The 42258-nt window shown below is 42.0% G+C and carries 49 protein-coding genes and 4 pseudogenes; 31 read left to right on the top strand and 22 right to left on the bottom strand.

The features are described from left to right. Window positions 1-20: 20 nt before the first annotated feature. Window positions 21-804: pseudogene (locus tag C5471_RS16855) on the bottom strand (IS982 family transposase). A 333-nt stretch (window positions 805-1137) separates the two neighbouring features. On the opposite strand from C5471_RS16855, the gene spfP reads away from it, so the two are divergent. Beyond that, entirely contained in the window at window positions 1138-1194 is a 57-nt protein-coding gene (gene spfP / locus C5471_RS25510) for a small protein SpfP (protein WP_445375908.1), read from the top strand. 70 nt (window positions 1195-1264) lie between these two features. Here spfP and yihA read toward each other — a convergent pair whose 3' ends face one another. Further along, the gene (gene yihA, locus C5471_RS16850; protein ID WP_133814296.1) at window positions 1265-1897 is read right to left on the bottom strand and encodes a ribosome biogenesis GTP-binding protein YihA/YsxC; all 633 of its coding nucleotides are present in this window, start codon (window positions 1895-1897) and stop codon (window positions 1265-1267) included. Between the two features lie 306 nt (window positions 1898-2203). Between yihA and ppiA the strand changes: the two genes are divergently transcribed. Further along, entirely contained in the window at window positions 2204-2773 is a 570-nt protein-coding gene (gene ppiA, locus C5471_RS16845) for a peptidylprolyl isomerase A (RefSeq protein ID WP_133814297.1), read from the top strand. A 111-nt stretch (window positions 2774-2884) separates the two neighbouring features. On the opposite strand, the gene C5471_RS16840 is transcribed toward ppiA, so the two are convergent. Next, entirely contained in the window at window positions 2885-3235 is a 351-nt protein-coding gene (locus tag C5471_RS16840; protein WP_133814298.1) for a YcgJ family protein, read from the bottom strand. 243 nt (window positions 3236-3478) lie between these two features. Here C5471_RS16840 and C5471_RS16835 point away from each other — a divergent pair, with 243 nt between their 5' ends. Together C5471_RS16835 and argD are read left to right on the top strand one after the other, a co-directional pair. Continuing rightward, window positions 3479-4054 (top strand): aminodeoxychorismate synthase component II, encoded by a 576-nt coding sequence (locus C5471_RS16835; RefSeq protein WP_133814299.1) that lies wholly within the window; start codon window positions 3479-3481, stop codon window positions 4052-4054. 123 nt (window positions 4055-4177) lie between these two features. After that, on the top strand, window positions 4178-5389 hold the full coding sequence (gene argD / locus C5471_RS16830; protein WP_133814300.1) for a bifunctional acetylornithine/succinyldiaminopimelate transaminase: 1212 nt from the start codon (window positions 4178-4180) through the stop codon (window positions 5387-5389). 49 nt (window positions 5390-5438) lie between these two features. Here the strand turns inward: argD and crp are convergent, their stop codons facing one another. Continuing rightward, window positions 5439-6071, bottom strand: coding sequence for a cAMP-activated global transcriptional regulator CRP (gene crp, locus C5471_RS16825; protein ID WP_004240730.1), 633 nt, complete (start codon window positions 6069-6071; stop codon window positions 5439-5441). Between the two features lie 320 nt (window positions 6072-6391). On the opposite strand from crp, the gene C5471_RS16820 reads away from it, so the two are divergent. Then, on the top strand, window positions 6392-6799 hold the full coding sequence (locus C5471_RS16820; protein ID WP_133814301.1) for an OsmC family protein: 408 nt from the start codon (window positions 6392-6394) through the stop codon (window positions 6797-6799). Between the two features lie 122 nt (window positions 6800-6921). Here C5471_RS16820 and C5471_RS16815 read toward each other — a convergent pair whose 3' ends face one another. From C5471_RS16815 to C5471_RS16805, 3 genes are read right to left on the bottom strand one after another with little or no spacing between them, the layout of a single operon-like run. Then, the gene (locus C5471_RS16815) at window positions 6922-7791 is read right to left on the bottom strand and encodes a phosphoribulokinase (RefSeq protein WP_133814302.1); all 870 of its coding nucleotides are present in this window, start codon (window positions 7789-7791) and stop codon (window positions 6922-6924) included. Window positions 7792-7811: 20 nt separating this feature from the next. Further along, window positions 7812-8030, bottom strand: a complete 219-nt coding sequence (locus tag C5471_RS16810; protein WP_133814303.1) for a YheU family protein — start codon at window positions 8028-8030, stop codon at window positions 7812-7814. Then, a complete protein-coding gene (locus tag C5471_RS16805) occupies window positions 8027-9007 on the bottom strand; it encodes a hydrolase (protein WP_133814304.1) in 981 nt (326 codons plus the stop codon). The genes C5471_RS16810 and C5471_RS16805 overlap by 4 nt, the downstream gene beginning before the upstream one ends. Before the next feature lie 102 nt (window positions 9008-9109). On the opposite strand from C5471_RS16805, the gene C5471_RS16800 reads away from it, so the two are divergent. Both C5471_RS16800 and tauA read left to right on the top strand, forming a co-directional pair. Beyond that, the gene (locus C5471_RS16800) at window positions 9110-9718 is read left to right on the top strand and encodes a LysE family translocator (RefSeq protein WP_133814305.1); all 609 of its coding nucleotides are present in this window, start codon (window positions 9110-9112) and stop codon (window positions 9716-9718) included. Between the two features lie 52 nt (window positions 9719-9770). Then, a pseudogene (gene tauA, locus C5471_RS24470) lies at window positions 9771-9942 on the top strand (taurine ABC transporter substrate-binding protein); the annotation flags it as partial. On the opposite strand, the gene murP reads toward tauA, so the two are convergent. The 3 genes from murP to C5471_RS16785 form a co-directional block, all read right to left on the bottom strand. Then, window positions 9932-11383: a PTS N-acetylmuramic acid transporter subunit IIBC gene (gene murP / locus C5471_RS16795; RefSeq protein WP_133814306.1), complete on the bottom strand. Its 1452-nt coding sequence runs from the start codon at window positions 11381-11383 to the stop codon at window positions 9932-9934. The pseudogene tauA and the gene murP overlap by 11 nt on opposite strands. 30 nt (window positions 11384-11413) lie before the next feature. After that, entirely contained in the window at window positions 11414-12319 is a 906-nt protein-coding gene (gene murQ, locus C5471_RS16790; RefSeq protein ID WP_133814307.1) for an N-acetylmuramic acid 6-phosphate etherase, read from the bottom strand. A gap of 231 nt (window positions 12320-12550) precedes the next feature. Further along, entirely contained in the window at window positions 12551-13030 is a 480-nt protein-coding gene (locus C5471_RS16785; protein WP_133814308.1) for an Hcp family type VI secretion system effector, read from the bottom strand. 452 nt (window positions 13031-13482) lie between these two features. On the opposite strand from C5471_RS16785, the gene C5471_RS16780 reads away from it, so the two are divergent. From C5471_RS16780 to C5471_RS16755, 6 genes are all read left to right on the top strand, one after another. Beyond that, window positions 13483-13689 (top strand): hypothetical protein, encoded by a 207-nt coding sequence (locus C5471_RS16780; protein WP_133814309.1) that lies wholly within the window; start codon window positions 13483-13485, stop codon window positions 13687-13689. A 43-nt stretch (window positions 13690-13732) separates the two neighbouring features. Further along, window positions 13733-14602 carry a hypothetical protein gene (locus C5471_RS16775; protein ID WP_166296176.1) on the top strand — a complete coding sequence of 290 codons (870 nt, stop codon included), beginning with the start codon at window positions 13733-13735 and terminating at the stop codon, window positions 14600-14602. Then, window positions 14574-14993 (top strand): DUF1240 domain-containing protein, encoded by a 420-nt coding sequence (locus tag C5471_RS16770; protein WP_133814310.1) that lies wholly within the window; start codon window positions 14574-14576, stop codon window positions 14991-14993. The genes C5471_RS16775 and C5471_RS16770 overlap by 29 nt, the downstream gene beginning before the upstream one ends. 16 nt (window positions 14994-15009) lie before the next feature. Next, entirely contained in the window at window positions 15010-15411 is a 402-nt protein-coding gene (locus C5471_RS16765) for a DUF1240 domain-containing protein (protein WP_133814311.1), read from the top strand. A 47-nt stretch (window positions 15412-15458) separates the two neighbouring features. Further along, a complete protein-coding gene (locus tag C5471_RS16760; RefSeq protein ID WP_133814312.1) occupies window positions 15459-15860 on the top strand; it encodes a DUF1240 domain-containing protein in 402 nt (133 codons plus the stop codon). Window positions 15861-15995: 135 nt separating this feature from the next. Continuing rightward, window positions 15996-16205 carry a hypothetical protein gene (locus tag C5471_RS16755; protein WP_133814313.1) on the top strand — a complete coding sequence of 70 codons (210 nt, stop codon included), beginning with the start codon at window positions 15996-15998 and terminating at the stop codon, window positions 16203-16205. Between the two features lie 36 nt (window positions 16206-16241). Here the strand turns inward: C5471_RS16755 and C5471_RS16750 are convergent. Further along, window positions 16242-16734 (bottom strand): annotated as a pseudogene (locus C5471_RS16750) (Hcp family type VI secretion system effector). Between the two features lie 473 nt (window positions 16735-17207). Here C5471_RS16750 and C5471_RS16745 point away from each other — a divergent pair. From C5471_RS16745 to C5471_RS16730, 4 genes are all read left to right on the top strand, one after another. Then, window positions 17208-17408, top strand: coding sequence for a hypothetical protein (locus tag C5471_RS16745; protein ID WP_133814314.1), 201 nt, complete (start codon window positions 17208-17210; stop codon window positions 17406-17408). Between the two features lie 151 nt (window positions 17409-17559). Further along, complete coding sequence (locus C5471_RS16740; protein ID WP_133814315.1) at window positions 17560-17805, top strand: hypothetical protein; 246 nt, start codon at window positions 17560-17562, stop codon at window positions 17803-17805. A gap of 269 nt (window positions 17806-18074) precedes the next feature. Further along, a complete protein-coding gene (locus C5471_RS16735; protein ID WP_133814316.1) occupies window positions 18075-18281 on the top strand; it encodes a hypothetical protein in 207 nt (68 codons plus the stop codon). A 528-nt stretch (window positions 18282-18809) separates the two neighbouring features. Continuing rightward, the gene (locus C5471_RS16730) at window positions 18810-19730 is read left to right on the top strand and encodes a LysR family transcriptional regulator (protein WP_242688750.1); all 921 of its coding nucleotides are present in this window, start codon (window positions 18810-18812) and stop codon (window positions 19728-19730) included. Window positions 19731-19807: 77 nt separating this feature from the next. On the opposite strand, the pseudogene C5471_RS16725 reads toward C5471_RS16730, so the two are convergent. The 9 genes and pseudogenes from C5471_RS16725 to C5471_RS16685 all read right to left on the bottom strand — a co-directional run. Further along, window positions 19808-20032 (bottom strand): annotated as a pseudogene (locus C5471_RS16725) (transposase); the annotation flags it as partial. A gap of 27 nt (window positions 20033-20059) precedes the next feature. Continuing rightward, window positions 20060-21322, bottom strand: coding sequence for an FKBP-type peptidyl-prolyl cis-trans isomerase N-terminal domain-containing protein (locus C5471_RS16720; RefSeq protein WP_133814317.1), 1263 nt, complete (start codon window positions 21320-21322; stop codon window positions 20060-20062). Further along, complete coding sequence (locus C5471_RS16715; RefSeq protein WP_166296173.1) at window positions 21319-21825, bottom strand: hypothetical protein; 507 nt, start codon at window positions 21823-21825, stop codon at window positions 21319-21321. Before C5471_RS16715 ends, C5471_RS16720 begins: the two co-directional genes overlap by 4 nt. A 65-nt stretch (window positions 21826-21890) precedes the next feature. Further along, entirely contained in the window at window positions 21891-22730 is an 840-nt protein-coding gene (locus tag C5471_RS16710; RefSeq protein ID WP_133814319.1) for an MrpH family fimbial adhesin, read from the bottom strand. A gap of 12 nt (window positions 22731-22742) precedes the next feature. Further along, window positions 22743-23333: a fimbrial protein gene (locus tag C5471_RS16705; RefSeq protein WP_133814320.1), complete on the bottom strand. Its 591-nt coding sequence runs from the start codon at window positions 23331-23333 to the stop codon at window positions 22743-22745. Between the two features lie 42 nt (window positions 23334-23375). Then, on the bottom strand, window positions 23376-24128 hold the full coding sequence (locus C5471_RS16700) for a fimbria/pilus periplasmic chaperone (protein WP_166296179.1): 753 nt from the start codon (window positions 24126-24128) through the stop codon (window positions 23376-23378). A 321-nt stretch (window positions 24129-24449) separates the two neighbouring features. Next, the gene (locus C5471_RS16695) at window positions 24450-27053 is read right to left on the bottom strand and encodes an outer membrane usher protein (RefSeq protein WP_242688749.1); all 2604 of its coding nucleotides are present in this window, start codon (window positions 27051-27053) and stop codon (window positions 24450-24452) included. Next, window positions 27053-27619: a fimbrial protein gene (locus tag C5471_RS16690; protein WP_133814321.1), complete on the bottom strand. Its 567-nt coding sequence runs from the start codon at window positions 27617-27619 to the stop codon at window positions 27053-27055. Before C5471_RS16690 ends, C5471_RS16695 begins: the two co-directional genes overlap by 1 nt. A 161-nt stretch (window positions 27620-27780) precedes the next feature. After that, window positions 27781-28347, bottom strand: a complete 567-nt coding sequence (locus C5471_RS16685; protein ID WP_113026449.1) for a fimbrial protein — start codon at window positions 28345-28347, stop codon at window positions 27781-27783. 693 nt (window positions 28348-29040) lie between these two features. Here C5471_RS16685 and C5471_RS16680 point away from each other — a divergent pair. After that, window positions 29041-29613 carry a tyrosine-type DNA invertase gene (locus C5471_RS16680; RefSeq protein WP_133814322.1) on the top strand — a complete coding sequence of 191 codons (573 nt, stop codon included), beginning with the start codon at window positions 29041-29043 and terminating at the stop codon, window positions 29611-29613. A gap of 426 nt (window positions 29614-30039) precedes the next feature. On the opposite strand, the gene C5471_RS16675 is transcribed toward C5471_RS16680, so the two are convergent. After that, complete coding sequence (locus C5471_RS16675) at window positions 30040-31965, bottom strand: ABC transporter ATP-binding protein (RefSeq protein ID WP_133814323.1); 1926 nt, start codon at window positions 31963-31965, stop codon at window positions 30040-30042. Window positions 31966-32092: 127 nt separating this feature from the next. Here C5471_RS16675 and kefG point away from each other — a divergent pair, with 127 nt between their 5' ends. The 4 genes from kefG to slyD all read left to right on the top strand — a co-directional run bounded on the left by kefG (window position 32093) and on the right by slyD (window position 35345). Continuing rightward, window positions 32093-32644, top strand: coding sequence for a glutathione-regulated potassium-efflux system ancillary protein KefG (gene kefG / locus C5471_RS16670; protein WP_133814324.1), 552 nt, complete (start codon window positions 32093-32095; stop codon window positions 32642-32644). Window positions 32645-32646: 2 nt separating this feature from the next. Beyond that, entirely contained in the window at window positions 32647-34491 is a 1845-nt protein-coding gene (gene kefB, locus C5471_RS16665) for a glutathione-regulated potassium-efflux system protein KefB (protein WP_133814325.1), read from the top strand. Next, complete coding sequence (locus tag C5471_RS16660) at window positions 34475-34678, top strand: YheV family putative zinc ribbon protein (RefSeq protein ID WP_133814326.1); 204 nt, start codon at window positions 34475-34477, stop codon at window positions 34676-34678. The genes kefB and C5471_RS16660 overlap by 17 nt, the downstream gene beginning before the upstream one ends. A gap of 88 nt (window positions 34679-34766) precedes the next feature. Then, window positions 34767-35345, top strand: coding sequence for a peptidylprolyl isomerase (gene slyD, locus C5471_RS16655; RefSeq protein ID WP_133814327.1), 579 nt, complete (start codon window positions 34767-34769; stop codon window positions 35343-35345). A gap of 117 nt (window positions 35346-35462) precedes the next feature. On the opposite strand, the gene C5471_RS16650 is transcribed toward slyD, so the two are convergent. Further along, window positions 35463-35681: a protein SlyX gene (locus tag C5471_RS16650; RefSeq protein WP_133814328.1), complete on the bottom strand. Its 219-nt coding sequence runs from the start codon at window positions 35679-35681 to the stop codon at window positions 35463-35465. Window positions 35682-35930: 249 nt separating this feature from the next. On the opposite strand from C5471_RS16650, the gene fkpA reads away from it, so the two are divergent. The 9 genes from fkpA to C5471_RS16605 form a co-directional block, all read left to right on the top strand. Further along, window positions 35931-36695: an FKBP-type peptidyl-prolyl cis-trans isomerase gene (gene fkpA / locus C5471_RS16645; RefSeq protein WP_133814329.1), complete on the top strand. Its 765-nt coding sequence runs from the start codon at window positions 35931-35933 to the stop codon at window positions 36693-36695. A 285-nt stretch (window positions 36696-36980) separates the two neighbouring features. Continuing rightward, window positions 36981-37706 (top strand): helix-turn-helix transcriptional regulator, encoded by a 726-nt coding sequence (locus C5471_RS16640; RefSeq protein WP_133814330.1) that lies wholly within the window; start codon window positions 36981-36983, stop codon window positions 37704-37706. Beyond that, window positions 37706-38101, top strand: coding sequence for a sulfurtransferase complex subunit TusD (gene tusD / locus C5471_RS16635; protein ID WP_133814331.1), 396 nt, complete (start codon window positions 37706-37708; stop codon window positions 38099-38101). The genes C5471_RS16640 and tusD overlap by 1 nt, the downstream gene beginning before the upstream one ends. A gap of 9 nt (window positions 38102-38110) precedes the next feature. Further along, window positions 38111-38470, top strand: a complete 360-nt coding sequence (tusC, locus tag C5471_RS16630) for a sulfurtransferase complex subunit TusC (RefSeq protein WP_133814332.1) — start codon at window positions 38111-38113, stop codon at window positions 38468-38470. A 20-nt stretch (window positions 38471-38490) separates the two neighbouring features. Further along, window positions 38491-38778, top strand: a complete 288-nt coding sequence (tusB, locus tag C5471_RS16625; protein ID WP_133814333.1) for a sulfurtransferase complex subunit TusB — start codon at window positions 38491-38493, stop codon at window positions 38776-38778. Between the two features lie 134 nt (window positions 38779-38912). Then, entirely contained in the window at window positions 38913-39287 is a 375-nt protein-coding gene (rpsL, locus tag C5471_RS16620; protein WP_021322890.1) for a 30S ribosomal protein S12, read from the top strand. A 96-nt stretch (window positions 39288-39383) separates the two neighbouring features. Further along, window positions 39384-39854: a 30S ribosomal protein S7 gene (gene rpsG, locus C5471_RS16615; RefSeq protein WP_023044363.1), complete on the top strand. Its 471-nt coding sequence runs from the start codon at window positions 39384-39386 to the stop codon at window positions 39852-39854. Between the two features lie 81 nt (window positions 39855-39935). Further along, window positions 39936-42044 carry an elongation factor G gene (gene fusA, locus C5471_RS16610; protein WP_036845880.1) on the top strand — a complete coding sequence of 703 codons (2109 nt, stop codon included), beginning with the start codon at window positions 39936-39938 and terminating at the stop codon, window positions 42042-42044. 72 nt (window positions 42045-42116) lie between these two features. Then, window positions 42117-42258 (top strand): GTP-binding protein (locus tag C5471_RS16605; protein ID WP_242688831.1); only part of this gene is annotated, 142 nt, incomplete at its 3' end.

The raw sequence follows: 42258 nt of genomic DNA, 5'->3' as shown, positions 1-42258 counted from the left end.
CTGAGAGTTTCTAATCAACCTCAGCTTCGTTTAAAAATAGCGATATCATTATCCTGTAAATTCAAGCTCGGTTTTTTAGGTTGGAATGTATAAGCAATAAGGCCTGCGGCAATTTCCAGCAGAAAACCGAGCTGACTACGATGTCTTGAATGCGCTATCTGAGAAATATTTTTGAGCGGGTTAATGACCGTTTCTATCAAAAAGCGCTGTCTTAACATCAACCTATCCCAGAGCGATAATGCTTTAGCTTTCATGTTACCCCGAACATGCGTGATTAACGTAACGCCTTCCGCTTCCAACTCATCGCATAAAGCCTGTGATAAATACCCTTTATCGCCATTGTCAGCACTTTGACAGGGTGACGATCATCCTTGTTTCCTGCGGTTAATTTCACGGCCAACAGTTCACCACAATCATTGATAATCAGATGAAGTTTAAAGCCATAAAACCAGTCTGTACTGGTTTTTCCTCGCTGTGCCACGCCCTCGAAAACCTTATTTCGAGAAATACGCAGATTATGACAAACTACGATTTTGGTGGAAATGTTATCATCCGATGGTAACTAACCAAGCCTGGGAAATCCGCCTTGAGATATTGCTGCACATGCTCAGTATAAAACGCCTTAAAATGACGGTAATGGCTCATGTGAAATAAAATAAGGAGAGTCATCACCTCGCTCAGAGACAAGGAAGTCGCACGATGACGTTTGAGCAAATCATTCTCGATGAGCTGTTGTTCCCAAAGAGGAATAAATTTTTGGCAAAAATCATCGACGCAGCAGAAAAGTTCTTCTAAAGTCACCATAGCCTGAGGCTCTCCACGATTTTGTTTTCTAAGCCAAAACGTTGATCGTGCCTCAGGCACTGAGTTCCCTTCTTTTCTTCTTTTCTTCCTTTCTTAAACGAAGTTCAGGTTAGTTACCATGTGCTCTGGTATTCTCATCTTCCCAAGCTTGTTGCACCGTTCGATGCATATTAGATCTAGATCGCATAAATATGTAATTAAACTACATTTAATGGTGTAAAAACAATCAAAACTCGCTGCTGAATCGAGATAGTCATTGAAAATAAATTACAAAAAGGCTTTTTCTGAGAAATAAAATAGGGTAGAGTGACTGACGTAGGGTACAGAGGTAAGATGTTCTATCTTTCAGACCTTTTACTTCACGTAATCGGATTTATAGCTGAATATTAGCTGCCCCAGTCAGTTTTGACTGGGGCATTTTTTCATTTGAATTTAACGGGTCGGAATAAAAAAGGCGGTATTAGCTATTGTTTTCAATTTGGGCGGTTGGTTGGCTGAACCACATGTCCAGTTTCTGTTGTAGTTTATCGATGCCGATTTTTTTCGGGGCGGAGAAATATTCCACTTGAATATCGCCATTGAGAGCGGCTAATTCTTCACGTACTTTATTCAACTGGCTTTTACGGGCACCAGATGCCAGTTTATCGGCTTTAGTTAGCAACACAATAACCGGTACATGCATTGCTACCGCCCATTGGATCATTTGTTGATCAAGATCTTTCAGTGGATGACGGATATCCATCAGCACTACCAGTCCAATCAGGCATTCACGTTTTTGCAGATATTCACCCAATGCTTTTTGCCATTTACGCTTCATCTCTTCTGGTACTTCGGCATAACCGTAACCGGGTAGGTCAACCAAGTGAATTCCTTCTTCCACTTCGAATAAATTGATGAGTTGTGTTCGGCCAGGTGTTTTGCTGGTACGGGCGAGGCTTTTCTGTTTCGTCAGGGCATTTAGCGCGCTGGATTTACCTGCGTTTGAACGACCAGCGAACGCGACTTCAATGCCCAGATCTTGAGGCAGATGGCGAATATCAGGTGCGCTCGTGATAAAACGGGTCATATGATAGTTGTGGTTTTTGATGGTCAAAATGGTTATCTCCCTGAGAAATGCACTGAATATATGCCAAAAGAGATTATACCGATAGCCACTGTTGGTTGACAGGATTAAAAATAATGACCTATTTCTGATGAGTTAAGCCAAATTTGCTATTTTGCCGTCAATTACTGCCTTATTTGTGAAATAAAATCTGATCTATTGTGAGAGGATAAATTTTTATCCAAAGCACCAACCGATTGATAGCGTAAATGTAAGTAAATATTGAGCACTATGCTGAGGAGATTATTAGAATTGATTTCAGCTTGTGTTGTTGACCTTAATATATAGGAATCCAGAATGTTTAAACGTATTTTAGTAACACTTGTCACTGCATGTTCTCTGAGCGCAATGGCACCTCTGGCTCTGGCTGCGGGTGAAACCCATGTGAAACTGGTGACAACAGAGGGTAATATTGAACTGGAATTAAATAGCCAGAAAGCGCCGATTACAACCAAAAACTTTATTGAATACGTCAATGAGGGCTATTATAACAACACAATTTTTCATCGGGTAATCCCTGGATTTATGGTTCAGGGGGGCGGTTTTACCAAAGATTTACAGCAGAAAGCGACTAAAGAAACCATTAAAAATGAAGCGGATAACGGGCTGCGTAATTTACGCGGAACGATTTCTATGGCGCGTACCGCAGATAAAGACAGTGCTACTAGTCAATTCTTTATCAACGTAGCGGATAATGCTTTCCTTGATCATGGTCAGCGTGACTTTGGCTATGCAGTATTTGGTAAGGTTGTAAAAGGTATGGATGTTGTAGATAAAATGTCTCAAGTAAAAACTGAAAATGTTGGCCCCTATCAGAATGTGCCAGTGAAACCCGTGGTTATCCTATCTGCTAAGATTATTCCTTAACTTTCTTCTGAGACATTAATGATCAACTGCGATTATGGCAGTTTGGTCTCTTGGTGAATTTTCATCTGATTAACAATTCGGGCCTTTATTTAATGCAGGCCCGTTTTACAGTTATTCATACAGCTTCTTGGTAAATTCTGTATTTTCTTCGGTTCGTGGATAATATCTGTTTTTGTAGCACTTCTTCTCTTTACTCTCGCAGTGAACACCATTACTCAAAGTGTAAGATGTAAGATCAATATTTTTCCCGTCACCAATCTCTTCTTTCAGATGTTTCGAGGCTTTTTTTCCTAAATACCTTTCGGTGAGTTTTAGCGATAAACCTTGCTGATCAGCGCAGTATTTTCCTTTTTTATCACAAATAACCCCTTTTTCTGGGAAGAAAATATTTGCAGCTTTAGTTGCAGCCAGCGTGGGGAAGGACAGCAAAAAAAGAGATGCTATAATCAGTTTTGTCTTCATAACAATTACCTTACTTATTGAATATCAAAAAGAGCCTATGTTTTGTAGCGGTATGAGAGTAAGTTGATTGAGGAAAAAGTAGCCATTGATTTTGTTACACTATGCGGCAAGTGCTTATGTGCTATGATAGCCGCCCCGTTGTCGTTAGGCCGTTTTACCTGAAATCATGTTGTTCATGATAAACAAATTGCAGGGTTGGCAGGACAACAAATACAGCGATAAAAATGGGTAGGATAGACTCCTATGTTATTAATAATAGATAACTATGATTCTTTTACGTATAACTTATATCAATATTTTTGTGAATTGGGAACAGATGTTTTAGTCAAGCGCAATGATGAATTACAGCTTGAAGATATTGAGCGATTGGCACCGACTCATCTGGTTATTTCCCCAGGCCCATGTACCCCAAATGAAGCAGGCATTTCTCTGGCTGCGATTTCTCATTTTTCGGATAAATTGCCGATCCTTGGTGTTTGCCTTGGGCATCAGGCAATTGGGCAGGCATTCGGTGCCAGTGTGGTAAAAGCCAGGGAAGTGATGCATGGGAAAACTTCTGCCATTCATCATAATCAGCAAGGTGTGTTCAAAGGGCTTAACCGGCCATTAACGGTTACCCGTTACCATTCATTGGTGATTGCCGCGGAGACTTTACCGGCAGTATTTGAAGTTACTGCATGGAGTCAGCATAACGGCAATGTCGATGAGATCATGGGAATTCGTCATCGTACTCTGCCCTTGGAAGGTGTGCAGTTCCATCCTGAAAGTATTCTCAGCGAGCAAGGGCATCAGCTACTGAGTAACTTCCTTAGATATTAACCAGATACCAATAATTTCTTCAATTATTTATCTTTTTCATTTGCCCATCTTTGATTTTTTATGCATATTAAATGATTATAATTTCACTTTTGAATGGCGTATATATAAAAAACGGGTGGGGAAATGATGGAGCGTGCCGCAGTAAACAGAAATACATACGATCAAGTCATGTTGCCAATTTATTCACCGGCACAGTTTATACCGGTGAAAGGGCAAGGTAGTCGTGTATGGGATCAGCAAGGGAAAGAGTATATTGATTTTGCTGGTGGTATTGCTGTTATGGCTTTGGGACATTGCCATCCTGCGCTAGTGGATGTTCTAAAGCAGCAAGGCGAGAAACTTTGGCATATCAGTAACATTTTCACCAGTGAACCGGCTTTGATACTCGCGCAGAAACTGATTGATGCAACTTTTGCGGAGCGGGTATTTTTTGCCAACTCTGGAGCAGAAGCGAATGAAGCCGCATTTAAGCTGGCGCGTCACTATGCCATTACCCGTTACCATCCCTATAAAACCAAAATTATCGCATTCCATCAGGGGTTTCATGGTCGTACCCTGTTTACGGTCTCTGTGGGTGGTCAACCAAAATACGCTGATGGTTTTGGGCCAAAACCCGCCGATATTATTCATGTGCCTTTTAATGACTTGGATGCAGTCAAGGCAGTCATGGATGACCATACTTGCGCTGTTGTATTAGAACCTGTTCAGGGTGAAGGGGGCGTCACACCGGCGACACCGGCATTTATTCACGGGTTGCGTGAGCTTTGCGATCAGCATCAGGTACTGCTGGTATTTGATGAAGTGCAAAGTGGGATGGGGCGTACCGGCAAGTTATTTTCTTATATGTATTATGATGTTGTGCCGGACATTATCACCACCGCGAAAGCATTGGGAAATGGTTTCCCGGTCAGCGCTATGCTGACTACAGCGAATATTGCTTCGGTGATGGCACCGGGAACGCACGGCACAACTTATGGTGGTAATCCATTGGCTTGTGCGGTGGCAAATGTCGCTTTTGACATTATCAATACGCCAGAGGTCTTGGAGGGTGTTGAAAAACGCCATCATTTGATTGTGAATTTTCTAAACGATATCAATCAGAAATATTCGATATTTGGTGAAATCCGTGGCAAAGGGTTGCTGATTGGTGCGGAACTACAAACGCCGTATCAGGGGAAATCTAAAGAGATCCTGCAACTGGCGGCTGAAAATGGTCTGATGTTGTTGAGTGCCGGGGGGAATGTACTGCGTTTCACGCCTTCGTTGATTATCGGTGAAGAAGAGATAACCCGGGGAATGGAACGGTTGGAGAAGGCAATTAGCCAGTTGGTGTAAATAAGTACAAGAGAAATCAGCGCAGGATAATGCGCTGATTAATTAGGTGTTAACGGGTACCGTAAACAACGATTGTTTTGCCGTGTGCGGAGATCAGGTTTTGGTCTTCCAGCATTTTTAGAATACGGCCAACCGTTTCACGGGAACAGCCAACAATCTGACCAATTTCCTGACGAGTGATTTTGATTTGCATTCCATCCGGGTGGGTCATTGCATCGGGTTGTTTCGCCAGATTCAGTAAAGTCTGAGCAATCCGCCCGGTCACATCCAGGAAAGCCAGGTTACCGACTTTCTCAGAAGTTGTTTGCAAACGGCTTGCCATTTGGGCAGATAAACGCATTAAAATATCCGGGTTTACCTGAATCAGTTGGCGGAATTTTTTATAGGAAATTTCCGCTACTTCACAGGCGCTTTTGGCCCGTACCCAGGCTGTACGCTCTTGTCCTTCTTCAAATAATCCAAGTTCGCCAATGAAATCTCCCTGGTTTAAATAGGAGAGGATCATCTCTTTGCCTTCTTCATCTTTAATCAAAACCGCAACAGAACCTTTTACGATGTAGTAAAGCGTCTCTGCTTTTTCGCCTTGATGAATAAGCGTGCTTTTGGATGGATATTTATGAATATGGCAGTGTGACAAAAACCATTCAAGAGTGGGGTCTGTTTGTGGCTTGCCGAGAACCATTCGCTTCATCCTCTGTTGTTATCGCTGCCTAAATAACACGAGAATCTAAAAGTTTCTCGTCAGGCTGGCTTAAAAGACACTAGCTTAACATATTAGTTTGCTGAAAAACCGACAGGTGAGGGTTTTATATAGGTTATCTGAAATTCGAAACTTGAGTATTGATCTTAACCCACATATACCCAGACCTGCTTCTGTTTTTAACACAGGAAAAGGTTTCTGTCTTGTCTTGTATTGTTTCAGCATAATAAACCGTTCATTAGATTGCCAGTTTAATACTGAAAGAGTAGGCTTTGATGCAAAAAACGACTTAAGAGGTACTTATGCAAGCGCGGGTAAAATGGGTTGAAGGGTTGTCTCTTTTGGGGGAGTCATCTTCGGGTCATCAGATAATGATGGATGGAAATGCTGGCGATAAAGCACCAAGCCCAATGGAAATGGTATTAATGGCAGTGGGGGGTTGCAGTACGATTGATGTTATTTCTGTTTTGCAGAAAGGCAGATATGACATAAAAGATTGTGAAGTGAAATTAACTTCTCGCCGCCGTGAAGAGGTGCCACGCTTGTTTACTCATATTAATCTGCATTTTATTGTTACCGGCAAGGACCTAACGGATAAAGCGGTTGAACGCGCAGTCATGCTTTCCGCAGAGAAATATTGTTCTGTTTCGTTGATGTTGGGGAAATCAGTTGAAATGACCCACAGCTTTGAAATTAGAGATGCAGATTAAAAAATGATTTCCTGACTGGAAAATAACAACAGGTAACCAATATCAGTTACCTGTTCTCTTAACTGAATAATATAAGAAGTGGATTCGAACACTGGGTTCTCTAAATTGACCTCAGATTATGATCAACAAATCTTTTCCCCTTCCAGTAATCGCTGTACCAATGGCGTCATAATTAATTCCATTGCCAGCCCCATTTTCCCACCGGGAACTACGATGGTATTAATACTTGAAACAAATGAACCTTGTAACATTGATAAAAGGTACGGGAAGTCAATTTGAGTAAGATCACGGAAACGGATGACGATAAAACTCTCATCCAGTGATGGAATGGCTTTGGCTGAAAAGGGATTAGATGTATCAACTGTCGGCACGCGTTGGAAGTTGATATGTGTTCGTGAAAATTGGGGAGTAATGTAGTTAATATAATCATCCATAGAACGAACAACGGAATCCATCACGGCTTCCTGTGAATGTCCTCGTTCTCCGGTATCGCGGATAAGTTTCTGAATCCATTCAAGGTTGACGATCGGTACTACCCCCACCAGCAGATCGACATGACTGGCAACATGATGTTGTGGTGTGACTACGCCACCGTGCAGGCCTTCATAAAACAGCACATCGGTCTGCTTTGGTAAGGCTTCCCACGGCGTAAATGTACCGGGAAGCTGATTGTAAGGAACCGCGTCATCATAGGTGTGAAGGTACTTGCGGCAACGGCCTTCACCGGTTTCACCATAGTCAATCATGGTTTTCTCCAGCATACCAAAATCATTAGCTTCTGGGCCAAAATAACTGATATGCCTACCTTGTTCCTTGGCTTTACGGATTGCCGCGTCCATTTCTGGGCGGGTGTAGCGGTGGAAACTGTCCCCCTCTATCTGTGCTGCGCTGATGTTAAGTTGCTGGAAAATCTTACGGAAAGCTAAACTGGTTGTTGTTGTTCCGGCACCGCTGGAGCCGGTAATCGCAATAATCGGATGTTTGGCGGACATAAGCAGTAAACTCCATAATGTTAAGAATGGAACATTTCTTTTGGCATAATATTGATGCTCTCATGCAGTTCGGACCACACCAGCATAACATCCCCCCGTTCCAACTGACGGCGAATATCAGTGACTTTTTGCTCAAGGGATTTTTCATGTTCGCCATAGTCAGTACCTTCCCGCAGGATAAAGCTCTCTATCAAATTTAGCAGAGTTTCTGCTTCCAGTTGTTGCCACGGAATAATCATTGCGGTTGCTCCAGATAAGATGATAGCCAGCCTGGAATGCGTTGTTCCAGCCACATTTGTGGTTTTTTGAGTGAACCACTGACAAAGCCGACATGTCCACCATATTCTGTCAATTGGTATTCAATATTTTTGGGTAACGTGTTGAGGTCAGGGACGACTTCCGACGCCATAAAGGGATCGTCTTTGGCATGAATAATCAACAGTGGCACCGTAATGTCAGGCAGGCGAGGCAGAGCGCTGCACTGACGGTAGTAGTCCGCTGCATCTTTAAAACAGTGGATTTTTGCGGTTACAATTTCATCAAATTCCCGAATATGTTTCAATCCTTTTACTTGGGACAGATTGATAGGCAGCGAACCTGGGTAGCGGAGCAATTTGCGGGTAACATTACGTTTCAGATTATTAAGCAAATAGCGCTCGTAAACCTGAGAAAATCCTTTTTCTATCCGGCTGGAACAGGCTTCTAACATCAGAGGGGCAGAAACAATGACGGCCGCATTGATTTGGGCATCTGTTTTTTCTTCTGCCAAATAGCAGGCCAGCATATTACCGCCGACTGAATAACCCACGGCTGAGGTTGGCACATCACCGTAGGCCTGTTTTAACCAGTTCAGAAAATAACGGGCATCGCCTGTTTCGCCAGAATGATAGAGACGTTTTTGACGGTTCGGTTCACCACTGCATCCACGGAAATGCATGACAACGCCAAGCCAGCCTTTTTTCTGACAGACATGAAGCAAACCGTGGGCATAAGGGCTGTGGAAACTGCCTTCCAGACCATGAAACAGGATCAGCCGTGGCTTATGTGCTGCGGTTGCTGGATCTTCACTCCATGCCAGGTCAACAAAATCGTTATCTGGCAGATTAAGTCGTTGCCAGTAGGGTTGCAGTTCAGGATACCGCCGCACCAGACGCGGGAGTAATGTCTGCAAATGCGGATTACTGGCTCCGGTTAGAGGACGAAAGATATCGGACATAATGGTTTCGAATTAAATGATGAGTTATCTTGTATGGTAAATAACATACTGATATTTTCTGTGAAAGGGAAACCCAATTATTCAGGATGAAAGGAACCATTCATGACAGCAAGCCTGATTTTTTCATTAACAACTTTTTTGTTTATTTCTTCTATTACGCCAGGTCCAAACAATATGTTATTGACTTCATCTGGTGCCAACTTTGGTTTTATCCGCTCTTTGGGGCTGATATTCGGCATTCTTCTGGGAATGCAGACGATTTTATATCTGGCGGCGTTTGGTATCGCGGCATTATTGTTGATCTATCCTACTATTCACACGATATTGAAAATTGCGGGTAGCCTCTATTTGCTGTGGTTGGCGTGGAAAACAGTAACTGCCAGCTACCGGCGTCTGGAGACTAAAAATGGTGCGGTTATCAAGCCGGTGCGGTGGTATCAGGGTTGGTTACTACAGTTCTTGAATCCGAAAGCCTGGCTAATGGGATTGGGATCGGTTGGCAGCTACAGTATTGCCGGTGAACAGTATCTCTATTCCATCGCAATGATTAGTGTTGCAACAATATTGATAAGTTTCTTGAGTAGCATCGTGTGGACTGGTTTTGGCTCATTGATTGGAACGTTGCTCCGTAGTCGCAATGCTTGGTTTATTTTCAATATTATGATGGGAATATTAACGGCAACTTGTGTGCCATTGATCTGGCTTGGGTAATTTAATTCATTAATTTCATTTTGGGTTTAAAGCATATTTATTCATTTCTTAAGTGACGATCGCTTACCCAACTTCGCCAAAAGCCGGCAAAAATCGCCCAATATAACGATGATTTTGCCTGGCAATTTGGTGCTGATGTTCAATGGCGCAAATTTGACAGTGGTTCTGCTGTGCTGCGAGCATTGACTTCCGGTAATGTGCGAATCGGCAATATCAAGTCAAATCAATATTTTTACTGCCGAACAGCAGAGTCAATACAAAACCACTGAGATAAGCAACTACCAGCCCGGCTGCGTACACTGCCATTCCGATAAAAATACCGCTGTTGGAGGTCATCAGTGGCAGTGCGACCAATCCAGATGGGCCGAAAACCGTATTCAGTCCAACGGGCAAACCTGAATAAGCGACCAGACCGATAAAGAAACCCCCGGCGGCCCCGCCCAGACAAGCGGTGATAAAGGGTTTGATTCGCGGCAGTGTTACCCCGTAAATCAACGGCTCTCCAATGCCGAGAAAGCCGGGGATAATGGCACCTTTTATTTGAGTGCGTAGCAGCGAGCCTTGTTTAGCTTTGATATACAGTGCCAGTGCTGCGCCAACCTGTCCGCCTCCTGCCATTGCAAGAATGGGGAACAGCGAGTTAAAGCCTTGTGCATCCATTAACGCAAAATAGACCGGAACAAAGCCTTGATGAACACCGAACATGACGGCGAGTAGAAACAATCCCGCCAGAATTGCAGTACCAAAAGGATTACCATTAAGATGAAGGAACAGCCATGACATACCGCTAAACAGATAACTTCCCAATGGCATGATAATAATAAAAGCGATCGCTCCCATGATCAGCAAAGTCACAGCTGAGGTGAGGATCATATCCAAATTGTCTGGAATGATTTTACGCACCTGCCGCTCTACCCATGCACCCAGAATGGCGGCGATTAGAACGCCGATAATATTGCCGCGTGGATCGATGCTGTAACCAAAGAAAGTGGAAATACCCGCGTAAAAACCGCTGGTGGCATCTGGGTTATAACCGAGCACAAACAGCGAAGCGATAATCGCACCGTTGATGCCCGATCCGCCAAAGGCTTTTTGCGCGTTATAGCCAATCAGAATACTCAGGAAGCTGAACATACCCTTACTGAACACTTTCATATAACCGATAATTTCAATCAACGTGGCGTTAGGCTGTTCAACTCCTTGGACGGCTACCTGTTCAAGTAAGGTGGCAAAGCCTAAAAGCAGACCAACGGCAATAAAGCCGGGGATCAGTGGTGTAAAAATAGTCGCGAATTTTGCCAAAAACTTATGTACGGCACTAACCTGCTTCTCTTTAAGCTGTTTTTTATTGGTAGAAGCAATATCGGTTAAATCGTCGCTGCTCTGTTTTGGTGGTTCTGTATGATCAGAAGATGCCAGTAGTTTATTCATAATCTCTGCCGCAGCTTGGGCTTTTCCCGGTCCAAGTACGATTTGCAGCTGATTATCGCTTTCAATAACACCTAATACGCCAGGGATCTGCTTCAATCCTGTTCTGTCTACTTTGCTATCATTGTGCAGAGTTAATCGCAGGCGAGTCATACAATTGCCACATTGGGCTACATTACCGGCATTGCCGATAGCGTTAAGAATTTGAACAATCATTTCCTGATTAATTTTAGCCATGTTATTGACTCCTTCTCAGAAGGGAAACCGTTACCGGATAGTTGAGATTGCCGAGTGAATAAAACCGTGATTCTTTTCCAGTAACGCCTTTGCCTGTTGAGCATTTATTCCTGCCAGAATCATCACAATGGCGGTTTTACAATGCCCATCACATTCAGCCAGTGCTTGTTCCGCTTGTTCACGGTTGCATTCTGTGGCGGCCATGACGATATTTTTCTGCCTTTCAACCAGCTTGGCATTTGTTGCTTCTACATCCACCATCAGATTGCCATAAACTTTGCCGGTACGGATCATGGCACCGGTGGTCAGCATATTCAGGATCAGTTTTTGTGCCGTACCGGCTTTCATACGTGATGAACCGGTGATGATTTCTGGCCCAACGACAGGTGTCATAGCAATATCGGCTGCTTGTACCATCGGGCTGTCAGGGTTACAGCTGATACAGGCGACGGTGGCACCCACTGATTTCGCGTATTCCATGGCTCCCAATACATAAGGTGTACGACCACTGGCGGCAATACCAACCAATACATCTTTAGAGTTAAAGTTTAGCGCTTGAAGATCATTTTTGCCTAATTGCCGGTTATCTTCTGCATTTTCAACGGCCCTCAAGATGGCTTGATGCCCTCCTGCAATCAACCCAACCACCTGTTCCGGTCTGGTGCCATAGGTTGGTGGACATTCACTTGCGTCCAGAATCCCTAATCGGCCGGATGTACCTGCACCGATATAAATTAAACGGCCTCCTTGACAAAATGCTTCGACAATTTTATCTACTGTTTTAGCAACTTGTGGCAACGTTTGCTCAACAGCCAATGCAACTTTTTTATCTTCGTTATTAATAATGCGTAGCATTTCAAGGGTTGGCAAAGTATCAATACAAGTACTGGCAGGATTACGGCTTTCGGTGACCATATTAATGAGATTGAGTTGCATATTGCTTTCCTGATGGGAATATTTTTAAAATGATAAAGAGTTATTTACTCTTCTTTGTAATAAAGTGCAAATCTGGTCGGTGTTTCGACAGAAGCGATAGCTTTGTAGAGTGAATGTATTTTATCGGTTATAGAACAAAGTGCTGTGAATAGATTTGAGAAAATTTTTATTTTTTATATAAGTGAGAAACGTAAATGCTAAGCATATATATTACATATGCTTAGCTTGTTTTCAATAAATTCTATCATCCCATATACTATAGGCTGATGTGCCTGCTGTTATGTGATTCCAGGTTATGGATCTGTATTTGAGAAGGATTTTCTCATACGGCATCATTTCATTATTATTTATCGAATTCGGGTAGGTGCAAGAAACGTCAACAATACTCGCTTCTGTTAATTTAACCTCATAAAAAAGCTCTAACTGCCCAGCGGTGTTTGTTCTATAAAAGAAGAAAACCGCATTCAGTAATTCGTTTGAAGAGATTGCCATTGCTAATAATGGCGATGATTTATCTATTGGCTTGAGGAATTGTACTGGGTGATGCTCTACATTTTGTTCGCGAGTCATCATATGACTTAAACTCAATACCTGTATTTGATCTTCGTGTCCCTTCTGGTATCGGTTTCCTATAGAGTCTAGTGTTGAACAACCGGCAGAAATTAAACCCTGTTTCTTACCATTTAGCGATAAATAAATGATATGTGACATAAATAATTACCATATGAGTTCTTTGTTTAAATAACCTAAAGCTGTATGCCTTAGGCTGTTGAAGTACAACCTTAGCATTAAAATATAAAAAAATTAATAGCTCAATACCGAATTTATTTCCTGAATGATTTTATTAACACTTTATTTACTTATTGTATGAAGTAACTTTTGTTTTAATCGTCTATCCCTATCATTTTCATTCCAGTTTCGTCAGGTTAAATCGGATCTGGATATCATGGCTTTACACTTTTATGAGATTCTTTAGGAGGTTTGAATGATAGTACCTTCGTCATGATGAAATAGGCACTTTAAAATTTTTTCTCTTAGAAGCTCTACTATTTATATATAGCTTTACTATTACATCGTCGATATGATTATTGAGTGATCAATGTGGCTATTTTTTATATAATGGTGCTATACTCGAATTTTCAATTGTTAATGGGTTTAGCCGTATGGACGATAGAGATAGACAACAGTTATTACAACAGCTCACGGATGTATTAGTGAATAGTCCGTTAATTCCAGAGGAAAAATTGGCAATGATGATGATGCTATGTTTTCGGTTGTTGTCGTCAACTCAAGCCAGTGCGATCGATATGAAGGTTTCAGATGGTAGTATTCTTTCGCTGAAATTGGAAACGCCGCCTGTTAAACATTAATGTGACGACTGTTGATGTTGAGAATATTAGAGGAAATTTCACGATGACATATAAAAAATACAACCCCTCTTGGGAAGGTTATATAGGGGATTTCCTAAGAGGTAATGTTGGGGATAACCAATTAAAACCCCAGCATGAGTTCTTTGATGCTATTGGTCTTGAAGAGCAGTTAAGAGAGAACACAACGTATATTGCACTGCTATCATTAGAAGAAGCGAAAGGTGTTTTAGAGGATATTGATTCTCCAAAACCCAAAAGTCCATTGATGAAGAAAATGTTTTCAGTTGCTGATCCAATATCATCCTATGCAGGTAATATACGTGATGCTTTTGACTTTACAAATGTAGTAAGAGAATTTAAAAGATTAGGAATTAAAGCCACAGAGTATGTTGGCAAGAATGGTGAAAAATATATTAAAATTTCAGGTTATGCCGGGGTTAGAAAGTTTATTACTGCGTCAAGATATGGTGCTTCTAACATGAAGATGATATCCATGGGGATAGGGCAGCAGGGAATAAATAGTGGAATAGTTAAAGGAATGAAATTCTGTATATTATTTTCTGTAGCTTATAGAGCTGTTGAATATATCTTTAAGGACGAATACACGCTGGCTGATTTTTTAGGTAATATTGCTGTAGACTTGGCTAAGACAGCAGTAGCTGCCTTTGCTTCTTGGGCTACGGGTGCTATTATTTCATCCGTTTTTGTGGCCGGTGCCAGTATCATCGCCGTAGCTGGTATAATTATTACGGTTGGTTTAGTTGTTACTGTAGTGTTAAATTATATGGATGATAGGTATGGAATAAGTAAGAAGGTTATTGAGTTAATAAAAGAAGCTTATAATAGAGAAAGAACCCCTGTAGCTGATCTAAATAAATTTCTTTATGACTGGGGAAAATATAGTCGTGAATAATAAAAGGAAACTTCATATTATTCTGGCAGTTTTCATGTTGCTTATAATGTTTTTTTGTATGTTTGTTGTCTGTGAAAGTTTTCTTTCATTGATGACAATAGCTGATAAAATCACATTTTCAGGAAAAATAGTAATTGGGTTTTTTGCCTTCCCATTAGTTTCTTATGCTTTAATTTTTTCTATTTATTTTAATTTAACCGATCGTATTCCAAAGTATCATGACGTCTATATGAAGTATTTTTGTATGATAGCTATTGTTGCAGTTTTTTTGAGTTTTCCTGTCTCTTTCTATGTGGACTATAAACTTAAGAGTGATAGCTATTTGGTATGTGAAAGAATATCTTGGATATCCGATAATATCTATGTAAAAGACATTAAACTATGTAATTAATATGCGAGATAGGGTTGTGGATAATAAAAGAAAAATAATGAATGTTATTGGGGCGATTTTTATATTGTTTTTGATGTCTTTGGGGGTGTTTGTTGTTGTTGATAGTTTTTTTTCATTGATGACAATGGCTGAGATAATATTTTTTTCTAATGGGATGATAATTGCATTTTTTTTCTTCCCATTGGTTTTCTATTTCTTGAGCTTTATTATTTATTTTAATTTGACGGCTCGTATTCCAAAGTATCACGATACTTGTGTTAATTATCTTGGTATGATAGCTATTGTTGCATTTTTCTTAAGTTTCCCTACATCTTTTTATGTGAACTACAAACTGAAAAGTGGAAATTATTTGATATGCCCGAAGATATCATGGTCATCACCGAATAAATATGTAAAAGATATTAAACTCTGTAATTGATGTTATTGTGTTTAATTTCAATTGATTTATTCATAACTGAGGGGATTATGGAAAATAAAAGAAAGATTATTCATATAACAATCGCCGTTAATATTCTTATTTTAGCGTCATTCACTTTCTTTTTGACAGGAGAGAATTTAATTTCTTTAGTTAAAATGAATGATGAAATAACATTTTCAAGTAGTGTTTTTATGATATTTTTTTCCTTTCCTTTTGTTTCATATTATATGTTTTTAGTTGTTTTTGTTAATATAACTGGTCGTTATCCTAAACATCATGATAGCCTTAATAAATATTTTGGTTCGATAGCCATTATTTCATTTTTTTTAAGCTTTCCCACATCTTTATATGTGAGTTATAAATTAAAGAACAATCATTATTTGGTATGTGAAAGAATATCCTGGATGTCGCCTAATACCTATGTAAAAGACATTAAATTATGTAATTAATATGAGTCGTATAGAGAGATTTTGGAACATGGATTTATAGTCATCCTGTTTTTGTGCTTGAATCTATCGGGGTAAAAATAGTGAATATGCGATTGTTCCTACAATTATTAAACTAATTAATATATGAGTGCGGATATGAGTAAGAAACTTTTTAGCAAAGAGTGGTTCAAAGAGCTTTTTTTTATATGGCTTAAAGATCTTTTGTGGGAGGTCATTCCTTTTGGGATTATTGTCATTTGGGCATTTGTAGCTAATATCTTTTTTCCAGACATATGGTTTAGTTTAACCTTGGTTGGTATTCTTGTTGTTTTTATTGCTATGTGGTTTATTAGTAAACGTTGTTAAGCATATATCTTTATATATGCTTAACTTAGTTTGTGATTAATAGATTCTATCATCCCATATACTATAGGCTGATGTGCCTGCTGTTACGTGATTCCAGGTTATGGATCTGTATTTGAGAAGGACTTTCTCATACGGCATCATTTATCGAATGCGGATAGGTGCAAGAAACGTCAACGATACTCGTTTCTGTTAATTTAACCTCATGAAAAAGCTCTAATTGTCCAGCAGGGTTTATTCTATAAAAGAAGAAAACCGCATTCAGTAATTCGTTTGAAGAGATTGCCATTGATAATAATGGAGATGATTTATCTATTGGCTTAATGAACTGCAATGGGTGATGCTCTACATTTCGCACGCGAGTTATCATGTGATTTAAACTCAACACCTATATTTGATCTTCGTACCCCTTTTGATATCGGTTTCCTATAGAGTCCAGAGTTGAACAACCAGCAGAAATTAAACCTTGTTTCTTACCATTTAACGACAAATAAATGATGTTGCACTTATCATGTGAATCCGCCTGTGACATAAACAACTACCATATGAGTTCTTTGCTTAAATTACCTAAGCTGTGTACTTAGGCGGTGGAAGTGTAACCTTAACATTAAAATATAAAAAATTAATAGTTCAATATCGAATTTTTCCCTAAATAATTTATAACAATTTATTTATTTGTTAGAAGGAGTCGTTTTGTTTGTAGAAGATATTTGGGAAAATAGGATTTAAAGTATTTGTATAATTACCATTTTTATACTTACATATTCATTCCCGTCTTTCCAGGTAAAATCAGATTTGGGTGTAGGGGCTTTGCCCTGTTACTTACTCTGGTTTTAAGTATTATAAAAGCCTGCATCTTTAAGGAGCTTGAATTATAGTGCTATCTTGAACATCATTAAAGGAATGTAGCCCTTGTTCAATGTTTTGCTATTGTATAATTGATCTATCTATTTTTTATACATCAGTGTTATACTCGAATTTTCAATCATTAATGGGGTTAGCCGTATGGACGATAGAGCGCAGTTATTACAACAACTCAATGATGCATTAGAGAATAGTCTGTTAGTTTCAGAGGAGAAACTGGCATTGGTGATGATGCTATGTTTTCAGCTGTTGTCGTCAATTGAAGCTAATCTGATTAATATGAGAGTTTCGGATGGTCATATTCTTTCACTTAAACTAGAAACTCCATCCGTTAAACACTAGTGTGGCACTTTTTGACTAATTCATTTTTTAGGGAGATAAAAAATGGCAAAGGTATTTATATTTTAACCTGTATTGTCAAAGGGTGTTAGCCTTATTGGGAAAAAGTGTAGCGAAGATGATATTGTTTCTGAGATTATTGGAATAATTAATCATGAATAAAGTAAAAAAAATTTTTAGCCGAGAGTGGTTTAGGGATCTTTTTTTAATATGGTTTAAGGATCTTTTGTGGTCAACTATACCTGTAATAATTATTTTTGTTTGGTCAATGATGGCTGTAGTCTTTTTTCCAGATATATGGGGATGGTTAGCATTGTTTGGTGTTATTATTGTTTTTATTTGTCTTTTTATTTTTTCATATATAAGTGAGAAACGTATAAATGATAAGCGTAAAAGCTAAGCATGTAAATAACGTTTCATAATTCTGCTACACATGGCCTTCTTCAACCCATTGTTATACATATAATTATGAGTGGTATAAGATGTAGCACCATTTTGGAATCTTATTTATATGCTTAGCTTTGGCTTATTTTTAATAAATTCTATCATCCTATATACTATATGGCTGATGTGCCTGCTGTTATGTGATCCTAGGATATAGATTTGTATTTTTTAAGGACTTTTTCATGCTGTATCATTTTATTATTGTTTATCGAGTGCGATTAGTATATGAGTAAAAAATTTTTTAGTAAGGAATGGTTTAAGGATCTTTTTTTAATATGGTTTAAGGATTTCTTGTGGGAGGTCATTCCTTTTGGGATTATTGTCATTTGGGCATTTGTAGCTAATATCTTTTTTCCAGACATATGGTTTAGTTTAACCTTGGTTGGTATTCTTGTTATTTTTTTTGCTATGTGGTTTATTGGTAAATATTGATAATTATATTTTTTAAATTTCCATTTTATAATGAACATTCTGTTTTAGATTGGCTTGATTGTGTGTTAAATATATATTTTCATTGTTTTTTATATATGAAATTAAATTTTTCCATTTGAATGTTATATTTATCATATTGAAAATTAATGATTTTAATTTATATCTTTTAATTTGGCTAATGCTAATTATTTTACCGAAATAATTGATTTTTTATATTTTAGCAATAACGATTTTTGAAAAAAACCTTTATCTTGTTATAGCTAGAAATACATATTGCATAATTCAGAAAAGTTGATATGGGAATACCCATAAAAATTGGCGTATCTATTATCTTCTAACTGACTTTATTTAGTTTTATTATTTACCTATTCATCTAGAGAACACGAGTAAGTTATTGTTAAAAGTATCGTTATATATATTGCCAATGTTTTTATCATAAATTAATTGATCATTTTATAGTTGTTGTTTACTCTCTATTTAATTAATTAAAGTTATAGAGATTTAGTTTATTACTGAAATAGTAACGCAATGAAAGCACTTAAAATAAACCTGAATGGTGAAAGTATGGATATGCGTAATCTCAAGGCTTTTATCGTCTTAGCTGAAACACTTAATTATCATAAGGCTTCTCAAATACTACATATTTCGCAACCTGCATTGACCAAGAAAATTAATGCACTGGAAGCTTTATTTGGTGCTCTTCTGTTTTCCAGAGGACCACATGGTACAAGGTTGACTGATTTCGGCAAAAAAACACTTGAGAATGCGCAGAAATTACTGGGTCATTTTGAGCAATTTAAGATTCAGGTTCACCATGATTTGCAAGACGACGCCCCACATTATCTTTATGCCAGCTCCTGTTTCCCGATTTATGATTCCAGGAAAATGGAAGAACAGTTTTTCTTAAGTAGACAGGAGAAAGTTACGTTAGTGCTAATTACAGGTTTGCCATTTGAGCAGCAAATGAGTCTGTTAAACTCTGGTTTATTACATATCGCCATTGTTCCTATGCCATTAATTTCATCACTTACGCCGAAAAAGATTTTTACTGAGAAACTTGTTTGTCTTTTTAAAAAAGGCAGTGATTGGGGTCAGAGCTTAACAGAATTAAATGCTAAAATAGCATCATTGCATCAGCTTATTAATGAAAATGATATATCGATTGATTCTACCAATGGTATCAACGCATTTTCTATTTATAATAATAGTATGAATTTAATGTTAAGAACTAATGATATTATGGTCATGATTGAGCTGATCATTAAACGCAATGGTGTTTCTTTAGTGCCGGAAAAAATTATTCATTCAATTCCATCACAATATCTGGATTCATTAGAGATGTTGAAAACCGAGATGGAGATTGATTTTGGTATCTTATGGAGTCCTGTTATCGATTATGAGTTGGTAGGTGAGGCGGAATTATTCTCTTCATTGATTGATAATATGTGAATGGAAAATTATAGTGTAGGGTAGATTCACATAATAAGCTAACCACCATAATTACTATGATACAAGTGCAACCATCGTTAATCTGGAAGTAAACATGTTTGTATTCCCTTAAATAGTTCGTTCGGTGTTTTCCCTCCTCGCATTTTTCTGGGGCAATTATTTAATCGGTTTACCACAAATTTTATTTCCTGATCAGCGACTTCATTAAAATCGGTTCCCTTTGGAAAGTCTTGTCTGATTAACCCATTGATATTCTCATTGATTCCTCTTTTCCAAGGCGAGTAAGGGTGAGGAAAGTGAATTTAATGGTGGGCCATAATGGTTTATTTTCACTGGGGTTTAATCCCCTTTAGGTGATAGACCAAGACAGTAAATGGGGTTACCCCTTTCGGCATCGGTAAGTTGCCATACACGACCTTAGCTAAAGCATAAGCATCAACTTCTGCCTCTTCGCCTAACAATGGAAGCGCCTCACGCACTACGGCTGGTATATCATCGTCAGCGGTAAGTGTCAGTGTCGGAATAGCGCTTAAAGTGGCGCCATCAACAATCTGCTCAGACAAAGCTAGCGAAACCGGTGCATCCTGATCCTTAATAGGGTGACCTTTCTTGACCACAAAGTACACCAAGCCATTGACTTTCTTTGCTGGCTTGCGTCCGGCAGTTTTCTCCGCAATCAGAGCTTCTCCCATCTTAACCTTGGCATTTACCTGTTTTTGTAATTGCTCCGCAAAGGCCAGGTAGTATTTATCCATATCACTGCGTTTAAGCTGCATGCGATTGCGTAATCCATCAGTTAATCCGGCAGTCACTCGAACAGGATCCAGAGATAACCCACTTTCTGCATAACTCGCCAGTGTCTCTTTTAGCCCCGAGGCCATCGCTTGGCCCACGACATAGTCACGCTTACGGTTATTGCTATCGAGCGGTACACTCACGGATTTACTGGCTTTTACCGCTCGATCATTGGCTTGCACTAGTTGATAACGAGTAGAAACCAATGCCGCCTCTAACTGCATTCGGGCAATGTTAGCTTCTCTGAACTGTTTACGTACGGCCTCCAACTGCGTTTGTGCTTCTTTGAACTGATGCTGCGTAGCCGTCAGCAGGGTCTGATGATCACTTAACTGTTTTTGTAACGTATCCTTTTGCTTCTGCACTTCTACCCTGACTGATTGATGGTCAGATAGCTGCTTACGGCTCTTCTCCAGTTCAGTCTGGGAAGACTTCAACTCTGCAATACTATCGGTAAGTTGTCTCTTAAGCTTACGATTCTCTGCACGCAATACTTTACGGGCTGCTGCTTCGCTACCACCGGACGAGGCCCCCATACCAACAAGAATGGATGTTCCAACTGTATGTTTTGATGCACTTCTGTTTGAAGATGACTCACCAGATTTGGACTGTTGCGCCATTAGGGTACTCAGACCATAATCAGAATTACTGGCGCTTTCCATCAAGCTATCCACCGAGGGCGTACCGCCAGGAGGTGTATAGTTTCCACTTTCTGCCGCACTTACAATATCAACCGTTCCCAAAAAACCAATTAATAACCAGGCACAGCGATGAAAATGCATTCGTATACAGCTCATTGTGCATCTACCTGATTAATTAATGCCAATGATAAGTCGTTTTTTATACGATAACACAAACTGGTAAGGGCATATTGATACTTAGGACGTACCAAATCATTGATATCTTCACTGATTCCGTTAGCCACCGCCAAATATTGACTACCAGTACGGGCAATGCGATCAAACTCGGCTTTGTAGCGTGTGTATTTAGCGCCGCTGAACTGCTTCAACGCCTCCAACTCGCGAGTACACTGCGCCAGTTTGCCGGAATTGTTGTCAGCCGAGGGCTGCATAGTGCCGACAAAACGACAATCACCGCCTCCAGATACAGAGGGGAATGAAGAATGAACCAGTGTTTTATATGTTGACGATACTTTTATTTTACTTGATGTCGGAACTCTCTTCGGTGTGAGCTCTTGAGCACACCCTGTTAAAAGAAATGCGGCTGCTAATAGTAGGTGGAAATAACAACCATAAGATACAATACAGTACCCTATCATTTTCCGAACTTGTAACATCACACATATACGTTTAAGAACAAACAAGTTATTCACCTTATTACTCCCCAGTATCATTAGCATCAAAACTAATTAAAAGCCATAATCACAATAACATCTCCCCAATAGGCACCTGCATCAACTTTACCCAATGATTGAAGTTTGGATGAAAAAGAAAATGAATAGGGATTATTTCCACTTACCGTTATTGGAACACCATTCCAAGCATTTGAGCCATTGATATCCACATCGGAGTAAAGCGTTTTTTTAGGATCTAGATAAATAAACTTTTCACCAGTTGAAGATTTCGCATATAAAGTCAGGTCAGCAGATAACGTGCACTGCACATTTCCGGTTATTGTTTTTTTATTCCCATTGAGATTCTTTTGCCCTAAATTGCCATGATCAATTACAGATGGCAAAGAAAGACTGCAAGATTGCTTGACTGATGGCACCTTGCCACAAACACTACCAGGCCACTGCTGTGCATCTGAATCACCTATAGTAGGTTGGTGTCGAATATAAAACAATCCTACACAATCTGCTTCAGAGGATCGCAAAAGGAAATCTGATTGATATGGTAACGGAAATTTTTTTTTGTACTCCTCGGCTACCTTCTTCCTGGTCTCATATTTAGAGATTTCAATACAATGATGCCCCAGCTCACAGCTACCATACATCCCCGGGTTTACAGGGGCACTGCGATATTTCACATCTGGACCAACATAACAAAACATAGACTCGTAACATGGGTTTCGGTCGGTATCATTTTCCTCCCAGTCAACTAGTTGTAGAACTACACGAGTGTCATTAGTGTTTGGATCGCTTTCGTACATATCAATAGGCATAACAAAGGCCCCTGCATTTGCCTCTATAAATGGAACACCTGTCAATGTCATGAAAAAAACAAGATAGAAAAAGCCCCTCATATTTCCTCCATTTCACTCATAGTCCAACATAAACGTCGAAATAGCCGAGAACCTACCAAATACTATTGAGTGATTTTTGATAGCGGAAGGCTCCGCTTGAACATAGGCTTTAAAGTCCAGCGTGGCATTGCCATTATTTAAACTATATTTTTTAACAGTCTTGTTTATCAAAATAGGTTCTCCAGCCAGAGACTCTATTCCAACTGCTGCTCCTGATGTTTGACTTCCCGGCTGAAAAGCCAAAAGTCCAGGAAACTCTTTATCTTCCTTACCTAGAAATTTTATATTCACCTCCCGAGCTCTTGTCACATCACAGTTTATGAGGTGAATTGAAAACGCTTTACTATGACTACGTTCATTTTGATAAAGGTGTTTTCCGAACACTGTATCGAAGTCCACGGTAATTGCATCATCTCCAGGCTGGATATTACAAGCTTCTCTAAGCACATTAACTTTTATACGAACAATGGATTCATATTTATTCGCATTACACACTGAGCTTATCGAAAGCAAGAGTAACAACGCTTTTAGAACATGTAATCGGTTACGCCGACACAAGGACGGTATCAGTCCATCTCGATCTGGCTTTAGGATGGTGTTCATACATGCCTCCTTTACTGAGTTATCCCAATTTCAGCAAATATCTCAATCGGATTTACTGCTTTTCACGGTACAAGTTCTACCACTACAACCAAATACTAATTTTGGCCGACCACCGAAATCATTGATGAAAATCAGTACAGGGCTGTTACCCATTGCTGACGCGCTACCCCCCAACACAGCACTACCTTTTGGTGGGATCATCATCGGATTAAAACCGGATACTGTTGCCCCATTTAGGCTGGACGATGCTGATGCGATGGTCACGTAGTATGGCGTCGGATTGTTCACTACATAGCGATCCCCTTGTCGAGTCATCGTCAACTTCTCCTGATAAGGATTTTCGTAGTCCGTGCGGCCAACAGTAATAGCCTTTGGCCGATAAAACAGTTTGATACGTGTTTGCAGCGCAATCTGCAATGTGTTGGGTTTGTTGGACTTTGGCGGAATTTCCCGGAGGTTGAAATAGAACAGCGTCTCTTTATCCTGAGACAACATGTTGATGCCCTGAGTGACTTGCAACTTCACTTGGCTTTTGGCTCCCGGCTCTACTCTCTGAAGTGGCGGTAGTGCAGTCAGTGGAGTGTTAATCTTGTTGCCATGCTCGTCCTCAATCCAAGCCTGCGCAAGATAGGGCAACTCTTTATTCTGGTTACTGATACTAAGGCTCATTGATCTATCTTCCCCATTAAACACCGCGCGGGTGCGATCGAGGGCAATAGCTGCATTAGCCTGCTGAACAGCCAGAATACCGGCCAACATGACAGCAGAAGCCGCCGCGTTTTTTTTCATTGTCATACTTATGCGGTTGTACTTATCTTTAGGCAACATTTCCATTCATCCACCCCACACTTTTATTAATCTTCTGGAAAGAACCACCACCCTTGGCTGGAATCGAGTGCGAATGCGCAAATATGGTTGATATCACTGCTATACCCGTCATCTTTCAAGTTGCCTCTTTGTTGGCTGCACTCACTAGTTATCTATGCTCCCGGGGATTCGCTCCCTTGCCGTCGCGATGCATCTTGAAATCCATAGGGTATAAATCTAATCTCGCAGCACATACTTACGCGGCTTACGGTTCTCCACACCTGAATTACCCATCCAGTTTGTCTTAACTCACCTTCCATTTTCGCCGCCGATCCTCGCTACGTTACCTGTGTTGGCTGGTGTAACAACTGTCTCTACAGCGTCACTACCATCATTCCCTTTAACACGCCGACAAGGTAACAACAGATTATTCATCAAGTTGGCTAGAAGAGATTTCGGCAATGTGATGAGACACTGTATGCGACCATTCCAATGCACACTCATGTTCTCACCTGGATTAATGCCGGTTAACCACACATTTCCTTCATCGTTCACGATGCCAGTTTGCATTTCACGTTCGTTCATCACGACAGCTCCGAATGGAGGAATCGTACCGTCTGTCAACTTAATAATGGCCATCGCCTTCTCGCCGGCGATCATTCCAAACTTGCGATAACCAATAGCGCCTTCCGTTAGCGTGCCTTGTACCACCGAACGAGTTGCATCCACGTTATCCGCCAGTTGATTCACGTCCACATTAACGCTGCTGCGGTAGTAACTGTTGATATCACTCACCACCGCTTTACCAAAAATGTTGGTATGGATCACACTGCCATAACCGCGTATTGGTACACCACCAATCCCATCAGCGTCGATCATCATGCGTGTTCCCCCTATCATGTTGATACGGTGTAGCGCAGCGCCATCTGCCGTTGCCGTCATTCCCCCCTGAAGTGACAGCCCCATAGCGCTATATTCACTTCCACGGAAATTGGCATTCGCTGTCAACTTAGCTATATCCCCCTCGTGGGTGAAGTAAGCACTGCCAATACTACGCCCGCCCTGACCGTTACCGACATTAATCCGATATGCATTGTTGTCATCGATACGGTCATAGTAGCCCACAGTATTACTACTATTACGGCTAAGCTGACCGTCATAGGTTATTGTGCTATTTTCACCCCACGGTACAGCTATACTCAGATACAAACCGTCATCATTAGTATCGTTGTACTGAGTCCGATATGCCGTTAGGCTCAGGCTAATGTTTTTAAAGCGCCCGATATCGAAATAACGCGATAGTGACAGGTTATAAGTATCGTTGTTCGGACGGTCCCAGTAGGTCTGATGGCCGTAGTTCAGATAAACACTAAGCCCCATTTCCTTAAACTGTTTGTTAAACGTGATGGTATAGAACTCTTTACCTCTTCCATTATTGACACCGTAATAACGCGCTTCCAAATACTGCGACATGCTCATGAAGTTACGTTCTGAGAAACGGTAACCCGCAAATGTTATCTGGCTATCATATTCATCAAAGCGTTTAGAATAGCTAACCCGATACGAGCCTCCGTGTTTGGTATCATCATGCAGAAACTGAGCTCGCGACTGCGTCACGTCAAATGACAACGCACCAAACGCTAGCAAATCACGACCGATACCGATAGCCAGAGCGTTATAGCCCCTGGCCAGCAAAGCTCCTCCGTACAGCGACCAACCGTTGTTCACTCCCCAAGAGAATTCCCCAGTTGCAAAGCCCGGCCCCTTATTGCGATGCTTAAAGTCTGACGGCTTACCGCTGGTAATCTTGTAACGAACCATACCCGGACGTGTCAGATACGGTACATTAGCGGTATTCACTTGGAAGGTCTGTACGCTGCCATCCTGCTCCTGTACTTTCACATCCAGTTTGCCATTCACCGCAGTATTCAGATCCTGAATACTGAAAGGACCTGCTGCCACCTGAGTTTCATAAATCACACGCCCCTGCTGACTGATGGTCACCTTGGCATTGGTCTTCGCCACCCCAGTCACTTCCGGCGCATAACCACGTAAGTTCGGTGGTAGCATGTTGTCGTCTGATATCAGACTGGCTCCGATGTAACGGAAACTGTCAAACATCCCGGAGTTGAGGTAGTCTTCCCCCAACGTTAGCTTGGCACGCAAAGCGGCTATCACGCGGTAGATGTAATAGCGGTTCCACTCCCAATTTTGTTGGGTACTTCCCACCTGTCCCGTAGTATGGCTGTACTGCGTCTGCCAATCGGCCCGCAGACGCCAAGGTCCCAGGTTGGCCCCAATTGTTCCGTTACCACTCAAAGATTGCACTTGGCTGGCTGCACCTGACTGATTCGTCACCTGTGCATTGACGTTGTAGTCAAACAACATACCGGAGATTCCGTTATCCCAACGTGACGGCGGATCCCAGTTTTCCACGGTATATTCTAAGTAAGCCTGCGGCATGCTGATGTATAATGCTCCAGCCCCCAAGTCACCTCGAACTTCCATACCTTTCAGAGAAGTTATTTCTAGGCATTGGCCGTTATGCCACCAAGTAAGCTGATGGATTGCATCCGTTTTAAGCCCCAGTTGATCAACCATCTTCAGCGTCAGGCACGCCTCACTGCCTTTCGGATCATTATCAGGAGCAATAAACTGCACCGTCTGCTCGGGCAATTCGTTTTTATTCAAGCGTAATACCATCTGGTAGCTACCCTGCATAATGTAGCCAGCCTGGGAAAACTGACTTAAGTCAATACGCGCCCGATCTTTGACATCAAGAACATCCGTGTTGAATTCCACCCTGTCAGCCGCCGTTACCATCTGCACACCACAGAGAGCCAACAAGATACACAGTGCCACCGGGCAATCCCTCGCTCCACAAAGTAACGATGGCATGACTAGTCCTTTCATCAGAAATAATCCAGTTTGAAACGTATCATGGTGCGGAAAACTCCGGCGCGTAACACTTGGTGAGCTGCTATCAGACGTAAAGTATAATCCAGCCGCATTGAGCCTATTTGCAGATCCTCTACAGGCATTGGTTTGCCCGGCACGACTACCGCTCCTGTACTGTCTGATATCTGTAATCCCACACCACTCGCCTCACCATTCACGCTAAACAAGTCGTCACGAACAGCCGCACCATCAAAAGTGACTCGAAAGTGTGACCCGCCCAGACGATTCAGTAATACGGGAGTCAACAGACAATTAATCAACTGTATACTTAAAAGCCGTACCGGGCCGTGACCACTGAGGATAATTTGTCCGACCAGAATAGATGACATACCGATGGTCTGATCTTGATTGCCCAAAGCAATTGTACACGGCGTATCAATGATGGAGCCTTGCATGTTGACACGGCCATGCTCTTGGTTGATAGCCGTTGCCATAAATGACAATATCAGACTGGTTAGCACCAACAACGTCAATAGGGAAGGCAACATCTTAAAACAGGTTGGACGGCTAAGAAGAGTCATCTCGCTCTCCAGAATTCGGTTTACCAGCAAATTCATTTCCCTAATCTGTAGGGAACTCCCCTCTTTCCCGCTGTTTCCTCTGTCAGCTTGAAGACTAGGCAGCAGCGGGAAAGAGAAACAGATAGACCTTCCAACGTACAGAAAGTCTTCCTTCAACACCTTTATTGGTAAGCCAGAGTGAAGTTAGCCACAGCGGTGAAATCACCAGGAACGATAGTCGTAGAAGCCCCGTCACCTTGTAAGAAAGCAGCGAAGCGCATGGTAGAGTCGGAACCATCGGTGATGATTGTGGGTGAGCTCTGTTGTCCTAGTTTGATAAGCTTGGCGTTATCGTTGGTGATACCAATAGCTGCACCAGAGGCCGAACCAACAATTGCCAGTAAGTCCTTATTCACAGCAGAGGGTGTCCCAGAGAAAGTCGCTGTTACAATCTTCTTTTCCAAGCCGTTAGCATCACAGTCTAGTAAACGGATATCAAAAGGAACCGGGGTGGACTTACCACCTCCTGCCAGTGCTTTGTTGGAAATCTGCCCCAGCCTCACAGTCTGATCGTCATCACCGGGGTGGATTGAACAAGGCGCATCGATAATAGAACCTTCAAAAGTCACTTTTCCGTGGCCTTGGTTGGTATTTTTAGTCTTGGGGAGAGGCTCGGGGGCCGCATTGACAGAACCTGCTGCTAGGGTTACACCCAATCCGAGAACCATAACCAATTTATTCAATTTCATGTGAGTTAATTCCTTAACTTAAGGATAAGATACCCATAACCATACAAAAGTAGCAGTGTAGGATTTCAACTCCTACACCAGATATCCAATGCAAAAAGGGTCTTAAAATCTCGTATCAACATTTTTTAAAACCAAACAAAATGCACCAAACTGTGTTGTTTAGTTATAAATACTAAAATAGATAATAATTAGGAATTAATATCTAAAAAAACACATTAATTTGGATTTATTATCTTTTTAATTAATTGATATCTGATTATGTTCAAACAAACCAACCGATTTATTACAAAATAATATTGATGAGATATTAAAAATAATAATAAAAAATCAAAAAAACTATGTATTCCAAATAGTTGAATGTTGCCGGTCTGGAGTGATATAAAAGTTGACCTAGGTGATAGTTTTGTGTAAAACTATTAACAGTTTGGTGCATTCTGTTTTGTTTTTTGTTGTAAAATAGTTTCTTAATTTTTAAGAAAAATTCTACATCTTGATTTTTTCTATCAAAAAATCACTGTAAAATGATATATATAATTTTATATTTATATATAAGAAGTGTTTTTTCTTACAAATAAGAAATAAAGAGAATTGAAGGTCAGTAATTCCATAAAAGCTCTATTAATTGATATAGTTCTGTAGATTAATATTCTCTATTGGCAACTATCTGCCCAAAATCTCACAGGAACTATTTTCATGCAGAAGCGTAAGTTTTTAACCAGATATGAAATCGATGCGATTTTAGAAAAAGCACGTCAAGGGCGTCATGCTGAGCGGGATTATTGCATGCTACTCATGTGTTTCATTCATGGGTTTAGAGTCAGTGAGCTATGTAATCTGACACTATCCGATCTTGATCTTAGCTCGGAAATTATTCACGTAAGACGATTAAAAGGGGGATTATCAACAACACATCCGCTGGTCCCTGAAGAACTTAATGCGTTAAATCAATGGATTAATATCCGTAAGAGCTGGAGAGAATCAGATACATCGTGGGTTTTTTTATCACAAAAATCAGGTGCGATTTCACGCTATCAGGTTTATAGTTTGTTAAAACGTTATGGCAGACAAGCATTAGTCGATATTTCACCTCATCCACATATGTTAAGACATGCCTGCGGCTATGCTCTTGCTGATTTGGGAAGAGATACACGCCTTATTCAGGATTATCTCGGTCACCGCAATATATCTCATACTGTTATTTACACAGCAAGCAATGTAAAACGGTTCTCCAAAATATGGGAAATTCCTTCAAAAGGAATCGATTAATACCTCCTTTCTATAAAAGATGTTGTGATATACCCGTTATCTTTCAAGTTGCCTCTTTGTTGGCTGCACTCACTCACCCCGGTCACATAGTTAGCTATGCTCCCGGGGATTCGCTCCCTTGCCGTCGCGATGCATCTTGAAATCCATAGGGTATATCAGAAATTATTTCTCTTACAACAAAAAATATCATCTGATTATAAGAAATCCTCATTTATGTTGAGCTAATGAGGGTTCTTCATTAGTTAATGATAATTATTAATATCATAAGATACTGACATTTGATTTATTATTTGAATGTGCATCAAATAAGGATATTACATCAAAATCATCCTGAATTTTTTACTCCACAATATACTCACTTATCGAAAAATAAAGCGGATTACTTTTTCCGCCTTATTTTTATTAAGTGATAATCTGTGGAATTATTTATCCTTCAAATTCTTGGGTCATTTTTTCAAGTTGTTCTTGAATCTCCATCCATACTAATTCAGTTTCTTCCAGTTTTGATTTGGTCTGAACTTGTTTTTGCAGATATTCAGCCAACTCGGTTTTACGGCTGTTATCGTAGAGAGTACTGTCAGAAAGTTGTTTTTCCAATGTGGTCAGTTCATCACCTAACTTCTCCATCTGTTTTTCCAGATTGGTCAGTTGCTTGCGCAATGGCTGCGTTTGGTTACGGAAGTCAGCTTGACGCCGTTTTTGATCTTTTCTTTCCTGAGCACTTTGGCCGGAAGACTCTTTTTCCTTATCGTTGTTCTCACGTAATTGCTGATTTTGTTGACGCTGCTGATCTGTCAGCCATTGTTGATAATCTTCCAAATCGCCATTGAAAGATTCTACCCGGCCATCGTGAACCAGATACAACTCATCGGTTGTCGAACGTAATAGATGCCTGTCATGGGAAACCACAACTAATGCACCATCAAAATCGATCAGCGCTTCTGTCAGTGCCTGACGCATATCCAGGTCGAGGTGGTTGGTTGGCTCATCAAGCAACAGAAGATTAGGGCGTTGCCAAACCATCAATGCTAAAACCAGACGTGCTTTTTCTCCCCCAGAGAAACGTCCGCTTGGGTCAGTGACTTGATCACCTTTGAAACCAAAACCGCCCAGATAATCCCTGAGTTGCTGCTCTGTTTCCTGTGGCGCAAGACGTGCTATATGCTGTAATGGTGATTCATCAGCACGCAGATATTCCAATTGATGCTGGGCGAAATATCCCAGTTTGATCCCTTTGGCTAATTCGACGTTTCCACTCTGGGATTGCAGTTCTCCGGCCAGTAATTTTATTAACGTGGATTTACCTGCGCCGTTGCGGCCAAGCAAGCCAATGCGCGAGCCAGGCACTAAATTTAGTTTGATGGAACCTAAAACCGTCCGCTCGCCATAGCCTGCGCTGACTTTTTCCATTTTCAGCAGTGGGTTTGGCAGACTCTCCGGTTTGCGGAAACTGAAATGGAACGGGTTATCAACATGGGCAGGCGCTATCAACTCCATCCGCTCTAGCATCTTGATACGGCTCTGAGCTTGTTTGGCTTTACTGGCCTTGGCCCGGAAACGGTCAATATAGCTTTGTAGATGTGCCACTTTCTCTTGCTGACTTTTATAGAGCGCCTGTTGTTGTGCCAGTTTGGTTGCACGCTGACGTTCGAAAGAGGAGTAGTTGCCGCTGTATTCAAACAGGGATTGGTGCTCGATATGAAGGATCTTATCGGCAATCGGGTCCAGAAAATCCCGGTCATGGGAGATGAGGATTAATGTGCCGGGGTAGTTTTTTAGCCATTTTTCCAGCCAGATCACCGCATCCAGATCAAGATGGTTGGTTGGTTCGTCAAGTAACAACAAATCAGAACGGCAGAGCAAGGCTTGCGCCAGATTGAGGCGCATACGCCATCCACCGGAAAACGCACGTACGGGGTGATCCAGTTGATCCTGAGAAAAGCCTAGACCGTGAAGTAAACTTGATGCTCTTGAGCGGATGGTCCAGGCTTGAATCGTGTCCAGTTGGTTGTGTAGATGAGCGATCAAATTACCGTCATCCTTTTCATTGGCTAACTGTAGTTGCCATTCCAGTTGACGGAATTCACGATCACCATCAATGACATATTCCAGAGCCGGTATTTCCAGAGCCGGTGTTTCTTGATTCACCCAAGCCAGCGCCCAGTTAGCGGGAAAAGTGAATGTTCCTGCTTCAGCCTGAAGTTCATTTTTTAATAGTGCAAGTAAGGTAGATTTACCACAGCCATTTTTCCCTACCAGACCCACTTTCTGTCCGGGATTGATAGTGGCGCTGGCATTATCTAGCAAGACACGGATTCCGCGACGAATTTGTAATGAAGAGAAAACAATCATAGGTGTCGTTTGTATAGAGTATGTTAAATTATTAGAAAGTAATGGGGCAATAAGCGCCCTGATTTTGTCACTTTGTATGCATGGTAACGGAAAATACGTGTCCTGACACGTTCTTGAGGAGGGAACGATGTTACAGCCGCCTAAAGTCCTGCTGCTGTATGCCCATCCTGAGCCACAGGATTCAGTAGCAAATCGCGTTTTGTTGCAACCTGTGCTGGATTTAGAGCATGTTACGGTTCACGACTTATATCGAGCTTATCCAGATTTTTTTATTGATGTTCACCATGAGCAACAACTGCTTCGTGAACATCAGGTGATTGTCTTTCAACATCCATTATATACCTACAGTTGTCCAGCTTTGTTAAAGGAGTGGATGGACCGCGTGCTGACACGGGGGTTTGCCAGTGGTGCCACCGGGTTGGCATTACAGGGGAAATATTGGCGTTCAGTGATCACAACCGGAGAGCCAGAAGGTGCTTTCCGGGCTGATGGTTATAACTGCTATCCAATGGAAGAGATTCTTCGCACTTTTGAACTGACAGCATCCATGTGCCGTATGCATTGGTTATCACCGATAATTATTTATTGGGCACGTCGTCAAAAACCTGAACTTCTTGCCATCCATGCTAATGCTTATCGTGAGTGGCTCAAATCGCCATTATCATTAGGAGGGCTATAGCTATGGAGCATTCAGCGCAACTCAGCGCCGGGGTATTATTTTTATTTGCTGCTGTGGTGGCAGTGCCTATCGCACAGAAATTCAGGATTGGGGCAGTATTAGGTTATTTGTTCGCCGGGATTGTCCTTGGCCCGTGGGGGTTAAGCTTTATCAGAGATGTTGATGATATTCTTCATTTCTCTGAGCTGGGGATCGTTTTCCTGATGTTTATCATCGGTCTTGAACTTAACCCTTCTAAACTCTGGCAACTCAGGCGATCGATTTTTGGTGTCGGTGCGGCCCAAGTTATTTTCACCGCAGGTGTGCTGGCTGGGCTGTTATATCTGACAGATTTTTCGTGGCAGGCGGCGGTTATCGGTGGTATCGGGATGGCGATGTCCTCAACAGCAATGGCGCTGCAACTGATGAAAGAGAAGGGCATGAACCGCAATGAAGGCGGGCAGCTTGGTTTCTCTGTTTTGCTGTTTCAGGATATGGCAGTGATCCCGGCTTTGGCGTTGATCCCGCTTCTGGCAGGTGAAACAGCATCCAGTGACTGGTATCGGATAGCGTTAAAAATAGCTGCCTTTGCCGTTATGTTGCTGGGTGGCCGTTATCTGTTACGTCCGTTGTTTCGTTTAGTTGTCAGAGCGGGCGTGCGTGAGGTGTTTACGGCGGCGGCATTATTGGTGGTGCTCAGTTCAGCATTGTTTATGGAAGCGCTGGGTTTTTCTATGGCACTGGGAACCTTTATCGCCGGGGTATTGCTGGCAGATAGTGAATATCGCCATGAACTGGAAATCTCCATAGAACCGTTCAAGGGATTATTGTTAGGACTGTTTTTTATTTCGGTAGGGATGTCCCTGAATCTGGGGGTGCTATTGATACATCTGTCCGATGTATTACTCGGCGTACTGGCTTTAGTCATTGTGAAAGGTGTTGTTCTTTATCTCATCGCATGGACTGCGGGCTTGCGGGGTTCATCCTGCTTGCAATTTTCCGGTGTTCTCAGCCAGGGCGGAGAATTTGCCTTTGTTCTGTTTTCTGCCGCACTGAGCCAGAATGTACTCAATAGCGGACAGATGGCTTTGTTACTGGTTGTGGTGACGATCTCAATGATGACAACACCGCTTGTGATGCAATTGATCGATGCTATTTTGGCGCGCCGTTATAATGCTTCGGATGAGACGGCAGAACAGCCATTTGTAGAAGATAATGATCCGCAGGTGATTTTAGTTGGTTTTGGCCGGTTTGGGCAGGTAATAGGCCGTCTTCTGATGGTGAATAAAATCCACATAACGGTACTGGAGCGTGATGTCAGTGTTGTGAGTACCACGCGGCGTTATGGCTACAAAGTTTATTATGGTGATGCGGTTGAATTGGAATTGCTGCGTGCGGCAGGGGCGGAGAAAGCCAAAGCGATTGTTATTACCTGTAATGAGCCGGAAGATACCATGATGATCGTTCATTTATGTCAAAAACATTTCCCGAATCTGCATATTATGGCGCGGGCCAGAGGACGCCTGGAAGCGCATGAATTGTTACAGAATGGGGTGGAAAATTTTACCCGCGAAACTTTCTCCAGCGCATTGGAATTGGGCCGTAAGACGTTGGTCGGATTAGGAATGCATCCACATAAAGCTTATCGTGCAAAACAACATTTTCAGCGGTTGGATATGCGGATGCTGAGAGAATTGATGCCACAGTTACAGGGTGATGTGGCTCACATATCCCGTATAAAAGAGGCGCGACGGGAACTGGAAGAGTTGTTTGAGCGGGAAATGCTGAATGAGCGTCTCCAACCGGATGGTTGGAATGAACACGAACATATGAATAGTAGCGGAGCAAACAATGACAGTAAGCCGTAAAAGATTTATTGCTGGTGCTGTCTGCCCTGAATGTCATTCTCAGGACACACTGGCAATGTGGCGGGAAGATCAGGTGGATGTGGTGAAATGTGTCCATTGTGGTCATCAACAACGTCAAGCTGATGAAAAAGCCGCCTCTCATGTGAGAAAACAGGAGCAGGTGATTGGTATTTTTACACCACAATAATTGTGTGAATTTTAATGCCGGTGGGTACAGAGGCTTGGAATTCCGCTACAATCGGTAAAAATTTTTAGACCCATGGGTAGGAGATGTCATGAAAGTAGCAAAAGACTTGGTAGTCAGCCTGGCTTATCAAGTAAGAACAGAAGATGGTGTTTTAGTTGATGAGTCACCGGTGAGTGCGCCGTTGGACTATCTGCATGGCCGTGGTTCATTGATTAGCGGTTTGGAAAAAGCGCTGGAAGGCCGTGAGGCTGGTGAGAGTTTTGATGTCAGCGTACAGGCTGATGATGCCTATGGTCAGTATGATGACAATTTGGTTCAGCGTGTGCCAAAAGATGTATTTGTTGGTGTTGATGAACTGGAAGTGGGTATGCGTTTCTTGGCTGACACCGACATGGGGCCGGTACCCGTAGAAATCACTGCGGTTGAAGATGAGCACGTTGTGGTTGATGGTAACCATATGCTGGCTGGTCAGAATTTGAAATTCAATGTTGAAGTTATTGCTATCCGCGAAGCAACCGAAGAAGAGCTGGCTCATGGTCATGTTCACGGCGCGCATGGTCACGAACATGGCGAAGGTGGTTGCTGTGGTGGTCACGGCCATGACGATGGTCATCATCATCACCATAATGAAGGGAATGGGTGCTGCGGTGGCGGTAGCTGCCATTGATAAATTAAAGCGGATTGTCAGGCTTTAATATTTAAAAAAGCGGGGCAAGATTGGGAGAGCCGGTTTCTCTTACTTGCCCTGTGTATAGTGACTGGTTGTTTTTTCACTGAGTAAAAATCAATAATGAGGCGGTGGCGTTTCTTCAGACTGTGAAGCGACCATTGATGGTTGAGTGGCTTTCAATCGTTCTGTCATCAACCGCAAATGCTCTCTTAATTTCGTCATTTCCATTTGCTGTTCAGTCACCACCTGATTCAACTCTTCGATAGTCATTTCCTGAAAAGCAGCTCGGCTTTCCAAGTGTTCAAGCCGCTGTTCAAACTCTGATAGATCCATGATTTTTCCCCCCTTCCAGACTGTGTATTATCTGTATTAGACGTCTCATGTTAATTAGAGTAACCCATTATGCCCAGAATATTCTGTGAAATACGATTATTATGAAACCTCTTTTTATTTGTGTTGTCTCAACAGTTTTGGGGCACTAAAGCAGCAAATATTGTGTTGTGCTCCTGTAGACAGTTATAGTGGCTTGATTGCATAACTTTTGCTGACAGTAAATATCCCCCAAAGCTATTGGAGAAACAGATGAAATCATTGTTTAAAATCACCTTGCTTGCCACAACATTGGCAATGGCTTTCAATGCCTCTCAGGCGCTGGCTGCCAAGGCAGATAATCAAAGCAGTACAGAATTGAACAGCGCATTTAAAACAGAAGATCAGCAAAATGCTTATGCTCTGGGCGCATCTTTAGGGCGTTATATGGAAAACACCCTGAAAGAGCAGAAATCTCTGGGTATCCCATTGGATAAAGATCAATTGTTGGCGGGTGTGCAGGATGCTTTTAATAACAAGAGCAAACTGACTGACAGCGAAATTGAAAATACGCTGCGTGCATTTGAAGGCAAAGTAAAGTCTGCGGCTGAAGCCAAGATGGAAAAAGAAGCCAACGAGAGTGAAGCCAAGGGTGCTAAATATCGCGAAGCGTTTGCCAAGGAAAAAGGCGTCGTTAAGAGCAAAACCGGCCTTTTGTATAAAATAGAAAAGGAAGGCAGTGGTAAAAAGCCTGCGGCGAGTGATACTGTCGTCGTAAACTATAAGGGAGCATTGATTGACGGTAAAGAGTTCGACAGTTCATATAAACGTAATGAACCACTTTCTATTCGTCTGGACGGCGTTATCCCTGGTTGGACAGAAGGTTTGCAAAATGTGAAAAAAGGCGGAAAAATCAAACTGGTTATTCCACCAGAGTTGGCTTATGGTAAGGCTGGTGTTCCAGGCATTCCTGCAAACTCTACATTAGTGTTTGATATTGAGCTGCTGGATGTGAAAGCGGATACCAAAGCTAAGTAATCTATTCACTAAGTATCTTTGATGAATGTGGATAAAACCGTTGGTAGAGATTCTGTCAACGGTTTTTTGTTACTGAAAGCTGTGATAGAGGCCAAATGTCTGAGTCGTTATGGCTTGACGATGATGTCATGTGGTTTTAACGTCAATATTTGATGTGAATGAAAAGATCTTTGACTGAGATCTCTGTTAAGCTGCAATAGTTGAATTTTCACAAGAAATTTTTATACGTTTATCACGTTGTGTTTTTAGCAAGACGTTTTCTGCGTTTGAAGGATGGTGTATTTAATGTCTAACCCGTTATTATCTGGTGATATCAATGATATCGATTTATTGGAAAACCAACCGTTTACTGAAACGGATCGCGAAATTTTAAAATCTTATGAAGCCGCAGTTGATGGCTTGGCTATGCTGATTGGTGGGCATTGCGAGATTGTCCTTCATTCACTGGAAGATCTTAAATGTTCAGCGGTCAGAATAGCTAATGGAGAACATACAGGTCGTAAAATAGGTTCACCTATCACTGATCTTGCGTTGCGTATGTTACATGACATTACAGATGAAGACTGTAGTGTATCCAAAGCCTATTTTACCCGAGCGAAAAGCGGTTCATTGATGAAGTCAGTCACTATTGCGATCCGCAACCGGAATCGCAGAGTGATCGGCCTCTTGTGCATTAATATGAATCTTGATGTCCCTTTCTCCGAAATAATTCAGACATTTATTCCGGAGGAAACCCATGACGTTGCACCAACAAATGTAAACTTTGCATCATCCGTGGATGATTTGGTTGCGCAAACGCTGGAATATACTATTGAGGAAGTTAATGTTGATCGCAATGTATCTAATAATGCGAAGAACAGACAGGTGGTTCTGAATCTCTATGAGAAAGGCATTTTTGATATTAAAGACGCTATTAATCAGGTTGCTGAGCGTTTAAATATTTCTAAACATACTGTTTACCTCTATATTCGCCAGTTTAAAAATGGGGAATGCTTAGGGCCCGAACGGTAATGTCTTCGCTGTCTTATTGTCTGCTGGTAACGGGGCCTGCGTATGGCACCCAGCAAGCCAGCAGCGCTTACCAGTTCGCGCAAACTCTGATTGCGATGGGACATAAACTGAATACCGTATTTTTTTATCGGGAAGGGGTTTATAACGGTAATCAATTGACCACGCCAGCCAGTGATGAGTTTAATTTGGTTAACGCGTGGCAGATGATGGCAACAGAGCATCGGTTTGGCATGCATATTTGTATTGCCGCCGCTCTTCGCCGTGGTGTCCTTGATACGCAGCAGGCGAATGAATTGAATTTATCTGTTGCAAACCTGGCTAAAGGGTTTGAATTAAGTGGGTTGGGAACGTTCGCTGAAGCCATGTTGACTTGTGATCGTGTGGTGCAATTCTGAGAGGCAAAAATGAAAAGAATTGCTTTTGTCTTTACAAAAGCACCTCATGGTGATTCTGGTGGCAGAGAAGGTTTGGATGCATTATTGGCAACCTCGGCATTAACAGAAGAGATTGGTGTATTTTTTATTTCTGATGGTGTGCTGCAACTCCTGCCGGATCAGCAACCTGATAGGATCCTCGCCAGAAACTATATCGCTACGTTTAAGGTCTTGCCTCTGTACGATATTGAAAAATATTATTTGTGCCAGGAAGACCTTATCATGCGTGGGTTAAGCGCAGTCCGCAGTTGTATTCTGGATGCGGAAGTGATATCCGCAAAAGCGATTCGTGAAAAACTGGCTGGCTATGATGTGGTGCTGACATTCTGAGCGATTGGAAGGACGATGATATGCTATATACTGTTGGCCGATCCCCTTATCAATGTGATTTCAAGGTGATATTCAATCTGCTTGCCAGTGGTGATGACATACTGTTTATGCAGGATGGTGTACTGGCAAGCATTGATGGTAATTACTGCCTTCCGGCTTTAATTGATCATGGCGTTACATTGTATGTTCTGAAAGAAGATATTGAGGCGCGGGGATTGGCAGGTCGGATTTCGGACAAAGTGCAAGTTATCGACTATACTGACTTTGTTAACCTGACGGTAAAACACCATCAACAATTCGCCTGGTAGTCAGAGAAAATGTATATTTCTTGACACCCCGGCGAGTCAGCCATAAAATTCCGCGTCCTCGTGTTTTGCCGTCAGGGCAGACAAGAGATTTTATCCGTGTTTACGAAGCAAAAAAACCAGGAGTTTTTTTAATAATGGCAACTATTAACCAGCTGGTGCGCAAACCCCGCAGCATGAAGGTTGCAAAAAGCAACGTTCCTGCTCTGGAAGCTTGCCCACAGAAGCGTGGCGTATGTACTCGCGTATATACCACCACTCCTAAAAAACCAAACTCCGCACTGCGTAAAGTATGTCGTGTGCGTTTGACTAACGGTTACGAAGTTTCTTCCTACATCGGTGGTGAAGGCCACAACTTGCAGGAACACTCCGTAATTCTGATCCGTGGCGGTCGTGTTAAAGACTTGCCAGGTGTGCGTTACCACACTGTGCGCGGTGCACTGGACTGTTCCGGTGTTAAAGACCGTAAACAAGGTCGTTCCAAGTACGGTGCGAAGAAGCCAAAGGCTTAATGGTTCTCCGTTAAGTAAGGCCAAACATTTTCACTTTAATGTCAAAATAAACTCGTAGAGTTTTGGACAACCCTGAATTCGAAACGGAGTATTTCCATGCCACGTCGTCGTGTAATTGGTCAGCGTAAAATTTTACCAGATCCAAAGTTCGGATCTGAATTACTGGCCAAATTTGTCAATATCCTGATGGTAGATGGTAAAAAATCTACTGCGGAAGCAATTGTATATAGTGCGCTTGAGACCCTGGCTCAGCGTTCTGGTAAAGAACATCTGGAAGCGTTTGAACTCGCACTGGATAACGTGCGTCCAACCGTGGAAGTTAAATCCCGCCGTGTTGGTGGTTCTACTTATCAGGTTCCAGTTGAAGTTCGTCCGGTTCGTCGTAATGCTCTGGCAATGCGCTGGATCGTTGAAGCTGCTCGTAAACGCGGTGATAAGTCTATGGCCTTGCGCCTGGCGAACGAACTATCTGACGCAGCCGAGAATAAAGGCTCTGCTGTTAAGAAACGTGAAGACGTTCACCGTATGGCAGAAGCTAACAAGGCGTTCGCACACTACCGTTGGTAATTCCATTGTAGTGATGATGCCCTGGGTGGCAGCTCTTGCCACCCAGATTTAAATTGAACGTCCTAGGAATAGAGGAATCAAATGGCTCGTACAACACCTATTGCACGCTACCGTAACATCGGTATCAGTGCACACATCGACGCCGGTAAAACCACCACTACCGAACGTATTCTGTTCTACACTGGTGTAAACCATAAGATCGGTGAAGTTCATGATGGCGCTGCTACTATGGACTGGATGGAACAGGAGCAGGAGCGTGGTATTACCATCACCTCCGCAGCAACAACTGCTTTCTGGTCAGGTATGGCTAAGCAGTTTGATGCGCACCGTATCAATATCATCGACACCCCAGGCCACGTTGACTTCACTATCGAAGTAGAACGTTCTATGCGTGTCCTTGACGGTGCGGTCATGGTTTACTGTGCGGTTGGTGGTGTTCAGCCACAGTCTGAAACCGTATGGCGTCAGGCGAATAAATATAAAGTTCCACGTATCGCGTTCGTTAACAAAATGGACCGTATGGGAGCGAATTTCTTACGCGTTGTTGAGCAGATCAAAAGCCGTTTGGCTGCAAATCCAGTTCCTCTGCAATTGGCAATTGGTGCAGAAGATGTTTTCACCGGTGTTGTTGACCTGGTGAAAATGAAAGCTATCAACTGGAACGAGGAAGATCAGGGAACGACCTTCACTTATGAAGATATTCCAGCTGATATGCAAGATCTGGCTGAAGAATGGCGTAACAACCTGGTTGAAGCCGCTGCGGAAGCATCAGAAGAGTTGATGGAAAAATACCTCGGCGGTGAAGAGCTGACCGAAGAAGAGATCAAAGCGGGTCTTCGTCATCGTGTTATGACTAACGAAATCATCCTGGTTACCTGTGGTTCTGCATTTAAGAACAAAGGTGTTCAGGCAATGCTGGATGCCGTTATTGAGTACCTGCCGGCACCAACTGACGTTGAATCCATTAAAGGTCTTCTGCCAGATGGTAAAGATACCCCGGCAGAGCGTCATTCTGACGATAACGAACCGTTCTCGGCACTGGCGTTTAAAATCGCTACTGACCCATTCGTTGGTAACTTGACCTTCTTCCGTGTCTACTCTGGCGTGGTTAATTCCGGTGATACCGTTCTTAACCCAGTGAAAGACAAAAAAGAGCGTTTTGGCCGTATCGTTCAGATGCATGCTAACAAGCGTGAAGAAATCAAAGAAGTTCGCGCAGGCGACATCGCAGCTGCGATCGGTCTGAAAGACGTGACTACTGGTGATACTCTGTGTGATATCAGTTCTCCAATCATTCTGGAGCGTATGGAATTCCCAGAGCCGGTAATCTCTGTTGCGATTGAGCCAAAAACTAAAGTCGACCAGGAAAAAATGGGTATCGCTTTAGGTCGTCTGGCTCAGGAAGACCCATCATTCCGCGTGTCTACCGATGAAGAATCCGGCCAGACTATTATCGCGGGCATGGGTGAGCTTCATCTGGACGTTCTGGTTGACCGTATGCGTCGTGAGTTCAAAGTTGAAGCGAACGTCGGTAAACCTCAGGTTGCTTACCGTGAAACCATCCGTACTACTGTTGAACAAGAAGGTAAATTTGTTCGTCAGTCTGGTGGTCGTGGTCAGTTTGGTCACGTATGGCTGCGTATTGAGCCAATGGAAGCAGGTGGCCCAGGCTACCAGTTCGCTAACGAAATCGTTGGTGGTGTTATTCCTAAAGAATATATCCCTGCTGTAGATAAGGGTATTCAGGAACAAATGAAGAATGGTGTTCTGGCCGGTTACCCGATTGTTGACGTTAAAGTAGCAGTGTTCGATGGTTCTTACCACGAAGTTGACTCCTCTGAAATGGCGTTCAAAATCGCAGGTTCTATGGGCTTCAAAGAAGGCTTCATGAAAGCGAAACCAGTTCTGCTGGAACCTATCATGAAAGTTGAAGTTGAAACTCCAGAAGACTACATGGGTGACGTTATCGGTGACCTGAACCGTCGCCGTGGTATGATCGACGGTATGGAAGATCTTGCTACCGGTAAAATCGTACGTGCTCAGGTACCATTATCTGAAATGTTTGGTTATGCTACTGATCTGCGTTCTCAGACCCAAGGTCGTGCTTCTTACTCCATGGAGTTCCTGAAGTACAATGAAGCGCCGAGCAACGTCGCTCAGGCTATTATCGAAGCTCGTAAAGCTAAATAAGCTTTTCGGGTTTAATATCTAGATTTAGCTCCCTCCTCATATAACGAGGGAGCGATATTAAGGAATAGAGTCGTGTCTAAAGAAAAATTTGAACGTAAAAAACCGCACGTTAACGTTGGTACTATCGGCCACGTTGACCATGGTAAAACTACCCTGACTGCTGCCATCACTACTGTACTGGCTAAAACCTACGGTGGTAACGCTCGTGCATTCG

Source organism: Photorhabdus tasmaniensis, assembly GCF_011189505.1.
In the GTDB taxonomy this organism is placed as follows: Bacteria; Pseudomonadota; Gammaproteobacteria; order Enterobacterales; family Enterobacteriaceae; genus Photorhabdus; species Photorhabdus tasmaniensis.
This window is presented reverse-complemented; position numbering and strand designations above follow the sequence as displayed.

Excerpts from the sequence above, each read along its gene's own strand:
- C5471_RS16680 (WP_133814322.1), top strand. The coding sequence starts at position 29,041 with ATGCAGAAGCGTAAGTTTTTAACCAGATATGAAATCGATGCGATTTTA.
- C5471_RS16775 (WP_166296176.1), top strand. The coding sequence starts at position 13,733 with ATGACATATAAAAAATACAACCCCTCTTGGGAAGGTTATATAGGGGAT.
- C5471_RS16770 (WP_133814310.1), top strand. The coding sequence starts at position 14,574 with ATGACTGGGGAAAATATAGTCGTGAATAATAAAAGGAAACTTCATATT.
- C5471_RS16650 (WP_133814328.1), bottom strand. The coding sequence starts at position 35,681 with ATGGATCTATCAGAGTTTGAACAGCGGCTTGAACACTTGGAAAGCCGA.
- tusC (WP_133814332.1), top strand. The coding sequence starts at position 38,111 with ATGAAAAGAATTGCTTTTGTCTTTACAAAAGCACCTCATGGTGATTCT.
- C5471_RS16685 (WP_113026449.1), bottom strand. The coding sequence starts at position 28,347 with ATGAAATTGAATAAATTGGTTATGGTTCTCGGATTGGGTGTAACCCTA.
- fusA (WP_036845880.1), top strand. The coding sequence starts at position 39,936 with ATGGCTCGTACAACACCTATTGCACGCTACCGTAACATCGGTATCAGT.
- fkpA (WP_133814329.1), top strand. The coding sequence starts at position 35,931 with ATGAAATCATTGTTTAAAATCACCTTGCTTGCCACAACATTGGCAATG.
- slyD (WP_133814327.1), top strand. The coding sequence starts at position 34,767 with ATGAAAGTAGCAAAAGACTTGGTAGTCAGCCTGGCTTATCAAGTAAGA.
- C5471_RS16835 (WP_133814299.1), top strand. The coding sequence starts at position 3,479 with ATGTTATTAATAATAGATAACTATGATTCTTTTACGTATAACTTATAT.
- C5471_RS16735 (WP_133814316.1), top strand. The coding sequence starts at position 18,075 with ATGAGTAAAAAATTTTTTAGTAAGGAATGGTTTAAGGATCTTTTTTTA.
- kefB (WP_133814325.1), top strand. The coding sequence starts at position 32,647 with ATGGAGCATTCAGCGCAACTCAGCGCCGGGGTATTATTTTTATTTGCT.
- C5471_RS16745 (WP_133814314.1), top strand. The coding sequence starts at position 17,208 with ATGGACGATAGAGCGCAGTTATTACAACAACTCAATGATGCATTAGAG.
- C5471_RS16695 (WP_242688749.1), bottom strand. The coding sequence starts at position 27,053 with ATGAAAGGACTAGTCATGCCATCGTTACTTTGTGGAGCGAGGGATTGC.
- murQ (WP_133814307.1), bottom strand. The coding sequence starts at position 12,319 with ATGCAACTCAATCTCATTAATATGGTCACCGAAAGCCGTAATCCTGCC.
- C5471_RS16800 (WP_133814305.1), top strand. The coding sequence starts at position 9,110 with ATGACAGCAAGCCTGATTTTTTCATTAACAACTTTTTTGTTTATTTCT.
- kefG (WP_133814324.1), top strand. The coding sequence starts at position 32,093 with ATGTTACAGCCGCCTAAAGTCCTGCTGCTGTATGCCCATCCTGAGCCA.
- C5471_RS16780 (WP_133814309.1), top strand. The coding sequence starts at position 13,483 with ATGGACGATAGAGATAGACAACAGTTATTACAACAGCTCACGGATGTA.
- C5471_RS16640 (WP_133814330.1), top strand. The coding sequence starts at position 36,981 with ATGTCTAACCCGTTATTATCTGGTGATATCAATGATATCGATTTATTG.
- C5471_RS16805 (WP_133814304.1), bottom strand. The coding sequence starts at position 9,007 with ATGTCCGATATCTTTCGTCCTCTAACCGGAGCCAGTAATCCGCATTTG.
- crp (WP_004240730.1), bottom strand. The coding sequence starts at position 6,071 with ATGGTTCTCGGCAAGCCACAAACAGACCCCACTCTTGAATGGTTTTTG.
- C5471_RS16785 (WP_133814308.1), bottom strand. The coding sequence starts at position 13,030 with ATGTCACATATCATTTATTTATCGCTAAATGGTAAGAAACAGGGTTTA.
- C5471_RS16810 (WP_133814303.1), bottom strand. The coding sequence starts at position 8,030 with ATGATTATTCCGTGGCAACAACTGGAAGCAGAAACTCTGCTAAATTTG.
- C5471_RS16720 (WP_133814317.1), bottom strand. The coding sequence starts at position 21,322 with ATGAGCTGTATACGAATGCATTTTCATCGCTGTGCCTGGTTATTAATT.
- C5471_RS16820 (WP_133814301.1), top strand. The coding sequence starts at position 6,392 with ATGCAAGCGCGGGTAAAATGGGTTGAAGGGTTGTCTCTTTTGGGGGAG.
- C5471_RS16660 (WP_133814326.1), top strand. The coding sequence starts at position 34,475 with ATGACAGTAAGCCGTAAAAGATTTATTGCTGGTGCTGTCTGCCCTGAA.
- C5471_RS16730 (WP_242688750.1), top strand. The coding sequence starts at position 18,810 with ATGAAAGCACTTAAAATAAACCTGAATGGTGAAAGTATGGATATGCGT.
- C5471_RS16700 (WP_166296179.1), bottom strand. The coding sequence starts at position 24,128 with ATGACAATGAAAAAAAACGCGGCGGCTTCTGCTGTCATGTTGGCCGGT.
- rpsL (WP_021322890.1), top strand. The coding sequence starts at position 38,913 with ATGGCAACTATTAACCAGCTGGTGCGCAAACCCCGCAGCATGAAGGTT.
- C5471_RS16675 (WP_133814323.1), bottom strand. The coding sequence starts at position 31,965 with ATGATTGTTTTCTCTTCATTACAAATTCGTCGCGGAATCCGTGTCTTG.
- C5471_RS16755 (WP_133814313.1), top strand. The coding sequence starts at position 15,996 with ATGAGTAAGAAACTTTTTAGCAAAGAGTGGTTCAAAGAGCTTTTTTTT.
- C5471_RS16705 (WP_133814320.1), bottom strand. The coding sequence starts at position 23,333 with ATGAACACCATCCTAAAGCCAGATCGAGATGGACTGATACCGTCCTTG.
- C5471_RS16710 (WP_133814319.1), bottom strand. The coding sequence starts at position 22,730 with ATGAGGGGCTTTTTCTATCTTGTTTTTTTCATGACATTGACAGGTGTT.
- C5471_RS16690 (WP_133814321.1), bottom strand. The coding sequence starts at position 27,619 with ATGACTCTTCTTAGCCGTCCAACCTGTTTTAAGATGTTGCCTTCCCTA.
- ppiA (WP_133814297.1), top strand. The coding sequence starts at position 2,204 with ATGTTTAAACGTATTTTAGTAACACTTGTCACTGCATGTTCTCTGAGC.
- tusB (WP_133814333.1), top strand. The coding sequence starts at position 38,491 with ATGCTATATACTGTTGGCCGATCCCCTTATCAATGTGATTTCAAGGTG.
- C5471_RS16815 (WP_133814302.1), bottom strand. The coding sequence starts at position 7,791 with ATGTCCGCCAAACATCCGATTATTGCGATTACCGGCTCCAGCGGTGCC.
- rpsG (WP_023044363.1), top strand. The coding sequence starts at position 39,384 with ATGCCACGTCGTCGTGTAATTGGTCAGCGTAAAATTTTACCAGATCCA.
- C5471_RS16740 (WP_133814315.1), top strand. The coding sequence starts at position 17,560 with ATGAATAAAGTAAAAAAAATTTTTAGCCGAGAGTGGTTTAGGGATCTT.
- murP (WP_133814306.1), bottom strand. The coding sequence starts at position 11,383 with ATGGCTAAAATTAATCAGGAAATGATTGTTCAAATTCTTAACGCTATC.
- C5471_RS16760 (WP_133814312.1), top strand. The coding sequence starts at position 15,459 with ATGGAAAATAAAAGAAAGATTATTCATATAACAATCGCCGTTAATATT.
- tusD (WP_133814331.1), top strand. The coding sequence starts at position 37,706 with ATGTCTTCGCTGTCTTATTGTCTGCTGGTAACGGGGCCTGCGTATGGC.
- argD (WP_133814300.1), top strand. The coding sequence starts at position 4,178 with ATGATGGAGCGTGCCGCAGTAAACAGAAATACATACGATCAAGTCATG.
- C5471_RS16840 (WP_133814298.1), bottom strand. The coding sequence starts at position 3,235 with ATGAAGACAAAACTGATTATAGCATCTCTTTTTTTGCTGTCCTTCCCC.